Raw genomic sequence first — 55405 nt, 5'->3', positions numbered from 1 at the left:
GCCGCCAGACACCACGAATGCAGGGCGCCCATCGAATGCCCGACGAGCGTGACCGGCACACCTAAACCGTGCACCGCGTCGCCGAGGTCGGCCACGAAACGTTCGGTGCTGATCGGCTGGGGATCGTCGACGTCACGACCGCGGTGCCAGGGCGCATCGTAGGTGTAGACCGCGCCCAGCCGGGTGAGCCACGGCAACTGGCGGGACCAGGTGGTCCCGCGGCCCATCAGGCCGTGCACCAGGACCAGTGGCCTGCCCTGTCCGCCGCGGTGGGTCAACAGATCGGGGGCCATGCCGGGCACGGTAACCTAACGGAATGCCAGTGGTGAAGATCAACGCAATCGAGGTGCCTGCCGACGCTGGTCCGGAGCTGGAAAAGCGGTTTGCTCATCGCGCCCACGCGGTGGAGAACTCGCCGGGTTTCCTCGGCTTTCAGCTGCTGCGTCCGGTCAAGGGTGAAGACCGCTACTTCGTCGTGACGCACTGGGAATCCGATGAAGCGTTCCAGGCGTGGGCCAGTGGGCCGGCCATCCAGGCCCACGCCGGGATGAACAAGAACCCGGTGGCCACCGGCGCTTCGCTGCTGGAATTCGAGGTCGTGCTCGACGTTGCAGGCAACGCGCCCGCTGAGTAACCGGCGCCGCGTCGCGGCGCTGGCCGCGACCGCCGCGCTGGTGGTGACGCTGACCCCCGGGTGCGCGTCGTCCCCGACGCCCTCGGCGAACGCGGCGAACCCGGGGCGCCGGATCGAAACCACCACTCCCCCAGGTCTGCGGGCCCAGCAGACGCTGGACATGCTCAACTCCGACTGGCCGATCGGACCGGTGGGCGTCGGCACCCTGGCCACCCCGGACAAGGTCGACTCGGTGCAAGCCACCATGGAAAGCCTCTGGTGGGACCGGCCGTTCGACCTCAACAGCGTGGACATCGGCGCCAACGTGGCCACCCTGCACCTGATCTCGTCCTACGGTGCGCGACAGGACATCCGGATACACACCGACGACACCGGCCAGGTCGACCGGTTCGATCTCGACACCCAACCACCCCCGCCGATCACCGCGTGGCGTGATGTCGACGCTGTGCTGAGCAAGACCGGCGCCCGCTACTCCTACCAGGTGGCCAAGATCGACAACGGCCAATGTGCCCGGGTGGCCGGCGCCAACACCGAGACAGCGCTGCCGCTGGCGTCGATCTTCAAGCTGTACGTGCTGCATGCTCTCGCCACCGCGGTCACGCGCGGCACGGTGTCCTGGGAGGACCAGCTGACCGTGACCAGCAAGAGCAAAGCCGTCGGGTCCTCCGGGCTGGAACTGGCCCCCGGCGATCACGTTTCGGTGCGCACGGCGGCGGAGAAGATGATCGCCAACAGCGACAACATGGCGACCGATCTGCTGATCGACAGGTTGGGCACCCACGCTGTCGAGGAAGCCCTGGCCACCGCCGGCCACCACGATCCGGCCAGCATGACGCCCTTCCCCACCATGTACGAGCTGTTCTCGGTCGGCTGGGGACAGCCCGATCTGCGGGAGCAGTGGCAGCACGCCTCCCAGCAGGAGCGCGCCGCGCTGCTCGCGCAGGCGAATTCCACTGTCTATCAACCTGATCCGACTCGTGCGCACACTCCGGCCTCGGCGTTCGGCGCCGAATGGTACGGCACCGCTGAGGACATCTGCCGGGTGCATCTGGCGCTGCAGGCCGACGCGGTCGGTCCCGCCGCACCTGTGCGGAAGATCCTGTCCGCCGTTGCCGGCATCCAGCTGGACCGCAATGTGTGGCCGTACATCGGCGCGAAAGCCGGCGGCCTGCCCGGAGATCTGACGTTCAGCTGGTACGCCGTCGACAAGACCGGCCAACCCTGGGTGGTCAGCTTCCAGCTGAACTGGCCGCGCGATCACGGGCCGACGGTGACCAGCTGGATGCTCAAGGTCGCCAAGCAGGCCTTCGCGCTGATCGAACCGCGCTGACCCCGAGGACCTGGTCGCCGGCCGATAGTTTTACGAGCGGCGCCGGGCCAGCGGAGCAGCCGTCGTCAGACGACTCCTGCTACTGGGCCTCGTGCGCCCCGGCCTTGGCCAAGTCCGGCTCGGTCGGCTTACGCGCACCGGTGAAGGTGAACTTCGCTTCCTCGCCCGAGCCTTCGCCGTCCCAGTTCTCGACGTCGACGGTGACGACCTGCCCCGGACCGACCTCCTCGAACAGGATCTTCTCCGAGAGCTGGTCCTCGATCTCGCGCTGGATGGTGCGCCGCAGCGGACGGGCACCCAGCACCGGGTCGAAGCCGCGCTTGGCCAGCAGTGCCTTGGCCTTGTCGGTGAGCTCCATCGACATGTCCTTGGTCTTGAGCTGCTTGCCGACCCGCTCGATCATCAGGTCGACCATCTGGATGATCTCTTCGCGAGTCAACTGGTGGAAGACGATGATGTCGTCGATGCGGTTCAGGAACTCCGGGCGGAAGTGCTTCTTCAGCTCGTCGTTGACCTTCTGCTTCATCCGCTCGTAGTTGTTGTCCCCGCCACTCTGGCTGAACCCGAGGCCGACCGGCTTGGAGATGTCGGAGGTGCCCAGGTTCGACGTGAAGATCAGCACGGTGTTCTTGAAGTCCACCGTGCGGCCCTGACCGTCGGTGAGTCGTCCGTCTTCGAGGACCTGCAACAGGCTGTTGTAGATCTCCTGGTGCGCCTTCTCGATCTCGTCGAACAGCACCACCGAGAACGGCTTGCGCCGCACCTTCTCGGTGAGCTGGCCACCCTCTTCATAGCCGACGTAGCCCGGAGGGGCACCGAACAGCCGCGACGCGGTGAAGCGGTCGTGGAACTCGCCCATGTCGATCTGGATGAGCGCGTCGTCGTCGCCGAACAGGAAGTTGGCCAGCGCCTTAGACAGCTCGGTCTTCCCGACCCCGGACGGGCCGGCGAAGATGAACGAACCCGACGGGCGCTTGGGGTCTTTCAGCCCGGCGCGGGTACGGCGGATGGCCTTGGAGACGGCCTTGACGGCATCCACTTGGCCGATGATCCGCTTGTGGATCTCGTCCTCCATGCGCAGCAACCGGGTGGTCTCGGCCTCGGTGAGCTTGAACACCGGGATACCGGTCCAGTTGCCCAGCACCTCGGCGATCTCGTTGTCATCGACCTCGGCGACCACGTCCATGTCCCCGGAGCGCCACTGCTTTTCCCGCTCGGCGCGCTGGGCGACCAGTTGCTTCTCCCGGTCCCGCAGGCTGGCGGCCTTCTCGAAGTCCTGGGCGTCGATCGCCGACTCCTTCTCCCGGCGCGCGTCGGCGATCTTCTCGTCGAACTCGCGCAGGTCTGGCGGAGCGGTCATGCGCCGGATACGCATCCGGGCGCCGGCCTCGTCGATCAGGTCGATTGCCTTGTCCGGCAGGAACCGGTCGTTGATGTAGCGGTCGGCCAGGGTGGCCGCGGCCACGATCGCGGAGTCGCTGATGGAGACCCGGTGGTGGGCCTCGTACCGGTCCCGAAGCCCCTTGAGGATCTCGATGGTGTGGGCCACCGTCGGCTCACCCACCTGCACCGGCTGGAAGCGGCGCTCCAGGGCGGCGTCCTTCTCGATGTACTTGCGGTACTCGTCGAGCGTGGTGGCGCCGATGGTCTGCAGCTCACCGCGGGCCAGCTTCGGCTTCAGGATGCTGGCCGCGTCGATCGCACCCTCGGCAGCACCGGCACCCACCAGCGTGTGCAGCTCGTCGATGAACAGGATGATGTCACCGCGGGTGTTGATCTCCTTGAGCACCTTCTTCAGGCGTTCCTCGAAGTCACCGCGGTAGCGACTGCCGGCCACCAACGATCCCAGGTCCAGGGTGTAGAGCTGCTTGTCCTTCAGCGTCTCGGGAACCTCGCCGTGCACGATGGCCTGCGCCAGGCCCTCCACGACGGCGGTCTTGCCGACGCCGGGCTCGCCGATCAGCACCGGGTTGTTCTTGGTGCGGCGGCTCAGCACCTGCATGACCCGCTCGATTTCCTTTTCGCGGCCGATGACCGGGTCCAGCTTGCCTTCCATGGCGGCCGCGGTCAGGTTGCGACCGAACTGGTCGAGCACCAGCGACGTCGACGGGCTGCCGGATTCGCCGCCGCGACCACCGGTACCGGCCTCCGCGGCCTCTTTGCCCTGATAGCCGCTGAGCAGCTGAATGACCTGCTGACGCACCCGGGTCAGCTCGGCACCCAGCTTGACCAGGACCTGCGCCGCCACGCCCTCACCCTCGCGGATCAAGCCCAGCAGGATGTGCTCGGTGCCGATGTAGTTGTGGCCGAGCTGCAGGGCCTCCCGCAGGCTCAGCTCGAGGACCTTCTTGGCGCGCGGGGTGAACGGGATGTGCCCGGACGGTGCCTGCTGACCCTGTCCGATGATCTCCTCGACCTGGCTGCGGACACCCTCCAGGGAGATTCCCAGCGATTCCAGCGACTTGGCCGCGACGCCTTCGCCCTCGTGAATGAGACCCAGCAGGATGTGCTCGGTGCCGATGTAGTTGTGGTTGAGCATCCTGGCTTCTTCTTGAGCCAGAACGACCACCCTGCGGGCACGGTCGGTAAAACGTTCAAACATCGGTTATTACCTGCTCTCCCTCACCATCGGTAGCTCCGTCGTGCAAAGACATCTGCCGGCACAGGGGCCGACTACCGCGTACCTGCCATCCACTCTAATGCTCGGCCCGTCAGGGCACTAACCTCACGGTGCGCAGCGACGCCGGAGCACAAGAGAATAACGGGGAAAAGCGACAATGCGTTTCCCATCTCCGGCGGTGATCGCTACGCCACAAGCGAAATGCAAAAAACCGGCGCCCAGGTTTAATACCTGGACGCCGGATCGCGCGTACTAGCAGTGCCGATCGGTCGCGACTACGTGGCCGCGTGGAAGGCGTCGATGACGTCGGCCGGGATGCGCCCCCGGGTCGAGACGTTGTGACCATTGCGACGCGCCCATTCCCGGATCGCGGCGCTCTGTTCGCGGTCGATGGCGCCGCGACCGCGCCCGGAACCCGAACGCCCGCGCCGCCGGCCGCCGACCCGACGTCCGGCCGCGACCCAACCCTTCAGGTCGTTACGCAGTTTCGCCGCATTTTTACTGGAAAGGTCGATCTCATAGGTCACCCCGTCAAGCCCGAATTCGACGGTTTCGTCGGCGGCGCCGGCACCGTCGAAATCATCGACCAAGGTGACGGTCACTTTTTTCGCCATTGGCTTACCCTCATGTTCTTCCTGTGCAGTTAGAGATGCAGTTCGGATAGACTCCCCGGTTCTCTAATCTGCCATAGGAAGTGGAAATACTCAATCCGACACAAGAGCAGTTCAGTTGGAGTGCGGCCGAACAATCGGGAACAAAACAGTCTCCCTAATTGACAGACCGGTCAAACACATCAACAACCGATCGATACCCATTCCGGTACCAGTGCACGGCGGCATACCAAACTCCAGAGCGGCCAGGAAATCCTCATCGAGAACCATAGCCTCGTCGTCACCGGCGGCTGCCGCGCGTGCTTGATCGGCAAATCTCTCGCGTTGCACTACCGGGTCATTCAATTCCGAGTAGCCGGTTGCCAGCTCGACTCCGTGCAGGTAGAGGTCCCACTTCTCGGTGACTCCGGCAATACTGCGGTGCTGGCGCGTCAAAGGCGTGGTCTCCACCGGGAAATCCCGGACAAATGTGGGCGCGGTCAAGCTCTTGCCCACTGCGTGCTCCCAGAGTTCTTCGACGAGTTTGCCGTGACCAAAGCCACGATCGTCCGGAATCTCGACATCTAGTCGGGCCGCGATCGCACGTAAGGTCTGCACCGAAGTCTGCGGTGTGATCTCTTCACCGAGCGCATCGGACAACGATAAATACATCTCCAGAGTTGCCCATTCTCCGTCGATGTTGTACACACTGCCATCCGGCATCGGAAGTTCTCTGGTTCCGATCGCCTCGTCGGCAACCTCTTGAATAAGCTCTCTGGTGACCAGTGCCGAATCGTCATAGGTGCCGTAGGTCTGGTAGGTCTCCAGCATAGAGAATTCCGGGGAATGCGTGGAATCGGTTCCCTCGTTTCGGAACACTCGATTTAGTTCGAAGACCTTGTCGAAACCACCGACGATGCAGCGCTTGAGGAACAGTTCCGGCGCGATCCGCAGGTACAGGTCGATGTCGAGGGCATTGGAATGGGTGACAAACGGTCGCGCCGCCGCACCACCGGCCAGCGTCTGCAGGATGGGCGTTTCGACTTCGAGGAATCCGCGCCGGTCCAGCGCGTTGCGCAGCGCCCGGATGACGGCGATCCGCTGCCTGGCCACGCTGCGCGCCTGCGGGCGCACGATCAGGTCGACGTAGCGTTGCCGTACCCGCGCCTCCTCGCTCATCTCTTTATGTGCAACGGGCAGCGGCCGCAGCGACTTGGCGGCCATCTGCCAGGAATCGGCGAGAACGGACAATTCGCCGCGACGTGAACTGATCACGGTGCCGTGTACATACACGATGTCGCCGAGGTCGACGTCGGCCTTCCACGCGTCCAGGGACTCCCGGCCGACTTTGTCCAGGCTGATCATCGCCTGCAACTGCGCGCCGTCGCCGTCCTGCAAAGTCGCGAAACACAGCTTGCCGGTGTTGCGCGCGAAGACCACCCGGCCGGCGACGCCGACGACGTCCTCGGTGGCGGTATCGGTCGGCAGATCGGGGTAGGCGGCCCGGATTTCGGCCAGCGTGTGCGTGCGCTCGATGGCCACCGGGTAGGGATCGTGGCCTTCAGCCAACAGGCGAGCGCGCTTGTCCCGGCGAATCCGAAACTGTTCGGGAAGGTCCGCGGCGGATTCTCGATCGGGGGCACTCACGACGTGCCAGCTTAAATGAACCCGCGGCGTGCGCCCCAATTGCGACTGTCAGCGCGCGGTCTTGAGCCGGCCGCGCTGGGCGTCCTGATTGCGCTCGAAGACCATCCGCAGGCCATCCAGGGTCAGGTGTTTGTCGTAGTGCTCGACGGTGTGCAGTTCCGGCAACAGCAGGGGTGCGGTGTGTCCGGTGGCCACCACCGCGACGTCCTCACCGGCCGCGAAACCCTGCACATCGTCGCGGATGCGGCCGACCAGTCCGTCGACCAGGCCGGCGAAACCGAACACCGCGCCGGCCTGCATGCACTCGACGGTGTTCTTGCCCACCACGGACCGCGGCCGGGTCAGTTCGACCCGGCGCAGCGCCGCCGAGCGGGCCGCCGCGGCGTCCGAGGACACCTGCACGCCGGGCGCGATCGCGCCCCCGAGAAACTCCCCTTTGGCCGACACCACGTCCACGCAGATCGACGAGCCGAAGTCGACGACGATCGAGGCCTTGCCGAACTTGCTGAATGCCGCCAGGCAGTTGACGATCCGGTCGGCGCCGACCTCTTTGGGGTTGTCGACCAACAGCGGGATGCCGGTGCGGACGCCGGGCTCGATCAACACATGCGGCACCGACGGCCAGTACTGCTCGAGCATGATGCGCACCTCGTGCAGCACGGACGGAACGGTGGACAGCGCGGCGGCACCGGTCAGCCGCTCGGCATCCTCACCGATCAGGCCGTCGATGGTGAGCGCCAGCTCGTCGGCCGTGACCTCGGACTCGGTACGAATCCGCCACTGCTGCACCACTTTTGCGTGATCTTTGACCCCGGCCAGCAAGCCGACGACGGTGTGGGTGTTGCGGACGTCGATCGCCAGCAGCACGGTTATCGCACGCCGATCCGCGGATCGAGTAGCTCATCCACGCCGTCGGGCACGAAGGCCGGGTCGTGGCCCAGGTCGATCTGCTTGTTCGCCCCGTCGACGAATACGATCCGCGGCTGGTAGGCGCGCGCCTCGGCATCCTCCATGGCTCCGTAGGCGATCAGGATCACCAGATCGCCCGGGTGGACGAGATGTGCTGCGGCACCGTTGATTCCGATTATCCCACTACCGCGTTCACCGGTGATCGCGTAGGTCACCAGCCGGGCGCCGTTGTCGATGTCGACGATGGTGACCTGTTCACCTTCGAGCAGGTCGGCGGCATCCATCAGATCTGCGTCGATGGTCACCGATCCGACGTAGTGCAAGTCGGCCTGGGTAACGGTGGCGCGGTGGATCTTCGACTTCAGCATCGTCCGTAACATCAGTTCCTCCAATGTGATTCGTCCGACCCAGCGGTGTCGGCGACATTTCCGATTTGAATTGCAACGTTGTCCAGCAGGCGGGTGGCGCCCAGCCGCGCCGCGATCAGCAGCCGGCCGGATCCGCCGGTGGGTACCGGGCCCAGCTCGGTGTCGCGCAGTTGCAGGTAGTCGACCTGCAGGCCGGATGTCGCGTCGAGCACCGCCTGTGCCGCGTCCAGCGCGGCCTGCGCACCGAACGTCGCGGCGTGTGCCCCGGCCGTCAGGGCCGACGAAAGTGCCACCGCGAGTTCACGTTGCGCCGGGTCGAGGTAGCGGTTGCGCGACGACATCGCCAGCCCGTCGGATTCGCGCACCGTGGGCACTCCGACCACCCGCACATCCAGATTCAGGTCGGCGACCATCTGCCGGACCAGGACCAGCTGTTGATAGTCCTTCTCGCCGAAGAAAATCCGATCGGGACGCACGATCTGCAGCAGTTTCACCACGACGGTCAGCATCCCAGCGAAGTGCGTTGGGCGCGAGGCGCCCTCGAGCTCGGCGGCGAGCGGACCGGGCTGCACGGTGGTGCGCATGCCGTCGGGGTACATGGCCGCGGCGGTCGGTGCGAACACGATCTCGACGCCTTCCTCCCGCAACATCGCGATGTCCTGGTCGAGGGTGCGCGGGTAGGCGTCGAGGTCTTCGTTGGCACCGAACTGCAACGGGTTGACGAAAATCGACACCACCACCACCGAGCCCGGCACCCGCTTGGCGGCGCGTACCAGCGTCAGGTGGCCGTCATGCAGGGCTCCCATGGTGGGCACCAACATGACTCGACGGCCGGTATGCCGCAGCGCCCGGGTGACCTCAGAGACCTCGCGCGGGACGGCGTACACGTTCAGCCGGCCGCGGTCGAACGTCGGCGCCTTGCCGGCGGTCATCGCGCCAGCACCTCGACGACGTCGGTGGGGGCATGGGCACGCTGCGCGGTGCGCAGCGCATTCACCCGGTACGCCTGGGCGAGGTGCGGATCCGCGCCTTCCAGCGCGCGCAGATGCCCGGCGACGGCGGCGGCGTCCCCGCGGGCGACCGGCCCGGTGAGTGCGGCCTGTCCGCGTTGCAGGGTGTTTTCCAGGGCCGCGCGGGCCAACGGTCCGACGATGCGCTCGGCGATGCCACCCGGCTGGTTCTCCACGGGCTGCTGCCCCAGCAGTTCGCCGCCGCGGATCGCGGCCCGCAGCGCCTCCAGCGCGTCGGCCAGCACCGTGACCAGGTGGTTGGAGGCGTGGGCCAGCGCGGCGTGATAGAGAACACGGGCGTCCTCGCGCACACTGAACGGCTCGCCACCCATTTCCAGCACCAGCGACTGCCCGATGGCGTAGCCGACGTCGTCGGCCGCGGTGATGCCGAAGCAGGTGTCGGCCAACCGGGCGATGTCCTCATCGGCGCCGGTGAAGGTCATCGCCGGATGAATCGCCAGCGGAATGCAGCCCTGCTCGCTCAGCGGGGACAGGACCGCGACGCCGTTGGCGCCGGAGGTGTGCGCCACGATGGTCCCGGGCCGCACCGCCGAGGTGGCCGCCAGGCCGGACACCAGGCCGGGCAGTTCGCTGTCGGTGACCGCCAGCACCAGCAGCTCAGCGGCGGCTGCGACGTCGGGCGGCGGCAGGACCGGGGTGTCGGGCAGCCGACGCTGTGCCCGGAGCAACGATGCGCGGGAGATGGCGCTGCACGCGACCACGACGTGATCGGCGCGCTCCAGCGCGACTCCCAGTGCGGTGCCCACCCGGCCGGCGGAGATGATCCCCACCTTGAGCCTGGCCGGGCGCAAACCGTCGAACTGCACCATCGCAGACGACCTCACAGATGTCTTTGTTCGTTCCAGTCCCGCAATTCGGGTACCGGACGGTCACCAAGACTCTAGTCGATCCGCCGGACGCAGCACAGCGTGTCAGCCGTCACGCCGCCGCCGGCGCCCACCGCCCGGCTGGACCTGGAGCCGCGCCATCAGGTCTGCGACCGTCTGCCCACCCGCCGGCTCCTCCGGGACATCGGACGCGTCGGCGTCGGCGCTGCGATGCCTGGATGCCGGGGGGGCGGGCGCCAACCGCGGGGACGCAGGCTCGGCCGGCGCGACGGACTCGTCCGGTCCGGAATCCTCGGTCCGGGCGAAGCTGCCGACCCCGTGGTCCCGGTACTCCGCGGAGTGCCGCGACCGGGACCGACGACCGCCGTACTGGGACGGTGCCTCGCCGTGAGCGCCGGCGGGCTCGTCCTCGGCATCCCGGTAGCGCCTTCTGCGGCCCGATTGTCCGGGCGGGGCCGGGTCGGAGGGTGCCCACCGACTGCCGGGTGTCCCGGGTGGCAGCCACTGCCCTTCGGCGGCGACGGGCTGCCATTCGGCCGGACGCTCCGGCCGCGGCTCCGGCGACAAAGGTGCAGGTGGCGGCGTCTGCGGCTGCGGCCACGCCGCCGGCGGCTGCGGCCACGCCGGCTGTTGCGGAGCCTGTGGCGGCGGGCGGTGGCGTGGTTCGGCGGGCGTTTCCGGGGGTGCCGGGGCTGCGAACTGCGGCACCGGCGCGGGTTGCTCGCGCACCGGCGCGGGCGGGCGGGGCGGCAGCAGCGGTTCCTCCGGTACATCGATGATGGCGGTGTCGTCGCTGCGCACGATCCGGTCGTCCCGCCGCACCGCCGTCACCCGATCACTGGTCACCCAGTCCGCGGGGGGGATTTCGCCGTTCTGGGCGGGGGCCCGGTCCGTCAACGCACGGGTGCCGTCCCTGCCCAGGGTCTCCAGCGCCGGCCGCTGTTCGAGATCGGTGTCGAACAGAATCTCCAGGTTGGTGCGCAACGAAGCCAGTTCGGCCCGCAGCGCCGCAATCTCGTCGGCGGCCTGCGCATGTATCTCCGCGGCCAGCTCCCGGCGCAACTGGGATTCCACCGTCAGTTCGTACTCACGACGAGCGGAGATCTCGCGATCCAACTGCAGGTCGTAAACCAGCTTCATGTCGCGGGCGCGTGCCTGGTCGGCCTCGGCCTGCCGGCGATACAGCACCGACACGAACGCACCGGCGACGGCGGCCCACAGCGCCAGGATCACAGCGAGCTTGAGCAGTTCCACGCGATCGGTGAAAACCAGCGCGGAACTGGCCCCGATAGCCAGGACCAGCAACGCCGTCAAGAGCACCCAACCCGGCCTGCGGCCGCCGCGCCGGACTCGGGCGCCGCGGGACAGAACGGTCATGGCCAGAAACTGTACCCGGGCGAGGTCAGTCAGCGTGTCGTGCCGGTCCGGCGATTCTCCGGCCGAGCCGACTTTCGTCAGGTTTCGACGCCCTCGCCGTGCTCGGTCGGATCCGGCGGGGACTTGCAGCAATGCTGTAGCCAGAGCGCCGCGACGATCAGGGCCAACGCGCTCACGGCGGCTACCACCGCGCCGGAGGTGTCGGCTGCGGCTGCCCGCAGCCACGACCGCCGCGGCAGGAAGTACACCAGCACGCCCAACCACCACCCCAGCACCAGCGCGCCCATCCACGCTGAGGCCTTGGCCACCACCAGGCTGCGCGCCACCGCCAGCGGGTGCAGCCAGCCTGGCGCGTCGCCGATCTCCCCGTCGTCGATCTTGGTGCGCACGTAGCGCCCCCACCGCCACTCGGCGAACGCGACCACCAGCAGCGAGATCCCCGTCCAGATCGTGATCGGCGGAAACCACCGGTAGAGCACCGTGATCAGCAGGTAGCCGACCACCGCCGCCCCGATCACCACCACGGTGAGGTCGCGCTTGCGGGTCGGGCCCATCAACGCTCCAGCTTCAGCGACGTCGGCCGCACGCCGGCCCGGTCGGCGGGCCGTAGTGCGCCGATCAACTCCGCGACGGGGCGCGAACTCCCGTCGAGCCCCAACTCGGCGCCGGGATCGACCTCCAGCCACGGAACCAGGACGAAGGCCCGCAGGTGGGCCCGCGGATGGGGCAGCGTCAACTCGCTGCTGCGGCAGTCGACTTCGCCGCCGGCATCGTGACAGGCCACCAGGTCCACGTCGAGCGTTCGCGGACCCCACCGTTGTTCGCGGATACGCTGCGCCGCCTGCTCGAGTTCGTGGGCGCAGCTCAGCCAGTCGGTCGCGGTGCGGGCCGGATCGTCGGCGACCAGCACGGCGTTGAGGAACGGGTCCTGCGGCACACCACCCCACGGGTCGGTCTCGTAGACACCGGATACCGCGGTGACCGCGTCGCCGAGTCCGTCGACCACCGATTGCAACGCGGCCACCCGGTCACCGACGTTGGAGCCGATGGACAGCACGACGCGACTCATCGGCGCGTCATACCGCTCGGTCCGCCGGGATCACCGAACCCCGACCGCCGCGACGCGACCGTCGGGTCACCACCGCGACGTCGTCGAACTGCTGCGCAATGGGAGCCTGCGGTTTGTGCACCGTCACCTCGACGGCGTGCACCCGCTCGTCCTTGATGACGTCGTCGGCGATCTCGGCTCCGACCGTTTCGATCAGGTTCCGCGGCGTGCCCCCGATCACGTCGGCAGCCAACTGGGCCAGCACGCTGTAGTCGTAGGTGTCGGCCAGGTCGTCGCCAGCGGCGGCCTGCGCCAGGTCGATCCACACGGTGATGTCGACGACGAATTCCTGCCCATCGCGCCGCTCGTGTTCGAACACACCGTGCCGGCCGCGAATCCGCAAGCCGCGCAACTCGATTCGATCAGCCATCGGGCCCGGTCCCGTTCCCGCCCTGCCAGGCACGGACCACCCGCAGGGCGTCGACCGAGGCGCGCACATCGTGCACCCGAACACCCCACGCCCCGTGCAGGGCGGCCAGCGCCGAGATCACCGCGGTCGCCGTCTCACGCCCGTCCGGCGGCCGGGGCGTTCCGTCCGGCCCGGCCAGCAACGTCCCGAGAAAGCGCTTGCGCGAGGCGCCCACCAGCACCGGCAGCCCGGTGGCGACCAACTCGGACAAGCCGTGCAACAACGCCCAATTGTGTTGACCGGTCTTGGCGAATCCCAGACCGGGATCGATCACCAAATTGGCCGGATCGACGCCGGCGGCCACGGCGTCGTCGACACTGGCCAGTAGATCCGCGCGCACGTCGGCGACCACATCGGCGTAGTCGGGGACCCGGTGCGGGTGGTCCGCCGACACCGGCCGCCAGTGCATCAAGACCCACGGCACCTGCGCTTCGGCCAGCAGCGGGGCCATCGCCGGGTCGGCCCGCCCTCCCGATACGTCGTTGACGAGCTGTGCGCCGTTCTCCAGCGCGGCCCGCGCCACGCACGCGTGCATAGTGTCGATACTGACTGTAATACCTTGTGCAGCAAGCTTTTTGACTACTGGTACCACGCGATTCGACTCGACCTCAGGGTCCACCCGCGCCGCGCCGGGCCGGGTCGACTCGCCCCCGACGTCGACGATCTGCGCACCGTCGGCGGCCAGCGCCAGGCCATGCTCGACGGCACCACCGGCGTCCAGGTAACGCCCGCCGTCGGAGAACGAGTCGTCGGTGACGTTGAGCACTCCCATCACCTGCACGGGCGCCGGACTCACTTGCGCAGGATGAGATCGAGCGCTTCGGCCCGAGAAGCGGCGTCGGTCTTGAACTGACCCCGCACCGCCGACGTCGTGGTGGTCGATCCGGGCTTGCGCACCCCGCGCATTGCCATGCACAGATGCTCGGCCTCGATCACCACGATCACCCCGCGTGGATTCAGCTTGTGCACCAGCGCGTCGGCGATCTGACTGGTGAGCCGTTCCTGGACCTGCGGGCGCTTGGCGTAGAGGTCGACCAGGCGGGCGATCTTGGACAAGCCGGTGACTCTGCCGTCCACCCCGGGGATGTAGCCGACGTGGGCCACCCCGTGAAAGGACACCAGGTGGTGTTCGCAGGTGGAGTACATCGGGATCTCTTTAACGATGACCAGTTCGTCGTGGTCCTCGTCGAACATCGCGGTCAGCACCGAGGCCGGATCGGTGTAGAGGCCGGCGAATATCTCCCGATAGGCCCGGACAACGCGAGCAGGGGTGTCCCGCAAGCCATTTCGGTCTGGGTCCTCGCCGATCGCAACGAGCAGTTCGCGAACCGCGGCCTCGGCGCGGGCCTGGTCGAATTCCCGCACCCGGGTACTCCTGGAATCCAGCTGCGTCATTGAAGCCTCCGTTATTCAGCCGTGGGCCGGCGGGTTGGACCGAGTCACGTCCTTCTCGCGCTGGTCGGACTCGGCGGGGTCCGTCTCGGTATCCGGGCTGGGATAACTGGGAGCTGGTTGTGGACGATTGGACGACTTGGGCGGCCACCCGGGGGCGTGCCAGCCGGCGGGGGCGCCGTAGTCCGGCTGGGTGCTGCCGTGCGAACCGTTGGCACCCTGAGAACCGCTGTCGCCGTTGCCCTGCGTCTCGGATTGAGCTTGTTCGGCAGCCTTGCTGGCCCGTGCGATCGCGGCCTTGAACGCCGGCTCCGGCACCGGCTGGGGCCACGGCTCGCCGCGTTCGATCGCCAGTTCCCCCGGCGTCTTGATCGGCGGTTTGTCCGACGGGATCCGGCCCCCGAAGTCGTCGAACATGGTCAGTCGGGGCCGCTTCTCGACGTCGCCGAAGATCGCCTCCAATTCGGGGCGGTGCAGGGTCTCCTTTTCCAGCAACTCGCCGGCCAGCGTGTCCAACACATCGCGGTATTCGGTGAGGATCTCCCAGGCCTCGGTGTGCGCCGCCTCGATCAGCTTGCGCACCTCCTCGTCGATGGCGCCGGCAACCTCGTGGGAGTAGTCCGGCTGGTTGCCCATGGTGCGTCCCAGGAACGGGTCGCCGTGTTCGGTGCCGTATTTCACCGCTCCCAAGCGGGCACTCATGCCGTACTCGGTGACCATCGCGCGGGCCACCTTGGTCGCCTGCTCGATGTCGGACACCGCACCGGTGGTGGGCTCCCGGAACACCAGTTCCTCGGCCGCGCGACCACCCATCGCGAACACCAGCTGGGCGATCATCTCCGAGCGGGTGCGCAGACCCTTGTCTTCCTCGGGTACCGCGACCGCGTGCCCGCCGGTGCGCCCACGGGCCAGGATCGTCACCTTGTAGACCGGGTCGATGTCCGGCATCGCCCATGCGGCCAGCGTGTGCCCGCCCTCGTGGTAGGCGGTGATCTTCTTTTCGTGCTCGCTGATGATGCGGCCCTTGCGGCGCGGGCCGCCGATGACCCGGTCGACGGCCTCTTCCAGGGCCGGGCCGGTGATGACGGTGCCGTTCTCGCGGGCGGTCAACAGCGCCGCCTCGTTGACGACGTTGGCCAGGTCGGCGCCGGTCATCCCGACGGTCCGCTTGGCCAGCCCGTCCAGGTCGGCGTCGTCGGCGATGGGCTTGCCCTTGGAGTGCACCCGCAGCACCGCGCGGCGACCGGCCAAGTCCGGGTTGGACACCGGGATCTGCCGGTCGAAGCGACCGGGCCGCAGCAGCGCCGGGTCCAGGATGTCGGGACGGTTGGTGGCCGCGATGAGGATGACGCCGGCACGGTCACCGAAGCCATCCATCTCCACCAGCAACTGGTTGAGGGTCTGCTCGCGCTCGTCGTGCCCACCGCCGAGCCCTGCGCCGCGCTGGCGGCCCACCGCGTCGATCTCGTCGACGAAAATGATGCACGGGCTGTTCTGCTTGGCCTGCTCGAAGAGATCCCGCACCCGGGACGCACCGACGCCGACGAACATCTCGACGAAGTCCGAGCCGGAGATGGTGAAGAACGGCACACCGGCTTCGCCCGCCACGGCGCGGGCCAGCAGCGTCTTGCCGGTCCCCGGCGGGCCGTAGAGCAGCACGCCTTTGGGAATCTTGGCGCCCAGCGCCTGATACCGGGACGGGTTCTGCAGGAAGTCCTTGATCTCGTAGAGTTCCTCGACCGCTTCGTCGACACCGGCGACGTCGGCGAACGTGGTCTTGGGCATGTCCTTGGACAGTTGTTTGGCCCGTGACTTGCCGAAGCCGAAGCCCATCCGGGCACCGCCCTGCATGCGGGAGAACATCACGAACAGACCCACCAGCAGCAGCAGCGGTAGCACGTAGACCAGCAGCTCGCCGAGCAGACTGCCTTCGTTGACCACGGTGCTGACCTTGGCGTTCTTGGCGGTCAGCGCCTTGAGCAGCTCGACCCCGTACCCGGCCGGGAACTTGGTGATGACCTTGTCGGAGTTCTCGGTGTCGTTGTTGCTCTTCTTCAGGGTCAGTCGCAGCTGCTGCTCGCGATCGTCGATCTGCGCGCTCGCGACGTTGTCGCTGTTGATCTGTGCCATCGCCACCGAGGTGTCGACGGGTTTGTAGCCGCGGGTGTCGTCGCTGAAATAGAAGAACAACCAGCCGAACAGCACCAATACGGCGATCACCGTAATTGTGCGGATCACGTTTCTACGGTTCATCTATCATCGGCCGGCTCGGCCAGGTCCTTCCCGATACACGCAGCTGGAAATGTCCAGGTTACCGCCCCTGGCGACAGCAAGCTCCGGCAGAGCCGGGGCGCAGCATGAACAACGAGCGGAAGTTCCCGAAAAGCGCGCCCGGCTACCGGTAATAACGCGCTTCCACCACATTGCCGTCCGGATCGGGAAAGTAGTAACCCTGCGGCGCCCATCCCTGCGCGCCGAACGAATTGTCCAGCCGCGAGCTGGTGTCGATGCCTTCGTCGCGCAGTCGCCGATCCAGGGCGTCGTATTCGTCCTTCGACATCGCCAGGCACACGTGGTTGATCCGGTGGCCGGCGCTGCCTTCGACGTTGGTCATCGCCTCGGTGCCGGAGGCGCCCTCGGCCGGTATCAGGTCGAGGATCGAATCCGCGCAGACCCGCACACTCGGGAACGGCGCCCGGCCGGCATCGAACTCTTCGAACCGGACCGGTTCCAAACCCACCACCCGGGTATAGAAGTCCATTGCCGCCAGCGGGTCCTTCGTCCACAACACCACGTGGTCCAGCCGCATCGCGCCCACCTTCATGTCGTCGCCTCTGCGGTGTCCAAACTACCCGCGGGCCTTCTCAGCCCCGGGCTGCTGTGCTTTGGTGAGACGGTGGGCTCATCAACCGAACGGTTAGTCGACACCAACGGTGTGCAGCTGCGAGTGGTCGAGGCCGGGGAGCCCGGGGCGCCCGTGGTGCTGCTGTGTCACGGCTTTCCGGAACTGGCCTACTCGTGGCGACACCAGATTCAACCGCTGGCCGATGCCGGCTACCACGTGTTGGCGCCCGATCAGCGGGGTTACGGCGGGTCGTCGCGCCCGGCGCCGATCGAGGCCTACGACATCCACCAGTTGACCGCCGACCTGGCCGGGCTGCTCGACGATGTCGGCGCCGAGCAGGCCGTGTGGGTCGGCCACGACTGGGGTGCCGCCGTGGTGTGGAACGCACCGCTGTTGCATCCCGAACGTGTCGCGGCGGTTGCTGCCCTGAGTGTTCCCGTCACGCCGCGCCCCAAGGTCGCGCCCACCCAGGCCTGGCGGCGCATGTTCGGCGACCACTTCTTCTACATCCTCTATTTTCAGCAGCCCGGCGTCGCCGATGCGGAGTTCGACGCCGATCCGGCCCGCGCCGTCCGCCGGATGATGGGCGGCCTGCGGCTTTCTGACGACCACAGTGCGGGGCTGCGCATGGTGGCGCCCGGATCCGAAGGTTTCATCGACCGGCTGCCGGAGCCCGACGGGCTGCCCGACTGGATCAACCAGGCCGAACTGGACCACTACATCAGCGAATTCGCCCGTACCGGCTTCACCGGTGGCCTGAACTGGTACCGCAATTTCGACCGTAACTGGGAGACCACACCCGAACTCGCCGGTGCCACCATCTCGGTGCCGTGCCTGTTCATCGGGGGGACGGCCGATCCGGTCCTCAGCTTCACCCGCGCCGATCGAGCCGCAGAGGTGATCACCGGCCCCTACCGCGAGGTGATGCTCGAGGGAGCCGGGCACTGGATACAGCAGGAGCGACCCGAAGCGGTGAACGAGACCCTTCTCGACTTCCTCAAAGGAGTGCAATGGTGAGTGCGCCAATGCGATTCGGTGTTTTCATCACACCGTTTCATCCCACCGGTCAATCACCCACGGTGGCACTGGAATACGACATGGAGCGGGTCGTCGCGCTGGACCGCCTGGGCTTCGACGAGGCGTGGTTCGGCGAACACCATTCCGGCGGTTACGAATTGATCTCCTGCCCGGAGGTGTTCATTGCGGCCGCCGCAGAGCGGACCAAGCACATCCGGTTGGGTACCGGTGTGGTCTCACTGCCCTATCACCATCCGCTGATGGTGGCCGACCGCTGGGTGCTGTTGGATCACCTGACCCGTGGCCGGGTGATGTTCGGCACCGGTCCCGGCGCGCTGCCGTCGGATGCCTACATGATGGGAATCGATCCGGTCGACCAGCGGCGGATGATGCAGGAATCGCTGGAGGCGATCCTGGCCTTGTTCCGCGCCGCTCCCGACGAGCGCATCGACCGGCACACCGAGTGGTTCACCCTGCGCGACGCCCAATTGCACATCCGCCCGTATACCTGGCCATATCCGGAGATATCTACGGCCGCAATGATTTCGCCGTCGGGACCGAGGTTGGCCGGCGCACTGGGCACCTCGCTGCTGTCCCTGTCGATGTCGGTACCGGGCGGGTATGCAGCTTTGGAGACAACCTGGCAGGTGGTGGTCGACCAGGCCGCCAAAGCCGGCCGCGAAGCACCCCGGCGGCGCGACTGGCGGGTGTTGAGCATCATGCACATCGCCGACACCCGGGACCAGGCGATCGAGGACTGTACGTACGGGTTGCTGGATTTCGCCGAATATTTCGGCGCCGCCGGATTCGTCCCGCTGTCCAACTCGGTCGACGGCACCCAGTCACCCCGCGAGTACGTGGCAGACTATGCGGCGCAGGGAAATTGCTGCATCGGCACGCCGGACGACGCAATCGCGCACATCGAGGATCTGCTGGAACGCTCCGGCGGGTTCGGTACATTGCTGCTGCTCGGCCACGACTGGGCGTCGCCGGCGGCGACTTTCCATTCCTATGAACTGTTCGCGCGCAGAGTTATTCCGCATTTCAAGGGACAACTCGAAGCCCCGCGGGCTTCGCACGAATGGGCCAAGGACAAGCGCGAGGAGTTGATCGGACGCGCCGGTCAGGCCGTCGTGCAGGCCATCACTCAGCACGTCGCCGAACACGACGAGACGGGCAACTGATGCGGGCATCGGTGCTGCGCGACGGGCGCATGGTCTACCGCGACGACCTGCCCGAACCGACACCGGGGCCGGGACAGGTGCTGGTCGCGGTCCGTGCGTGCGGAATCTGCGGCTCTGACCTGCATTTCGCGACCCACGGCGGCAAGGTGCTGGAAATGAGCCGCCGGGTGGCCGGCAATACGGGTGGCATGGACGTCGACCTGAGCCGGGACATCTTCATGGGCCACGAGTTCAGCGCCGAGGTGCTCGAGGCCGGTCCCGACACCGACACCCATCCGCCGGGAACACTGGTCACCTCACTGCCGGTGTTGTTGTCCGACAAGGGCGTCGAGCCGATCGTGTACAGCAACAGCACGCTCGGTGGGTATGCCGAGCGGATGCTGCTGTCGGCGCCGCTGTTGGTGCCGATCCCCAACGGTCTGGACCTCAAGCACGCGGCCCTCACCGAGCCGATGGCGGTGGGGTTGCATGCGGTGAACAAGTCCGACATCAAGGTCGACGAAGCGGCCCTGGTGCTGGGCTGCGGGCCGATCGGCATCGCGATCATCGCCGCGCTGCGCGTCCGCGGCGTGCAAAGCATTGTGGCGGCTGACTTTTCGCCCAAACGTCGCGAGCTGGCGACCCTGATGGGAGCACATCGGACGGTGGATCCGGCACAGGGCTCGCCGTTCGACGTCACGAAGGCGGTGGTGGTGTTCGAGGCCGTCGGGAGACCCGGGGTCATCGACGACGTGCTGCTCCGAGCACGGCGCGGCACGCGCCTGGTGGTGGCCGGTGTCTGCATGGAACCCGACACCATCCACCCGTTCTTCGGCACCGCCAGCGAGATCAGCATCCAGTTCTCGTTGGCCTACGACTTCGAGGAGTTCAGCGAGTCGCTGCGAGCGATCGCCGAGGGTGACATCGACGTCAGCCCCCTGATCACCGGCGAAGTCGGACTGGACGACGTCGGGGCGGCGTTCGACGACCTGGCCGACCCGGAACGGCACTGCAAGATCCTGGTTACGCCCTAGCAACCACGACGTTCCCCGGGCCTGAATGCCAAGTTGACGGACGGTGCATCCTGTCGCACGCTTACTCGATGGCCGGGATCAACGAGGACGCGATGATCGCCCGTCTGGAGCGCCGACTGGCAACGCAATACCGCCATCTGCCGCCCGATCAGGTGGCCGGCGCCATCGAGAATGCACGCGCCAGCCTGGCCCACAGCCGGATCCGGGACTTCATCCCGTTGCTCGTCGAGCGGCGGGTCAACGCCGAATTGGCGGGGGCCAGGTAGGCGGCTGCTGCGCTAGCCGCCGGACGGCGGCTGCGCGATCACGGTGGGCTTGAAGCCGTAGCGGGGAGCGGCGAAGTTCGCCACACTGCGCCCGGTGCCGGCCCCGGGCGCCATCGGGAGCCCGCCGAACGCTGAGGTGGCGGGTTGGGCGGCGGCCGCACCTGCAGCGCCGTTGAGCGCCACGTTGATCGGCGTCGCCCCCGGCGTGGCCGTCCAACTGGCCGGGACCGAGACCGCCCCGACCTTGGCCGCGTTGCCGACTGCGCCGGTGATCCCGCCGAGAGCGTTGCCGAAACCGCTGCCGAAGGTCGGTGCAGCAGCCGCCGCAGCCCCCTCCGCCGCCTTTGCCGCGCCCTCTGCCGCTTTTGCGGCCGCGGGGAACGCGCTGTGGAACAGGCCGTCGATATCCTTCATCGCGGTGGTGCTCAGTCGGAATGGAGAGACCATTCTGATGTAGGTGTCGAACCCGGAACTGAAGTCCACCGTCTGGGAACCGGTCAGCCCTTCCACCACATCGCCCAGGATTCCGTTCAACACGATCCCGTCGCCGTTGGCATTCCAGGCCGCTCCGGTCAATCCGAGCGCTGCTTGCGGATTGGCCAGCCACGGTGGGACGTTCGTCAGGCCGCCCAGCTGGTTGAGCGCCCGCACCACATCGTGATAACCCGCCGATGCCAGGGCGGAGTTGACCGCGTTGATCTGCGCGTTGATTTGATTGCTGAGCCCGGCGATGCTGGTCGCGACGGACTGCGGTGTCAGAGTCGGCAGGTCCGCGGCCGCCGCGGAGGCACCCGAGTAGCCGTACATGGCGGCGGCGTCCTGCGCCCAGAACTCGAGATATTGCGCCTCGGTGGCGGCAATTGCCGCGGTGTTCTGGCCCAGAAAGTTCGTCGCGAGCAGACCGGCCAGCAGTGCCCGGTTGGCCTCGATCACCGGTGGCGGCACCGTCGCCAGAAATGCGGCCTCGTAGGCTGCCGCCGCGGCGACAGCCTGCGCGCCGGTCTGTGCGGCCTGTTCGGCCGTAGCGGTCAACCAGGCAATTTGCGGCGTGGCCGCGGCGGCCATGGCTGCGGCCGAGGGGCCGGCCCACGGCCCGTCGGTCAGGCCGGTGACGACCCCGCCGTAGGAGGCTGCAACGGATTGCAATTCGCCCGCCAAACCTTCCCAGGCAGCGGCTGCGGCCAGCATCGGCCCCGACCCCGCACCTGCATACATCAGCGCGGAGTTGACCTCCGGCGGAAGAGCTGCGAAATCCAACATTGACCTGTCGTCCTAACCGATCGTGGCAGCGTTGGCGGCTTCGGTGGTGCCGTAGGAACTACCGCTGAGACCCAGCGTGGTCGCCAACTGCTCCTGGACCGCCACGGCCTGCTCACTGATCGCCTGAAACAGCGTGGCGTGGTTGACGAAATGGTTGGCCATGATCAGCGACACCACGTCGGATGCGGCCGGAACGACCGCACTCGTCGGGCCCGCGGCGGCGGAATTGCCGGCACGGTGGGCCGAGAAAATTGACATGAGCTCCCCCGACGCACCGGTCAGAACTTCTGGCTCAGCAAAGACAGTCGACATTTGAGTCCTCCCTCAACGTTTACGTTGCACAACAGCAATCAGCGACCAATGACGTGGCACGTCACTCGTCGCTGAGCTGGTTCCTCGACCACGTTAAGTCCGACAAAGGGCGCAAACCAGGCCATCAGCGGCTTGTTCACTGGCGGGACAATAACTATTCATTTGCTGCATTGAATCCGCAGGTGGAGTGGAGACTAGGTATGAATCATATATGTTTCATATATGAAATGAGTTTTATATGAAGTTCTAAAAAGCACGTGCAATCGCAGCTACCCTGTGCGTCTGCGGCCCCGGCTATCCGCCGCGAACACCGCCACCAATCGGGGCACAAGCTGCCGCCTGATATCCCAGAGAACGCCGTTGACCTGCAGTTCCAGCCCGGACGCGACTGCCTGCGACTTCCCTGCGCACGCGAACAGACTGGACCGGACCGACGGCTCGTCGCCGCCGAGCGGCTGCTCACCGCCTCCGATGGCGGCGGAGTCCAGGCTCGGCGACGGTCCCGGCGTCGGACCCGCAGATTTGCGAACGACGCGAGATTCCCACCGGATCGCCGCTGCTTAAACGTGAAATCGTTGAACCGGACCTGCCCCCATAAGCGGCCAGCAGTCGACTTTCGAACCAGAACGGCGTTTGCTGGGTGTTATCCAGGTCACTCAATTAGGACGGTGTTCACCTCGGCGACAGCTGAACAGCAGGTGAACGGAAAGTAATCTACCAGCGGTTATTGATAAACGCGGGGGTCCAGAGTGCCGATATAGGACAGATCACGATAGCGCTCGTCGTAATCCAGGCCGTAGCCGACAACGAAGTCGTTGGGGATGTCGAAACCCACGTAGGTGATGTCGACGTTGGCCCCCACCGCATCGGGTTTCCGCAGCAGCGTGCACACCCGCAGCGAGCGCGGATGCCGGCTGCTGAGGTTCCGCAGCAACCACGACAGCGTCAGCCCCGAGTCGACCACGTCCTCCACGATCAACACGTCGCGGTCGTGGATGTCCCGGTCGAGATCTTTAAGGATGCGCACCACCCCCGACGACGATGTCGAGGACCCGTAAGAACTGACCGCCATGAACTCGAACTGGGTCGGCAGCGGAATGGCGCGGGCCAGGTCGGTGACAAACAGGACGGCACCCTTGAGCACGGTGATCAGCAGCAGATCCTGACCGGTGGTGGCCGCCGGGTCACGGTAGTCGTCACCGATCTGTTGCCCGAGCTCGGCGATGCGGGCCTGGATCTGCTCCCGGGTCAGCAACACCGACTTGATATCCCCCGGATACAGCTCCGCCGTCACGTCCACAGCGTGCCACGCCGACCGGTCAACAACCAACGCAACCGTCAAATCGTCTCGGGGCGCAACTCGAGTAGGCCGTCGCGCCGGCCCGCGACCAGCCGGCGACCGCGCAGCTGCGACCCAACCGCCACACCACCCTGGCCGCGCCAGCCCGTGACCAGTTTGTCGACCCCGCGAATCTGCTGGTCGGTAAGTCCGGTCGCACCGCCGGCCAGCAGCCAACGGCGAATCACCCGTCGACGCACCGGGTCGGGCAGCTCGCCGAGCGCCCGGGTATCCAGCCCCGTACCGGTCGTCGCCCCGCTCAGCGCCTCCGCGGCGAGCGCATCGATCAGCTCAGTGTCCTCGCGCAGGGCGGTCGCGGTGCGGGCCAGCGCCGCCGCGACCCCGCCGCCGAGCACGTCTTCCAACAGCGGCAGCACCTCGGTGCGCAGCCGCACCCGGGCGAAACGGCGGTCGCCGTTGTGCGGATCCTGCCAGGCGGTGACGCCCAGCTCGCGGCAGGCAGCGTGGGTGACCTCCCGCCGCAGCCCCAGCAACGGGCGGCACCACGGCGGATCAAACGGACGCATACCGGCGAGCGAGCGGGCTCCCGAGCCGCGGCCCAGGCCCAGCAGCACCGTCTCGGCCTGGTCGTCGAGCGTGTGCGCCAGCAACACCGGCCCGTCCCGATGGGCGGCCAGCGCGCCATAGCGGGCGGTCCGGGCCGCGGACTCCGGGCCGCCGTCGGTGCCGACCTGCACGCGCAATACCCGGGCATCCGCGCATCCCATCGAAAGAGCTTGTGCCCGTGCGGTTTCGGCCACCTCGGCCGAATCGGACTGCAACCCGTGATCCACGATCAGCGCGGTAGTGGGGCGCAACCGAGCTGCGACGGCGGTGAGCGCCAGCGAATCCGGGCCACCGGAGAGTCCGATGCACCACCGCTCGTCAGGACCCAGATAGGTCTGCGCGAAATCTGCTGCAGCCCTACGCAACTGGGCTAAAGCACCCGGTCGATCCATCGCTGTGGGTGCTCGATCTCGGCGGGTAGCGGCAGCGTCTCGGGTCCCGTCCAGATCGTATTGAAACGCTTCATCCCGACCCGCTCCACCACCGAGTCGACGAACACCTTGCCGCGGGTGTACTGGCTGAGCTTGGCATCGACACCGAGCAGCGCGCGCAGCAGCCGCTGCAGCGGCGGTTGTTTGCGGCGGCGGCGTTCGTCGAACCGTTGCCGGATGGTGGCGACCGACGGAACCACCATCGGCCCGACCGCGTCCATCACATGCTCGGCGTGCCCTTCCAGCAGGGTGCCGAGCACCAACAGCTGATCCAGCGCCTGGCGTTGCGGTTCGGACTGCACGGCGCGCATCAGGCCCAGGATCCCGGTGGCATTGGGATCGTCCGTCCCGGCACCGCGCGACCGGATGAATTCGGCGAGTCGGCCGGCCACCTCGCGGATATCGTCAGCGGGTTCCCGGGTCAGCAGACCCAGCGAACTCGACATGTAACCGGCGATCCACGGGTTGGCGGTGAACTGCACCCGGTGGGTGACCTCGTGCAGGCACACCCACAATCTGAAGTCCGACGGATCGACATTGAGCTGGCGCTCGATGGCGATGACGTTCGGATACACCAGCAGCAGCGTTCCGCCCTCGGACCCGAACGGGTCGTACTGACCGAGGATGCCCGACGACACGAACGCCAGCACCGCACCGGTCTGCGCGCCGGTGAGCCGGCCGGTGAGCCGGCCGCGGGGCTGGTCGCTGCCGTTGGTCATCGCCTTCATCGATTCGGTGGCAGCCCGGATCCACGCCGGCCGGTCCACCACCCGCGCCGGCGGCACCGCGCCGTCGGTGATCAGCCCGGTCACGTCGCGGACCGGCGGTTCGGCCTGCTCGGCGGACCGCAGCAGCTGATCCACGACCTGCCGTCGGGTGTAGTCAGAGGTGACCGGACCGCCACGGGTCAGCTTTTCCCCGACGGTGGCCGCGAAACGCCAGTCAACGGCGTTGCCCATCGTCAATTCCGCGCTGTCGGTCATACCGCACACCCGCAGAACCACAACCGGGTGGCGAGCGCGTCGATCGCGTTGCGACCGTTCGGGCCGGCGTCGTTGGAGATGAATGCGAACGTGAGCACCCGTCCGCTGGCGTCGGTGAGCACCCCCACCAGGGAGTTCACCGCGGTCAGCGAGCCGGTCTTGGCCCGCAGCCAACCGGCCGGGCCCTGGTCGGTGGACCGGTCCAGAAACCGCTCGCCCAGCGTGCCGCTGCCGCCGGCGATCGGCAGCAGATCCAGCAGTGCCCGCAGCGATGGTTGATCCGGACCTGCGGCGGCCTGCATCACGCCGTCCAGGGTGCGGGCCGTCAGACGGTTGTTCACCGACAGTCCGCTGGAGTCGGCCAGGGCGGCGCCGCCGGTGTCGACGTGCGCGGTGTTCAGCCGGCTGGTCACCGCGTCGACGGCCCCGGTGAAACTGCGCGGCCGGTTGATGGCCGTTGCCACTTCGCGGCCGATGCATTCGGCCATCACGTTGTCCGAGGCGTTCATCATCTGGGACAGCCGCTGCACCAGCGGCGCCGACTGCACCACCGCCAGCTGGCGCGCACCGGACGGCGCCGAAGCGATAGACACCGCCGCCGGATCCAGCCCCAGCGCGATGGCCAGCTCCCGGCCGGCATCCAGGGCCGGCGTCCGGCTGCGGCGGGAGTTGACGGTGGTGGGCTGGATCCGGCCGGCGTCGATCATCGCCGCCTCAATCGGGGCGACGTCACCGTTGTCGACGTCGGCGGAGTCCCAGCCCGGCGCCAGGGTGGGACCGCTGAACGCCGAGATGTCCACCTGCACCGAGGTGGGCGTCATACCGCTGCGGTGCACCTGCTCGACCAGGTCGTTGATCCGTGCCGCACCGCGATACCAGGTGTCCACGCCGGGCGGGGCCGCGGACAGGGTCGGGTCCCCGGCACCGACCAGCACAACGGGACCCTGCGCGCTATTCGGGGCGGCCACCACCCGGGTGCTGATCCGGGCTTGGCGGTCCAGCGTGAGCAGCGCCGCGGCGGCAGTCAGCACCTTGTTGGTGGACGCCGGCACCAGCGGTACGTCGTCGAGCTGTTGCCAGAGCTGCTTATTGCTCATGGCATCGGTGATCCGGCCGCCCAGTCTGCCCAGATTGGGATCCGCCACCACCGCCGCCAGCGCCGCGGCCACCCCCGTCGGGCTGGGTGCCTCTGCGTTGTCGGCCACCGCGCTCACGCCTGCCTTGACCGTCGGGGGTCGCGGCGGCGGCACCGTGGAACGCGCCCCGCCGCTGCCGTGCCCGCCGGTGGTGAACAGCACGGCCGCCGCCACCACCGCAGCCACGCACGCCAGCACCGCCAACCCGACGAACACCCGGGTGGTCTTGCGCCAGCGTCTGGGAGCCATAGATCGCGCGATCTCCTGTCTTGTCGTGTCCCATTCTGCCGAACCGCCCACACAGCAGTGCCGCCGCACCTGCTCGACTACTGTGTAGCCGTGCAATTCGACGTGACCATCGAAATCCCCAAGGGCCAGCGCAACAAATACGAAGTCGACCACGAGACCGGTCGCGTGCGCCTGGACCGCTACCTCTACACCCCGATGGGCTACCCGGCCGACTACGGCTTCATCGAGGACACCCTGGGTGAAGACGGTGACCCGCTCGACGCCATGGTGTTGCTGCCGCAACCACTGTTTCCCGGGGTGCTGGTGGAGGCGCGGCCGGTGGGCATGTTCCAGATGGTCGACGAAGCCGGTGGCGACGACAAGGTGCTCTGCGTGCCGGCCGGCGACAAGCGCTGGGACCACATCCAGGACATCGGCGACGTTCCGGAGTGGGAACTCGAGTCCATCAAGCACTTCTTCGTGCACTACAAGGACCTGGAGCCCGGCAAGTTCGTCAAGGCCGCGGACTGGGTCGGCCGCGCCGAGGCCGAGGCCGAGGTGCAGCGTTCGGTGGAGCGGTTCAAGACCAGCGGGCACTGACCGACATCCTCGACCGCTAGTGTCGCGACGGTGACGGACGGCGCGGGTACCCCCGCAGTGTCGGCGGGACCGGTCACCCGCGGCAGCGTCGCCCGGGTCGGCACGGCCACCGCGGTCACCGCGTGCTGCGGCTACGCGGTGGTCTACCTGGCCGCACGCCATCTTGCGCCCAGCGGCTTCTCCGTCTTCGCCGTCTTCTGGGGAGCGTTCGGCCTGGTCACCGGCGCCGCCTCCGGCCTGCTGCAGGAAACGACGCGCGAGGTGCGCGCAATGCAGTACCTCGACGTGCTGCCCGAGCGGCCCCGCACCCGCCCGTTGCAGGTGGCCGGCCTGGTCGGGCTGGTCTCGGCCGTCCTGATCGCCGGCAGCTCACCGTTGTGGAGCGGGCGGGTGTTCGTCGCGGACCGCTGGTTGTCGGTGGCGCTGCTCAGCGTCGGGCTGACCGGATTCTGCCTGCACTCGGCCCTGCAGGGCATGCTGGCCGGCACCAACCGATGGGGGCACTACGGGGCGCTGATGGTGACCGACGCCGTCATCCGGGTGGCGGTCGCCGCGGCCACCTTCGTGATCGGCTGGGGCCTGGCCGGGTTCCTGTGGGCGACCGTCGCGGGTTCGGTGGCGTGGTTGATCATCCTGGCCGCCTCGCCCGCGGCACGCAGCACGGCACGGCTGCTGACCCCGGGCAGCCCCGCCGCCTTCCTGCGCGGCGCCGCACACTCGATCACCGCCGCCGGAGCCAGCGCGATCCTGGTGATGGGCTTCCCGGTGCTGTTGAAAGTGACCTCCGCCGAACTGGGCACCGAAGGCGGTGTGGTGATCCTGGCGGTCACGTTGACCCGGGCGCCGTTGCTGGTGCCGCTGATGGCCATGCAAGGCAACCTGATCGCACACTTCGTCGACGAGCGCGGCCACCGACTGCGGGCGCTGGTATCCCCGGCGCTGCTGGTCGCCGGGATCGGCGGGATCGGGGTGCTGCTCGCCGCCGTGGTGGGCCCGTGGCTGCTGCGTTTCGCGTTCGGGTCGCAATACGCAACCAGCAGTGCACTGCTGGCCTGGCTGACCGCCGCCGCCGTCGCGATCGGGTTGTTGACGCTCACCGGATCCGCCACCGTCGCGGCCGCCCTGCATCGGGCGTATTCGCTCGGGTGGGTCGGCGCGACGGTGACCTCGGGGCTGTTGCTGCTGCTGCCGACCGCATTGCAGACCCGCACCGTGGTCGCGCTGCTGTGTGGACCCCTGGTGGGGATCGCCGTCCACCTGCTTGCGCTCGGGCGCGGCGCACGCGTCGGCACCTGATCGCGGCCTGCCCGGCGTGTACTTTGTGGCTTGACATGGGTTCTGAAACGCATGACGTGTGGATCGTCGTCCCCAACTTCAACGAAGGCGCTGTCATCGGTGCGGTGATCAGCGAACTGCGATCGGTTTTCGACAACGTCGTCTGCGTGGACGACGGCAGCTCCGACGGCAGCGGTGAAATCGCCCGGCGGGCCGGCGCTCACCTGGTGCGTCATCCGATCAACCTGGGTCAGGGCGCGGCCATCCAGACCGGCATCGAGTACGCCCGCGCGCAGCCCGGCGCCGCGGTGTTCGCGACATTCGACGCCGACGGTCAGCACCGCGTCAAAGACGTGGCCACGATGGTCGCGCGGATCAAGCGGGGCGACGTCGACGTCGTGATCGGGACCCGTTTCGGCCAGGCGGTGGCCACCCGCCCGCCGTTGCTGAAGCGGATCGTGTTGCAGACCGCGGCCCGGCTGAGCCGGCGCGGCCGCCGGCTCGGGCTCACCGACACCAATAACGGCCTGCGGGTCTTCAACAAGACCGTCGCCGACGGGATGAACATCACCATGAGCGGCATGAGCCACGCCACCGAGATCGTCATGCTGATCGCCGAAAACCGCTGGCGCGTGGCCGAAGAACCGGTCGAGGTGCTCTACACCGACTACTCCAAGTCGAAGGGGCAGCCGCTGCTCAACGGCGTGAACATCATTTTCGACGGGTTCCTGCGCGGGAGGATACGACGGTGAACTGGATTCAGCCGCTGCTGATCGGCGCCATCATCGCGCTTTTAATGTTCCTGCTGCGGTCGCGGCGCAGCGCCCGGGCGCGCGCGTGGGTGAAGGTGGGCTACGTCCTGTTCGTGCTGCTCGGTGTCTACGCGGTGCTCCGTCCGGACGATACGACGGTGGTCGCGCACTGGTTCGGGGTGAACCGCGGCACCGACCTGATGCTCTACGCGCTGATCATGGCGTTCAGTTTCACCACGCTGAGCACCTACATGCGGTTCAAGGATCTGGAACTGCGCTACGCGCGCCTGGCGCGGGCGATCGCGCTGGAAGGCGCGCAACCGCCCGATGCCAGCGTGGGTTCGTCGCCGCGAGAGTGAATTCAGCCGCCCGCCCCGGCGGGCTCAACTCCCGTGCTTGTGCCGGAAATATTCCACCGTGCGCCGCACCCCGTCGGCTAACCCGACCTGCGGTCGCCAACCCAAAATCTCTGCCGCCAAACCGATGTCGAGGCAGGAGCGCTTCAGGTCACCTAGCCGCGGCGGATGGAACTCCGGGTCGTCGGGCCCGCCCACGGCGGCGGCGACCGCGGTGTGCAGTTGGCGATCGGAGGTTTCGACTCCGGTGCCCACGTTGAACCGCTGCCCGCCGCCCTGCTCGCCGGACGCCTTGACGAAGGCGTCGACGACGTCATCGACGAAGACGTAGTCGCGGGTGTTGGAGCCGTCACCGAACACCTTGGTGCTGCTGCCCTCGAGCAACGCCTGGGCGAAGATCGCGACCACGCCGGCCTCGCCGTGCGGGTCCTGGCGCGGACCGTACACGTTGGCCGGCGCGATGTGCGAACAGTCCAGGTCGTACAGGTGCCGGAAGGTGTTCAGGTAGATCTCCCCGGCCACCTTGCCCGCGGCATAGGGCGAAAAAGGATCGGTCGGCACCGTCTCGGGCGTCGGGTACTGCGGCGGGATGCCGTAAATCGACCCCCCCGAGGAGGTGTGCACGACCTTGCGTACCTGTGCGCGACGCGCCGCCTCGGCCAGCCGGATGGTGCCGATCACGTTGACCGAGGCGTCGAACTGCGGGTTGGCCACCGAGTGCCGCACGTCGATCTGGGCCGCCAGGTGGAACACCACCTCGGGGCGGTGTTCGTCGAAGATGGGCTGCAGGTCCGAGGTCACGATGTCGGCCTCGACGAACGTGTGCGCCGGCTCGTCGAGGAGATGCTCGAGGTTGGTCGCCCGGCCGGTCGCGAAGTTGTCCAGGCCCACCACCGTGTGACCGTCGGCCAGGAGACGGTCGACTAGCGTCGAGCCGATGAAACCGGCAGCCCCGGTGACCAGTGCGCGCACCGGCCCACCATACCGAGTGGCGCGGGCGGTCATCGTCGCCGCAGGTGTGCTGATCGCGGTGCAGCTGGCAATCCGCGCGGCGCTGGCGTTCAGCGGCTATTTCTACTGGGACGATCTGATTCTGATCGGCCGCGCGGGCAGCCACAGTCTGGTGTCCCCGTCGTATCTGTTCGACGACCACGACGGGCACGTGATGCCCGGTGCGTTTCTGCTGGCCGGTGCGATCATCCGGCTGGCACCGCTGGAGTGGGCCGGGGCGGCGGTCAGTCTGGTGGTGCTGCAACTGCTGGCGTCGCTGGCGTTGCTGCGGGCGCTGCGGGTGATTCTGGGCTGGCGGCCGGTGTTGTTGCTCCCGTTGACCTTCGCGCTGTTCACCCCGCTGGGAGTGCCGGGGTTCGCGTGGTGGGCGGCGGCGCTGAACTCGCTGCCGATGCTGGCGGCGCTGGCGTGGGTGTGCGGTGACGCGGTGTTGCTGGTTCGCACCGGCAGGCAGCGTTACGCGCTGACGGGTGTGTCGGTGTATCTCGGTGGCCTGCTGTTCTTCGAGAAGGCCGCGGTGATCCCGTTCGTCGCCTTCGCGGTCGTGGCCCTCGCCGGTCATGTGCGCGCAGATGCGTCGCCGCTGCGGGCCGCCTGGCGGGCCGGCATCCGGCTGTGGGTGCCGTCGCTGGCGGTGACCGCCGGCTGGGTGGTGCTGTATCTGGTCGTGGTGAATCAGCGGCGATGGAGTTCGGACGTCGCGATGACCTGGGCCCTGCTGCGCCGGTCCGTCACGCACGGCATCGTGCCCGGTCTGGCCGGCGGCCCCTGGCACTGGGCGCGTTGGGCGCCGGCCTCCCCGTGGGCCACCCCGGGGACCGTGGTGATGGCGCTCGGATGGCTCAGTGTTGCTGCGGCGCTGGCGGTTTCGCTGATCCGCAAGCAGCGGATCGGACCGGTGTGGCTGATCGCCGCCGGTTACGCCGTGGCCTGCCAGGTTCCGATCTACCTGATGCGGTCGTCGCGTTTCACCGCCCTCGAACTGGCGCAGACCTTGCGGTATTTCCCCGACCTGGTGGTGGTGCTGGCGCTACTGGCCGCGATCGCGTTCGCCGCCCCCAACCGGCCGTCGGCGGCGTGGCTGGACACCTCGCGGCTCCGGACCGCTGCGACAACCGTTGTGGCGCTGCTCTTCTTGGCCAGCAGCCTGTACTCGACGTCGACGTTCGCGCAGGTATGGCGCGACAATCCGGCCGAGCCCTATCTGAAGAACGCCCGGGCCGGCCTGGCAATGGCGGACCCGACGGTGCCGTTGCTGGACCAGGAGGTGGACCCGATGGTCTTGCAGCGGGTGGCATGGCCGCAGAACCTGGCCAGCCAGCTGTTCGCTTTGCTTCGCGATCGACCTGAATTCAGTTCCGCCACAACACAATTGCGGATGTTCAACAGCAAGGGGCAACTGGTCAACGCCCGGGTGACCTGGGTGCGGACCATCAGGCCGGGGCCGGTCGCGCAGTGCGGCTACTTCGCCCAGCCGGACCGCCCGACGCGCCTGATCCTGGACGGTCCGCTGCTGCCGGCCGACTGGACTGTCGAGTTGCACTACCTGGCCAATACCGACGGCTCGATGATGCTGGCCCTGTCCGACGGGCCAGAGGTGAAGGTCCCGGTGCATCCCGGACTCAACCGCGTCTATGCCCGGTTGCCGGGTGCCGGCGATGCGATCACGGTGCGGGCCAACACCGCTGCACTCGCGCTGTGTCTGGCCTCCGGGCCGGTGGGGTTTCTGGCGCCGCTGTGAGCGCCCAGCCCGGAAACTTCGCGGCGCGTCGCCGATCCGGTGAAGTGTGGAGCCGCCTAGGAGAATCGAACTCCTGACCTATTCACATATTGACGTAGAACGATAGCGTTCAAGAGAGTCCGCTAAGATATTGCAGCGCAACGTGATACACGATTCATCGTCCGCTAGCGTGCCCACGGATCCGGGGTGATTTAGGGGCGTTTGTATCAGGAAAGTGGAGACCCGTCTATTTTGTCGGTGCCTTTCATTACAGTCACCCACATGAGCACCGACATCAGCGTCCAGACCACCACATTCGGCGGTTCCGGCCAGCCGTCGCACTACCTCCCTGGCCCCAGACCAGAGAAACTGCCGATTTCGGCGAAGGTCTGGGACGTCGCCAAGGACTACGGCAAGGAGTCGGAGGCGGTCGTGGTGGCCTTGTACGAGGCCGTCATGCGACTGGAGTCGGCGTTGACAGCAGACTAGGACGGCCCTACCCCCCAGGTGGCACCGCGCGCAAACATCTCGCGATTGCGCTTATCCAGCTTCTCCCACCGCTTCTCGTCGCGAGGCTCCGCTCCCTGCTGGAACGCCAACTTCAGTACATCCTCGATCATGACCCGGCCGGTCGGTATGTGCCCCTTGCCGAGTGCCGAGCAGTGAAGATGTGGACGCACTTCATGCGACGACGAAATCGGGTGCCAGTGATATTCGTATTGGGGGGTGCCATCGATCAGCAGGTCGTACATGTAGCCCGTCGTGGTGACCTTCCACGGACCCCGGTCACGATCGTCGGAGGCGACGATTTTGTATCGCATACTCACACTCAGGCCCAGCTTGCCGGCGGCGCGGAGTCCGACGACCTCGCCGTTGTTGAGGGTGAGAACACCCTCTTCGCCTGCCCTGTAGTTGTCGGCGGTGACCTTGCCGTCGAGGAACATACCGAGGGCGGCCTGGATCGGCGCGACAAACGCCTTAACTGCTTCGGCCTGAGTCCTACCGGCCACTCGGACGAAGCATGGCGACCTTCATCACGTCAGTGTCGGAGTCATCCGCATAGGAGCCGTTGTCCCAACGCCGCGCGAACGTCGCGCCATCAATGCCGAGCAGACGGTGAGCAGCTTGATCGAAGATCTTCCACGATCCGTCTGCGCTGATCTTCTGAAACTTGACTGCCATACTCACACCCCCTCTGTTCGTAACGATAGCTTTGTTTCTCGTAGCGTCGCATGTACCTCTGACAACTATATCTCTCCCGGCTATTTCGACCTGCCGGTTCGTGTCAAAACGCGCAGGTGGGCGGGCCGGGGGGCGGCTCGGCGAACCGGGCTTGCGTCGCGTCTGCGCCTTCTATTCCGTGATACCGCTGTGGATTATCCGCGCCCGCCTGGCTAGGTCCTCGCGCGCTTTCCTGCCCTGCTTCTTCGGTAGGTCGTTGTCGACGACTAGGGAATGGGCGACGTCGCGAGGGTGTGACTGTTCGGTGTCAGGGTATGGGTCGAACGCCACGCCGAGGCAGACCTCCCGGACATCCTTCACCAGCATCGAGAAAACTCCATTCTTGGGTTCCCGCTTGACATCCGCCCAACTGAGTCCGTGTTCGGCGAGAATTCGGTCTCGATAGCAAGAGATGCCGTCGTCATCAAAGCGCACTGCAGCCACGGTGATCGACACCTTCTTCGTTCCCTGGTCGGTCACTGTCCAGTGTTCGTGAGGGATGCTTGGCGAATATCGGTACAGCACTTCCTCTGGGCCGATCTGAGGATCGTCAGCCTTCACCGCGGAATCAGTTGATGTTGAACTCCTGCACTGATCTTCTCGAGGAAGATGCGCGAATCATCGAGTGCGACTCCTAGCAGTCGAGGCCCGTCAGTCTGGCCTTTGCTGACTGCGAGTTCATGATCAAACGCTTCACGACCATCGGCCCAGTAGCCACGAAACGCCAGTTCACCATCCTCAAATGCGATTGTGAGTTGGTCACCATCAACGAGCCAGACGACATGCAGTCCGCCGTCGGGGAGCGGCGAGAACTGCGGCGTTGCAAGCCCATCAGCGTGTGTGAGTGCCTTGATCAAGGAGACCGCAAGGTTCGCGACTGCGGTGTGCACCGCGCGGCCGCTGGCGCCGTCCCAACCTCGGGGCAGCCGCGTTAGCTTGGCCAGCTCGCTCTGTGCGTACACGATGACTTCTGACCGCGTCGGGTGGGAGACTTGCGGTTGTCCGGGCTGGGCGGCCCACCATCGAATATGCGCATCTTGAATAAACGTCGGCACAGTTCTGGGCGACGAAGTGATTGGCGATTGTTCAATTACTGGCATCGGTCTTTCCCCATTCGATGTGCATGCCCTCCGTTGTGACGTGGTCAAACATCATTACGCCTTCCCTATGTGCAACATCAAGGGCGGCGAAGACGTCCACTGAAGAAAGTTCGGCGTCTATCGCAACTATCGAGTTGATCTCAAGTTGCAGCTCATTCTCGTCAGCAGGGTAACCGAGCGATATTGTCTGCCGCCCAAACGGTTGGCCGTCCGTCTCGCTGAGTTGGCGCTCCATCTGGACCCTGGTTGCGACATGACCGTCGAGAGTGAAGGTGGTCGAGAGCGCATCAATCACCCGCGGTACATCAGATGCGCCGGCTACCGCGATTCGGTTGAAGAAGGTCACCTCTGCGGCACTTGGCCGGAGAACGCCAAATCCCGCACCTTCTATGTAACGCTCGAAGTCGCTCCAGATAGACGACAACTCAGCACGTAACACGTCATAGCGCGGATACGGGTTATCACCCTGTTGCTTACGCCAATTGATCAGTAGGCGGTCGTGTTGCACCTGAATGAGTAGTGATTCGTCCTCGGTCAAAACCCACAACCGAATCGGTGCGACCGAGTTGCCGAATTGGAACATGAAGTTGGCCGGCCCCAGTGGTGGCAGAGCTACCTGTTCCTGAACTTTCGGGAAACGCTCTCGCCATCTGTCGACCAGGCGCACCAACGCGACCGTGTCAAGACCAGGCAACTGCAGAAAGTGAATGCCCGCGGCCACCTCGATCACCGGCGGCAGTTTGAACGAGGGGAGAGCTTGTGCAATGGCCACGCCCCCCATTGTGCAATGTTAAGGCAGCGGTGGGACGGTTGTGACCAGCGACACTGGCGTCATCGCCGGCAGCAGCGTGATCGCTAATGCCGACCAGTGAGGACCGAATCGAGTCCCGTGGCATCAGATTGTGTATCCGGGTATGCCTCTGACGGATTGGCGTTGGCGTGGGAGTTGGGCGGTCATGGCGGTGTCGATCATGTCTTTGGACGTGGCTGTCGCCGAGGATGAAGACTTGGACGAGCCGGAGCGCAGCAGAGCCCGAAAAGTGCTTGACGGCCTGCTGTCAGGAGGCTCAAAAATCGCAATCACAGCCCTCGGTGGCGCCGGCGGCCACATTCTGCACAGCTGAGCGGCCACTGACTCCGAGGTAACAATCTCCCGAGTTATCACCGGAGTCTTAGACCGATGTGTCCGGCCCTGGAGCGAGACTGACCGCATGGCAATCAAGGTGCAACTGATAACAGGCGAACCGCCCCTGAGCTTCGACACCGGGACAGGTTGGAGGTAGTCGCCGGCGGCGTCCTGAAAATTAGCAAGGCAGACCGCGAGACCCTCTACATCAGTCCCGCGCAGTGGGTGACCGTCGAGGAGACTCGGGGGCCAGTCGCAATGCCAGTGGTTGGTCACGCAGATCCGGGTCCGGAAGATTCCGCGTTCTAGTGTCGGCCGAGCCCGCTTCCGACAAGCGCCTTGAATTGGCCTATGCCGTAGCGCAGGAACGGCTGAAGCTGCAGGACGCCACGCTAGCGAACACGCGAACCAGGGCGAGCAATCTGCTCGCCACTACCGCGCTGTTTATCTCCTTTTCAGCCGGGGTCGGCTTGATCCAGAGCGATCCGGACTCAGAGTCCGCGCTTTGTTCCGGCATAGCCCTGATCCTCTTGCTGGTCGTGGTCGCTCTAGGTATCAGCGTGCTGGTGGTCGTGTGGCCGGCCAAGATGTGGTGCTACACCCCGTCAGCTTCGAAGATCATGGCCAGGATTGCGGCGGGAGATGACGAAGCAGCTATCCGCCGGTACGTCATCGATGCAATGATCACCGGAGCCGAGGCTAACCACGACATGCTCGAACTGAGACAGAATGCGTTCCGTTGCGCGGTCGTGCTGCTCGTAGTCGAAGTCGTACTGCTCCTTTGCGCTATCGCCCTCCACTGAAGGACCGCACGTGACTGACCATTGGGACAACAAGAGCAAGCGCGAAGAGATCGAACGAAGGAAGGCAGAGGCCGCCGAGCGTAAGAAGGCCGAGCTCGCGCAGGAACGAGATCGCCGTGAGCGTGAAATCGAGGAACGCCGAAGTCGGCGCGATGGGGACAAATAACGCGCGTTGTCTTGCCCGACGCTGGATTATCTTTGGAGGGAGCCCGCATGCAGTTCGACGAGTTACGCACACTCATCACCGCATCCAGAAACTCTGACTGGCATCGAATCCGTTCGGGCCCAACGTATCGTGACAGCTTCGCGACTTGGAGCAGCCCCGCCGACGGATCGGCCGGTTGCGAGGTTCACGGTCACACGTACGTTGCGGTCTACAAGCCGGACATCGACATCACCATCGCATTCGGGCGAGAATCCGGTTTGATGTCGCGCGATCTGAAATTCGGGTGGGCGGAGTTTCCAGATCCCAAGGTGTCCATGCACGATGCCGACGTGTTCTGGCGGGGGTCGCTCGTTGATCGAGTCAACTTCGTATACGTTGACGGCGGACGCTGCGCCCTACCGCTCGGACTCGGACACCAGGGCCTCGAGATCACCCGACATGAGTTCGCGGTGGCCCGCCTGATCGATGCGTTGGAGAGCGGCGATCGCTTTGACACGTACGCGTCGGGTGTGCCCTACGAGTTCGTCGACTGATCAAGTCCCCCGAGCCCGCATGACCGAACCACCGACCCCCTCACCGGTTCCCGACGAGCACCTAGAGGAATGGAAATCATCGGCGCTATTGGCCCGGTCATGCCGACTCGTGATGCAGAGAACCGTCGACCCGGTACCAGGCAGCGCACTCGCTACCGCAGATCTTCATTACCCGCATGAGAAAGTCTCGGCGTGGACGCGCGAGTACTTGTTGGCTGCGGGTGACTCTCTCGGTTTCTGGGCCGATCACTTCTCTCCGTACGAGTTCGCCCCGGATGCGGCGCACGAGGTGCCGTACCGGTCGTATCTGCTGCTGGGACGTGCTGGTCTGGAAGCCGCCGCCCATGCGCTTTGGCCGCTCAGCTCGCCTATCTCCGAGGACTGCGCCAGTCGCCATGTCCGCTTGCTGCACCGCGACTTTCGTTACCATCGCCAGGCTCTCCGGGCAGGTGTGCGCGACGAGTCCTATATCCAGTCGCGGATCAACAACCTTGAACGGCGTGCTCGCGACTCGCCGCTGCCGCTGCGGCCGGCGGATAATCCGCCCGGGTACGAAGGGCTCATACGTCATGCGGCGCAGCATGTTCAGCGCGATCCCGACGAGTGGGCCTACATATGGAATGCCGCTAGCGGCGCGGCGCATGGACAGAATTGGTTTGGCATTGAGGGGTACGAGCTGCACAGCCGAGATGAGTACGAGCCTGGGTACTTCCGGATTCAGCGTCTCCCCGATCCCGAGTTCATTACAGCGACAATGGACGCGGCGTCGCTCTGTGTCCTGGCCGGGACGCACAGGTGGCTGTCCCTCGGTGGTCACCCTGATGAGCTGTACAGGCAAGCACTGCAAGGCATTTCGGACCGGATGCCGAAGGGCCGCTAATGTCCATGTCCATCGGAAGAAATCCCGCCATAGTCCCGTGCAATTGCACGGATGTGCTTGCCCGTCCAGATCTTGGACCACAGTTTGCGTCCGATCTCAGTCTTGGTGAAAACCCCCAGATCGCGTCCCCTGCAGCGATAACACCGGCCGCAAGCAGGTGTGTTCCCAAGCCACACGTATCCAATGTGACGCGCTCCCCGGTGCGCAGTCCGCCGACTCGCCGCTCGGCGGCGTGAAGACTACGGAACGCGTCGTGAAACTCTTCAGTGACGTTAAGCGGACCGACCGTAGTCCGGCCCGGTTTTCTGAGGGTGACTTCGAGTTCCTTGACCGTGTTGCTGGTGCGCATTGGGATCGCGTGCGGGTGTTGCTCGAGCGGTGGTTCGCCGAGCATCCGAGCGACGCCAAGCGTGACCTCTACAGCAGGTTCACCGATCACGACAGCGGTCAGCACCTGGGGGCTTGGTGGGAGCTGTATATCGCTAGCTTGTTCCGGCACTTGCGGTATGACGTTGTCGCACACCCCATTATCGAAGGATCTAAGGGCAAGCCCGACTTCCTTATGACGAAGCCAGGAGCTTCTTTCTACATCGAATGCGTGGTCGCCGGCACCGGGGGGACACGCGGCAACGTTGAATGGATCTACGACTGCATAAGCGATGTTGAGACTCGCGACTTTCTCGTCGGTGTCGAGCGCGTCGAAACCGGTACCAAGAAACCGAAACGGAGAGATGTCACCCGACCTATCGCGCAGTGGCTCGCGTCGCTTGACCCTGACGATATTCTCTCGAAACCGGGAGAAGAACTGCCTCGCAGGACGATTCCGATACGCGACTGGTCACTGGAGCTGGTTGCCTACCCGACTAGGCCTGATGCAAGACATAAGGGCGGCCGGATAATCGGCACACTGCCCGCAGTCTTCGGCTTCCCTGCCAACACAATTGATCGCATCCAGGAGAAGATCACTAAGAAAGGGCGGCGTTACGGTAATAGCCCGCTGCCGCTGCCGCTGATCGTAGCCGTGTTGGAGGGAACCGGATGGGTGGATGAGGATGAGTTCGGCGACGCATTGTTTGGCCGCAGGGAATTTCAATGGAATGAGGGCGACGCCGCGTCGATACGTCAAGTGCGACGACGCGATGGCTACTTCCGTGGTGATTGGAAAGACGATGACGACCAGCGTGGAATTCGCGTATCGGCTGTGCTGATCGGATCCAACCTTCGGTATTGGAGAATCGCAACAGATTTACCCCGCTTATGGCTGAATCCATGGGCCGCAACCCCAATCAACAACCGCGACGGCTTCGCTACCACCACAGCACTTGAGAGCGGGCAGTTCGTAGAAAGCGCGGCAACGCTCGATGCGTCGTCAGTATTCGATCTCGAACCCGACTGGCCATCTTTCCCTACGAAGCGCTTCGATGATGAATAAGCCGAGTGCCATGGCGGGCGCACCCAACCTGCCGTCATGAGCGCCGTACACACTGGGCGACGCCGAAAAATCTCGAATGGTCGAAGGGGCAGTGACCGTTGTTCTCGTACGGCGCCAACCTCGCGCCCTCATGTTCTTGAGCCCAGGCGTCACGGGCCGCCAGGAACCTCGCGAACGCCGCCCTCCACGTCCGCTCAGTCCGATACCGAACACCCTGAAAGGGTCTGCTGCACCGTCAGGTGACAGTTTTGACCTGACCCACCTGTTGGGTTCCATTTTCGGTGACTAACTGACGGCGGTGAGGGTGTTGTTGGTGAAGGATAGTTCGTATTCGACCGGGGTGCGGTAGCCGAGCGCGGAGTGGCGGCGTCGGCGGTTATGGAAGATTTCGAGGTAGTCGAAGATCGCGTTGGCCAGCTCGACGCGGGTCTTCCATTTCTGGCGGTCGAGCAGCTCGATTTGCATCGAAGACCAGAAGCTCTCCATCATGGCATTGTCCAGCCCGTCGCCGATCGTCCCAAAGGACGGCAAAAGCCCCGCGGCGCGGATCTTCTCGCCGAAAACCCAAGAGGTGAACTGGGTTCCGTGATCAGCGTGAACGATGCCACCGGGTGATGGGCGGCGGTTGCGGATGGCCATGTCCAACGCATTGACCACCAAAGTCGCATCGGCCTTCGAGTCCATCGACCAGCCCACGATGCGGCGGCTGAACGCATCCAGGACAGCACAGCAGTACAGCCATCCTTCCCGGGTCCTGTGTTGGGTGATGTCGGTGACCCACAACTCATTTGGCGCCAGCCGGTGGAACTTGCGGTTCACCAGATCATCGGCGGTCACTACGCCGCGCAACCGTTTGACCCGGATCGGACCGGGCAGGCCGTAGATGCCGGCGAGCGTCATCAGGACCGAAACCGTGCGTTGACCGCGCTCATCGAAAATCCCCGGCTGTGCTCGCCGAAATTCCTCACCTGTGAGCAGCGGTCAGTGTAGTTGTTGGCGGGTGCCGGTGGTTGTTCGGCGCAGGGTTTCCGCGGCGGCGTGGTGATCGCGTAGCCGGTAGGACTCACCGTCGAGGTTGATGACTACGGAGCGGTGCAGCAGGCGGTCGAGCATGGCGGCGGCCACGGTGGTCAGGATACGGGCGCGGCATGACGGTCAGCCTTTCGTACAGGCCGCCAGTTAGTCACCGAATCTGGAACCCAGACGGTGGGTCAGGTCAAGATGTCACCCATCCGTGCAGCAGACCCAAGTATGGCGCCGGCCAGCTAGGCGCGCTGCGGGTGACTGAGCTTCCGACGTCGCGGGCCAACGCGCACATTCAGGGCGTGGCGGCAACGACAACGTCTCAGGCCGGCTATCTGCGGATAATTCTGCGCGGGATGTTCTCGTTGGCCGTGCGCTTTGACGTCCTGGCGGTGAATCCGATCGTGGAGACCAAGACCGCGAAGCTGCACAGGAAGCCAGCCCGCGCGATGACACCCGCCGAGTTCGAGCGAGTGCGGGCCGCGGTCGACGCGTACGCAAGCCGCGAGGGGCATGGCGGCCCGAAGCCCGGCCGACTGCTGCCGGCGTTCATCGAAGTGCTGGCCGCGACCGGCGCACACCCGAGTCAGGTGCTGGCATTGCGGTGGTCAGATGTCGATCTGCTCGCGGACCCCCCGACTGTGACAATCTCGGGCACCCTGGTCGACCACCAACGGATCCCAGGCAAGGGGCTGCACCGCCAGGAAGCCCGCAAGGGCGACGCTCCGGAGCATACCGTGGTGCTGCCCCAGTTCGGCGTGGAGGCCTTCACGGTACTCCTGGGCGAGACGGCCCGTCCGGGCCGGTGTTCGCCAACAGGGAGGGCGGCTGGATGTCGCTTTGCAATCTGCGGCGGGCGCTACGGACCGCGCTGCCCGCAGATCTTCGGTGGGTCACACCGCACTCGTTTCGCCGCACGGTGGCCACCGTGGTCCGCGACGACCTGGGCCGGCGTTAGCGCAGCAGCAACTGAGCCACTCGAAGCTGGCCACCACCGAAGCGCATTACCTGCAGCGTCACATTCGCGGCCCGGATGTGCGGAACACGCTGGACAGATTCGCGTCGGGGAAAGTGGCGGCTGAAAGTATCAGGAAAGTATCAGGTGGACCGGGTTCTCATGGGTCCAGCGGTTCTGTGTAGCTGCATTTCCGCTGGTAGATGGAGCCGCCTAGGAGAATCGAACTCCTGACCTATTCATTACGAGTGAATCGCTCTACCGACTGAGCTAAGGCGGCGGTGCCCTGTCGCGGGCGGGACGAGTCTACGTGGCTACCGTAGCTCCTGCCCAATCGTGGCCACCATGGCGTCGACGGCGAACTTGGGCTTGACGTTGATCGCCAGCGCCTCGCGGCATTCCAGCACGGCCTCCGCACAGCGCAGCAACCGCTCGGGGCTGGCGTGCGCGGCCAGCGAACCCACTCGCTCAGCCATGTCGGGATGGTTGGGCCGCACCGACCCGGCGCCGGCCGAGACCAGCACCGCATCCCGGAAATACGAGGCCAGGTCCATCAAGGCCCGGTCCAGAGCATCGCGTGAGGCGCGGGTGTGCCGAGACTTCTGCCGTCGCTCCAGGTCCTTGATCGCCCCGGCGGAGCCACGGATCGCGCCGGCGGCGCCTTTGCCGGTCCCGCCCGCCCCCAGCGCCGTACGCAGTTCCTCGGTCTCGGCTTCGGCGCGCTCGGCGGTCAGGGCGACGGCTTCTGCTTCGGCGGCGGCCACCAACTCCTCGGCGGCGGCGTAGGCCCCCGACCGTCGGGCGGCGTCGCGGACCAACTCCAGCGCCTGCTGTCGCCGCGTGCGGGCGTCGGGGTCGGTGGCGAGCCGCCGTGCCCGCCCCACGTGGCCGCCGCTGACCGACGCCGCCCAGTTCGCGGTCGCGGCATCGAGGCCGTCGCCTCCGATCAGCACCTGGGCGATGGCCTCGGTCGACGGGGTCACCAGCGCGACGTGCCGGCACCGGGAGCGCAGCGTGATCGCGATGTCCTCCGGATCCACCGAGGGGGCGCACAGCAGGAATACCGTGGACGGGGGCGGCTCTTCGACGACCTTGAGCAGCGCGTTGGCGGCACCCTCGGTCAATCGGTCGGCATCTTCGATCACCACGATCTGGTGGTGCCCGGTCGTCGGTCGCCGCGACGCGATCTGCACGATCGCGCGCATCTCGTCCACACCGATCGACAGGCCTTCCGGAATCACCCGCCGCACGTCGGCGTGGGTGCCCGCCATCGTCGTCGTACAGGCTCGGCAGTCGCCGCACCCCGGATCTGCCGAGGAGGTGCACTGCAGCGCCGCCGCGAAGCACAAGGCGGCCACTGAACGGCCGGAACCCGGCGGACCGGTGATCAGCCAGGCATGTGTCATAGTCCCGGCTCGCTGGCCTGCGTGACCCTGATCACCCTGGACAGTACGTCGGGCAGCCCGGGCAGCAGCCAGCAGCTCGTCCTCCACTACTTGCTGGCCTACCAGCCGCGTAAACACGCCCGTCATGATCGGCAACAGTAGTGAGCACCCCCGACAGATACCGATCAGCATCCGTTTCGCGACAGTTTCGTGACCTTCGGCCATCATCTGCCCACGTCGGACGACTTGCCGAAGCAATTTTTGGTTACCGGCCTGTCCCCGCTGACCGATACGGTAGTTGCGTGACCACGGCCGCAAGCTTCCCCAGGCGAATCAGCGCATTCGCCCGCTGGGTGATACGTACGCCGTGGCCGGTGTTCTCGCTGAGCATGCTGCAGGCCGACATCATCGGCGGCCTGTTCGTGCTCGGCTTCCTGCGCTACGGCCTGCCGCCCCGCGACCGCATCCAGCTGCAGGACCTGCCGCCGACGAACGTCACGATCTTCATCTGCTCGGTGGTGTTCCTGTTCCTCGCGGGATTCGCCTGGAACCTCAAGTTGCTGGTGCCGGTCTTCCGTTGGCAGCGCCGCGACAACCTGCTCGTCGAAGCCGACCCGTCCACTTCCGAATTGGCCCGCACCCGCGCCCTGCGGATGCCGTTCTACCGCACCCTGATCAGCGCGGGATCCTGGGCCGTCGGCAGCGTGGTGTTCGTCATCGCGAGCTGGTCGGTGGCCCGCCACGCCGCGCCGGTGGTGATGGTCGCCAACGCCCTGGGCGCCACCGCCACCGGAATCATCGGCTACCTGCAGTCCGAGCGGGTGTTGCGGCCGGTGGCGGTCGCCGCGCTGCGCAGCGGCGTGCCGGAGAACGTCCGGGCCCCCGGCGTCATCCTGCGCCTGATGCTCACCTGGGTGCTCTCCACCGCGGTGCCGCTGCTGGCGATCATCCTGGCCGTGGTGTCGGACAAGATATCGCTGCTGCACGCGTCGGCGGAGAGCCTGTTCAATCCGATCCTGCTGCTGGCGCTGGCGGCGCTGGCCATCGGGGCCGCCAGCACGCTGCTGGTCTCGATGTCGATCGCCGACCCGTTGCGCCAGCTGCGCTGGGCCCTGTCGGAGGTGCAGCGCGGCAACTACAACGCGCACATGCAGATCTACGATGCCAGCGAACTGGGGCTGCTGCAGGCCGGGTTCAACGACATGGTCCGCGACCTATCCGAGCGGCAGCGGCTGCGCGACCTGTTCGGTCGCTACGTGGGTGAGGACGTGGCACGCCGGGCACTCGAGCGCGGCACCGAGCTGGGCGGCCAGGAACGCGACGTCGCGGTCCTGTTCGTGGATCTGGTCGGCTCCACCCAGCTGGCCGCGACGCGACCGCCGGCCGAGGTGGTGCACCTGCTCAACGAGTTCTTCCGGGTTGTGGTCGAGACCGTCGGGCGGTACGGCGGATTCGTCAACAAGTTCCAGGGCGACGCCGCGCTGGCGATCTTCGGTGCGCCGATCGAACACCCCGACGGCGCCGGCGCAGCGCTGGCCGCGGCGCGCGCGCTGCACGACGAGCTCATCCCGGTGCTGGGATCTGCCGAATTCGGCATCGGGGTGTCCGCCGGCCGGGCCATCGCCGGCCACATCGGCGCCCAGGCCCGCTTCGAGTACACCGTCATCGGCGACCCGGTCAACGAGGCCGCCCGTCTTACCGAACTGGCCAAGCTGGAAGAAGGCCACGTGCTGGCGTCGGCGATCGCGGTAAGCGGCGCCCTGGATGCCGAGGCACTGTGCTGGGACGTGGGCGAGGTGGTCGAACTGCGCGGCCGCATCGCCCCCACGCAGTTGGCGCGTCCACTGAATCTGGCCGGGCTGGATCAGGTTTCGCCGCAAACCGAGCAGGTCGCCACGCAGGCGACCCCGTAACGGCCGGCGACTAAGTGCGCTTGGCGGCGCGCTTGGCCGGTGCCTTCTTGGCGGCCGACGTCGCCTTGCGTGCCGTCTTCTTCGCGGTCCGCTTCACCGGACCGCGGGCCCGCCGGTCGGCCAGCAATTCAGCGGCGCGCTCGTCGGTGATGGACATGACGTCGTCACCCTTGCGCAGGCTGGCGTTGGTCTCCCCGTCGGTGACGTAGGGGCCGAATCGGCCGTCCTTGATCACCATCGGCTTGCCCGACGCCGGGTCGGCGCCCAGCTCGCGCAGCGGCGGGGCCGAAGCAGCTTGGCGCCCGGACCGTTTCGGCTCGGAGTAGATCTTCAGCGCCTCGTCGAGGGTGATGGTGAACATCTGGTCCTCGGTGGTCAGCGATCGAGAGTCGGTGCCGCGCTTGAGGTATGGGCCGTACCGCCCGTTCTGCGCGGTGATCTCCTCGCCGGACGCCGGGTCCACCCCGACCACCCGCGGCAGCGACAGCAACTTCAGCGCGTCCTCGAGCGTCACCGTCTGCAGGTCCATGCTGCGCAGCAGCGAACCCGTCCGCGGCTTGGGACCCGTCGGCTTCTTGCCCTTCTTGGCCGGCGCGGCGTCGCCGTCGTCGTCCGGCGACTTCGGCAGGATCTCGGTCACGTAAGGCCCGTAGCGGCCGTCCTTGGCCACGATCTCGTGTCCCGTCTGCGGGTCCACGCCCAGCACCCGCCCCTCCTGCGGAGTGGCGAAAAGTTCTTCTGCCACATCCAGAGTCAGCTCGTCGGGAGTCAGCGAGTCGTTCAAGTTGGCCCGTTGCGGCGTCGGTTCGCCGTCGTCACCGGTCACCGTGCGTTCCAGGTACGGACCGTTCTTGCCGACCCGGACATACACCGGACGCCCCTGCGCGTCGTCGAACACCTTGATGGAGTTGACTTCTCGGGCGTCGATGCCTTCCAGGTTGACACCGACCAGTTTCTTCAGGCCGCCGGCGCGGGCCACCGAGTCGGGCACGCCGTGTTCGCCGCCGAAGTAGAAGTTGTTGAGCCAGTTGGTGCGTCGCTCGCTGCCCGAGGCGATGGCGTCGAGTTCGTCCTCCATCGCCGCGGTGAAGTCATAGTCCACCAGACGACCGAAATGTTGTTCCAACAGCCCGATTACGGCGAACGCCACCCAGGACGGCACCAGGGCGCTGCCCTTCTTGTACACGTAACCGCGGTCCTGGATGGTCTTGATGATCGAGGAGTACGTGGACGGACGGCCGATGCCCAGCTCCTCCAGCGCCTTGACCAGCGAGGCCTCGGTGTAGCGCGCGGGCGGGTTGGTGGAGTGCCCGTCCGGGGTCAGCTCGACGGCGTCCAACCGCTGGCCCGGGGTGAGTTGCGGCAGCCGACGTTCGGCATCGTCGGCCTCGCCGCCGGCCAATTCGTCGACGGTCTCCACGTATGCCTTGAGGAAGCCCGGGAACGTCAGGGTGCGCCCGGAGGCCGAGAAGATCACGTCCCGTTCTCCGGACCGGCCCTCGATGCGCAGGCTCAGCGTGGTGCCGCGCGCGTCGGCCATCTGCGATGCCACCGTGCGCTGCCAGATCAGCTCGTACAGCCGGAATTCGTCGCCGTCGAGTTCGCGGCGCACCGCATCGGGTGTGGCGAATGTCTCACCGGCCGGCCGGATCGCCTCGTGTGCCTCCTGGGCGTTCTTCACCTTGCGGGTGTACTGGCGCGGCGACGGCGACACGTATTCCTCGCCGTAGAGCTGGCGTGCCTGGTTGCGCGCGGCGCCGATAGCCGACTCCGACAGCGTCGTGGAGTCGGTCCGCATATAAGTGATGTAGCCGTTCTCGTAGAGCCGCTGCGCAATGCTCATGGTGCGCTCCGAGGAGAACCGCAATTTGCGGCCCGCCTCCTGCTGCAGCGTCGAGGTCATGAACGGGGGATACGGCCGCCGGGTGTAGGGCTTTTCCTCCACCGACGCCACGGCCAGCTGGGCGCCCTGCAGTCCGGTGGCGATCGCGGTGGCGCCCGCTTCGTCCAGGACGGTGACCTCGTCGGCCTTGCGGAGTTGGCCCAGCGAGTCGAAGTCGCGACCGGTAGCCACGCGCAGACCGTCGACGCTGGTCAGACGCGCCGCGAAGGTCGGCGGCTGCGCCTTGGGGTCCGACACGCTGGCGTCCAGCTTGGCCAGGATGTCCCAGTAGGAAGCGCTGCGGAACGCCATCCGGTCGCGTTCGCGCTGGACGATGATGCGGGTGGCCACCGATTGCACGCGGCCGGCGGAGAGTTTGGGCGCCACTTTCTTCCACAACACCGGGCTGACCTCGTAGCCGTACAGCCGGTCCAGGATGCGGCGGGTCTCCTGAGCGTCGACCAGGTCGATGTCCAGGTCGCGCGGGTTCGCAGCGGCCTCGAGAATGGCCGGCTCGGTGATCTCGTGGAAAACCATCCGTTTGACCGGGACGCGCGGCTTCAGGGTCTCCATCAGATGCCAGGCGATGGCCTCGCCCTCGCGGTCGCCATCCGTGGCCAGGTAGAGCTCATCGACGTCTTTGAGCAGGCCCTTCAGCTCGGTGACGGTGCTCTTCTTCTCCGGACTGATGATGTACAGCGGCTCGAAGTCGGCATCGACGTTGACCCCGAGACGGGCCCACGGCTCGGACTTGAACTTCGCCGGCACGTCAGCGGCGGCGCGCGGCAGGTCGCGGATATGCCCCCGCGAGGATTCGACGATGTAGTTGGATCCCAGGTAACCGGCGAGTTTGCGCGCTTTGGTGGGCGACTCGACGATCACCAATCGCCGGGTGCTCCCGTTCCTGCCGCTGCTAGCCCTCCGGTCAGCCACCTGCGCCTACGCTCCATCTCCTGTGTCGGTTCCCTGGCGGAACCGCCTTCGCGGGGAAGAATGACAGGTCGGCGCCCTGAAATTCCCGATAATCCGGTCCGTTGAGGCTCGCCGCCGTCCGTTCGCCCCCGCGGGCAACTGCCAATTTCGCACCAATAGGCGCGCCCGCGCAAACCGACCGGCTCTCCGCCGTGCCCCGGCAACCCGTCAAACGCGCGGCCACTGGCCGGCCGCCTCGGGGTCGTCAGGAGCTTCTCCGACGTTCTCTACCAGGCGCGATAGCCTGCGACGGCCACTGATCCGAAGCGCCGGGCGGGCTCCCCGGGTGCCGATCAGGGTTGGTGCGATCCCGACCCGCATCAGCGCCGACGCCAGCGGCGAATGTGTGTCCGGCGCGTGCGGATCCAGCCCGAGCAGGTAACGGTCGGCATCCGGTGCGCCGGCCGCCAGGATCCACGCCCGCAACTCCCGCGGGCCGGGCACCCAGCGCGGTGGCACGGTCTTGACCGCGCCGCGCGTCCACTCGGTGGCGATACTGCACAGCCGGGCATCCACCGCCGTCCGGACCAGCGGGTGGTTTTCGTCGGTCCGGGTGATCTCGGGGACCAACCCGGCCTCGGTGATCATGTCCGCCAGGGCGGCGGCCCGCCACGACTGCTCGACCACCACTGACAACCTGGCACCCGTGCCGACCATGACGATCTGACCGGGGGCAGCCAGCAGCCCGCACAAATCTTCGACCGCGGGCGGCACCGATTCCGCGGCGAAGAAGGAAAGCTGGCTCACGCCACAGACAGTAGGCCAGCCGGGGAGTCGGCGGCGGCTCCGCGCGCGGCGCGGCGGCACCGTGCTACGACGGCGGGGGGACGTGGGACGCAAGGCCCCGATGAAACGAAAACCCCCCGGCGGTTTCCGCGAGTGCGGGGCTGCGCCGGGGGGCTACGTCAGAATCTGCTCGGATTAAACGGAGCGGACTCCGGTGGCCTGGGGGCCCTTAGGGCTATGGCCGATCTCAAATTCGACCTTCTGGTTCTCTTCGAGGGTGCGGAAGCCCGTCCCCTGGATTTCCGTGTAGTGGACAAAGACGTCAGCGGATCCATCTTCGGGGGCGATGAAGCCGAACCCCTTCTCCGCGTTGAACCACTTCACAGTTCCCTGTGGCATTTCTCGATATTTCCTTCTCTTCTGGGTGCAGGGCACCGCTGTTCGGGTGCCCCGGGCCCGCTGCGACCGCCATACCTTCTCGGAGTCGCCGGAATTTCACCCGACAGATAACCTCGCAGGAACCGCGACCGCAACGTCGATCCTGCGAAAGTTTTACACGAACACAGAAGCTGCGACCGCACCCAGTCAACCACGTTCGTCGCGTCGGCGACAGCCTGAAGTCAGCGCAGGTCGCCCAATTTACGTCTGCGTCACCCGCGGACCCCGGGAGCGCACCACTACGACCCAGAAAGGCACGCGATGGCGAGCTTCGGCAGCGAACTGCTTGCCGCCGCCCTCGCCGGCACCGCAGCCGGCGAACATCCGCTGCGTCACGTCGCCGAATTGCCACCGCGACCGGGGCGTCCCGGGGCCTGGCCGCACTGGGCGCCGCCCGACGTGGTGCGTGCATTCACCGACCGCGGCATCCGCGCACCCTGGTCACATCAGGTGCAGGCCGCCGAACTGGCCCACGAGGGTCGTCACGTGGTGGTGAGCACTGGTACCGCGTCGGGCAAGTCGCTGGCCTACCAGCTGCCGGTGCTCAGCGCGCTGGCAACCGACCCCCGCGCGCGGGTGCTGTACCTGTCGCCGACCAAGGCGCTGGGTCATGACCAGTTGCGGGTAGCGCACGCCCTGACGGCAGCCGTGCCCGCTCTGGCCGATGTCGCACCCACCGCCTACGACGGCGACACCGCCGCCGAAGTGCGCCGCTTCGCCCGGGAGCGCTCGCGGTGGCTGTTCTCCAATCCCGACATGATCCACCTGTCGATCCTGCGCAACCACCCCCGGTGGGCGGTGCTGCTGCGCGGTCTGCGCTTCCTGATCGTCGACGAATGCCACTACTACCGCGGTGTTTTCGGCTCGAATGTGGCGATGGTGCTGCGCCGGTTGCTCCGCCTCTGCGCGCGCTATTCGTCGTATCCGACCGTGATCTTCGCCAGTGCGACCACCGACTCTCCCGGCACGACGGCCACCGAACTGATCGGTCAGCACGTCGTCGAAGTGCTCGACGACGGATCACCCCAGGGCGGCCGCACGGTGGCGTTGTGGGAGCCGGCGTTGCGCACCGACCTGCTCGGCGAGCACGGCGCCCCGGTGCGCGGGTCGGCGGGCGCCGAGGCGGCGCGGGTGATGGGCGACCTGATCGTGGAGGGAGCGCAGACGCTGACTTTCGTGCGTTCCCGCCGGGGTGCCGAGCTGACGGCGTTGGGAGCCCGGGCCCGGTTGGAAGAGGTCGCCCCGGAGCTGTCGTCGCTGGTGGCGTCCTACCGCGCCGGGTATCTGGCCGAGGACCGCAGCGCGCTGGAACAGGCCCTGGCCGACGGTCGACTGCGGGGACTGGCCACCACCAACGCACTCGAACTCGGTGTCGACATCGCCGGTCTGGACGCGGTGGTGCTGGCCGGGTTCCCGGGCACCGTCGCGTCGTTCTGGCAGCAGGCCGGCCGGTCGGGACGGCGCGGTCAGGGCGCACTGGTGGTGCTGGTGGCCCGCGACGATCCGCTGGACACCTACCTCGTCCACCATCCGGCCGCGCTGCTGGGCAAGCCCGTCGAACGGGTCGTGATCGACCCCACCAATCCCTACATTCTGGGTCCTCAACTACTCTGTGCTGCAACGGAACTGCCACTCGAAGAAGCCGAGGTCCGGTCGATGGACGCGGTGCGGGTGGCCGACGGACTGGTCGACGACGGACTGCTGAAACGCCGGGGCGGCAGGTACTTTCCCGCACCGGGCGTCGAACCCCATGGGGCCGTGGACATCCGCGGTTCCATCGGCGGCCAGATCGTGATCGTCGAAGCCGACACCGGACGTCTGCTGGGCAGCACCGGCGTGGGACAGGCGCCGGCCTCGATCCATCCCGGAGCGGTCTACCTGCATCAGGGTGAGAGCTACGTCGTCGACTCGCTGGACCTCGAGGACGGCATCGCGTTGGTGCATGCAGAGGACCCCGGCTATGCGACGTTCGCCCGGGAGATCACCGATATCGCGGTCACCGGATACGGCGAGCGGTCCGCGTTCGGTGCGGTCACCCTCGGTCTGGTGCCGGTGACGGTGACCCACCAGGTGGTCGGATACCTACGTCGACGGATCGACGGCGAAGTGATCGACTTCGTCGAACTCAGCATGCCGCAGAGTTCGTTGCCGACGGTCTCGGTGATGTACACCGTCGAGCCGGAAGCGTTGGAGGCGAACGGGATTGACCTCAGCAGGACACCCGGTGCGCTGCACGCCGCCGAGCACGCCGCGATCGGCCTGCTGCCCCTGGTAGCCAGTTGCGACCGCGGTGACATCGGCGGGCTGTCCACCGCGGTCGGTCCCGACGGGCTGCCGACGGTGTTCGTTTACGACGGCCATCCGGGCGGGGCGGGCTTCGCCGAACGCGGCTTTCACCGGGCGGCCACCTGGCTGGGTGCCACCGCCGCGGCCATCGAAGCCTGCGAATGCCCCAGCGGATGTCCGTCGTGTGTGCAGTCGCCCAAATGCGGCAACGGCAACGACCCGTTGGACAAGGCCGGCGCCGTGCTGGTGCTGCAAATGGTGCTGGCGGCGTTGGACGGTGGGGCCGCCCGGGCGGTGGGGTGAATCGGCCGCTGGGCCGCTTTGCGACACAGCCGGAAAGAATTGCTTTTCGATTCGGCGAAATGACCTTACAGTGCATTTATCCATTGCACGGTGATGGCGATCAGACACTGGCCGAGTCTGTCGACAATCGAGTCGGAGGTGTCGCATGTCTCATGTCAACGCGGCGCCCGGCACCATAGGCAGCACGGCCACCAACCTGGCCGGCATCGGTGCCACGATCAGCAGGGCCAACGCCGTGGCGGCGGCCCCGACGACGGGTCTGGTGGCCTCGGCCCGGGATCAGGTATCGGCCGCGGTTGCCGCGTTCTTCAACGGGCACGCGCAGGGATACCAGACGCTCGGCGCTCAGGCGGAGGCGTTCCACCAGGACTTTGTGCAGTTGCTCCGATCCGGTGCGGGCGCGTATGCGGCCGCGGAGTCCGACAACGTCGCCGCCACCGGCAGCACCGTTGCCGAGCCTGCCGTCACCACGAAACGCGAATCCGTCGGCCGCTCCGACAACCACGCCGCCGGCCACCGTCCGGAGGTCGCCGGCAGCACGATGGAGGGCAACCGCGGATCGGGCGCGCCCCCCGGCGGTGAGTCGAGAAGTGCGGCGACCGGTCTGATCGGTGTCGGCGCAGCGGGCCGAGTCGGGGTTCCGACCGGCGAGTCGGGCGGTCGTGCCACCCGGTGGCTGTCCGGTGCCGAGGCGGGCCGCCCCAGGATCGCCGGCCCCGCGCTCAGCGCCCGAAAGTCCGACAGCTCTCCGCTGTCGTCACCCAGCGGGTTGTCCGCACGACAACTCGCCGGACCGGTCGCCGACAGACCCCGTGGCGGCGCCACCGTGGTGATCCTCAACTCCCGCGGCGGCGGCAGCGGCGGCATGGCCCATGGTTGCCGGACGAGCATGGCCAGTCGCGGTTCCGGTGGAGCCGGAGGGGTCTATTGCCCGCCTGTTCCGACACCGCAATCGAGGGCAACCAATCGGCCCTAGGCCGAGGATCATCAAAAGGATTGCTGTGCAATCCCGGTGACTAATCCGTTGGACGGGCGACCGACCCCTCGACGGTCGACCTCCACGGATCCACTATTCGACGGTCTGCCAACACAAATCCGTCCACTCTGCTGAAACTCCAGCGCAGCAGAAACCTACCTGGCGTGAAGCCTCAATTGCAACACGACAAGCACCCATTTTACGAAGTCTATTCAGACAAACCCGTCAGACGGTATGACAAACAAGTTGGCAATAAACCGAGATATGTTGCAGGGGCGTGAAATACCTACCCGCGCACTCAACTGACCGCCGGTCATAGAACGACCGTTGCGTGACGACCGGGATGCGCCGGGGCTGCGGGACAACGGTTTTGACGTCGTCGTCAGCATGACGGGCGCCGCGCGGTACGGGTAGACCCACGCCCCGCGGGCGCACACTGTATCCGCTTTTGCTGCAACACTATTACGCAGCAAACGCAACGATGGCTCCCGGCCGGCGCCACCCCCCGGCGGTGTCCGTGGCCGATCACCGGATCAGTAAACTGCGCCTATGGGCCACGACTGGTTGCTCGTGGAGACGCTGGGAGACGAGCCCGCCGTCGTAGCGCAGGGGCGTCAACTCAAGAACCTCGTCCCGATCACCTCGTTCCTGCGGCGCAGCCCGTATCTCGCGTCGATCAAGACGGCGATCGCCGAGTCGGTGCAGACCGGCCAGGCCCTCAGCAGCATCACCCCCAAGAGTGACCGCGTCATCCGCACCGAACCGGTGGTGATGTCGGACGGCCGAATTCACGGGGTGCACGTGTGGAGCGGCCCGATCGACGAGGAACCGCCCGAGCGACCAATGCCGGGGCCGCTGAAATGGGACCTCACCCGCGGCGTGGCTACCGACACTCCCGAATCACTGGCCAACAGCGGCAAGAACCCCGAGGCCGAGGTCACCTACGGCAGGGCATTCGCCGAGGATCTGCCGTCTCGCGAGCTCAACCCCAACGAAACCAAGGTCCTGGCCATGGCGATCCGGGCTGAGCCGGGTCAAACGCTGTGCAGCACTTGGGATCTCACCGATTGGCAGGGCAATCCGATCAGGATCGGGTTCACCGCGCGCAGTGCGATCGAACCCGGACCTGACGGCCGTGATCATCTGGTGGCGCGGGCGATGAACTGGCGGGCAGAGCGCAAAGGTCCAGCGGTGGCCACCGACGACCTGGCGCAGCGGATCCTCAAGGGCCTCGCGCAGGCCGGTGTCCATCGCGCCCTCGTCGACCTCAAGACCTGGACCCTGCTCAAATGGCTGGACGACCCCGCTCCGTTCTACGACTGGCGCGGCAACGAGGACGACCGGCAACGCGTCCATCCGGACGACGAGGGTCTGGTGGCCGCCATGACAACGGAATTCGCCGAGGGTGCGACCAGTCGGGTGCTGCGACTGCCCGGCACCGACACCGACTGGGTGCCGGTGCATGTCACCGTCAACCGGGTCGAGATCGAGCCGGACACCTTCGCCGGGCTCCTCTCGCTGCGGTTGCCGACCGACGGCGAGATCGCCGACGCAGACTTTCCGCCGGCGTAGCCGCCGGAGCGGCAGCAAGGTATCCGAGCCGCTCGGCTCAACCGACCGGCCCGGCCCGCGCCGAGGCCCGTGCGGTGCCGGCGTGCGCGACCGGCACCTGGACCTCGACGATCACGTCAAGACCGTCCACCCGGCATCCGGCGGTGGCAACGCCCATCGCCCGGGCCACCGCCGCGGCCCGGGCACAGGCCGCGGATGCGCCCTGCGGCACCTGTGCAGCCCCCGCCAGGGCGGCCAGGTCGGCGCCGGCCTGGGCGCGATGCCGGGCCACCACGACACAGCCCAGCCAGGCACCCGCCGCAGTCACGCAGAGCAGCGCCGCGATGATTGCAACCGCAAGCACCGTGGCGGCGCCGTCCTCACCCCGGTTCAGTCGCCGACACCGCCCGGGCCGCAATATCAAGGTGCGGCAACAGCTTTGAATGCGCGACCACGGTGGCAACCAGCAGATCGCCATCCCGGCGCACCGCGACCCGAGCCCCCGGCGGCGCGATGCTTCGGGCCACCTCGACAGCGCCCGGGTCGCCGCGCGCCGCCAGCCGGGCAGCCTCGCGGGCCGCATCGACGCAGCGCACCTGCATCGACACCGCGGTGATCGCGGCCAGGCACAACACCAGGACCACCACCAGGGCCGCGATCGCCAACGCGGCCTCGACGGTGCTCGAACCGGCACTGGCGACTAGACGTTGGTGCTCAGCGCGCGACCGATGATGTGGTTCAGCGCCGACACGACCGAGTCGCCGGTGACGACGGTGTAGAGGATGGCGCCGAACGCCGCCGCCGCGATGGTGCCGATCGCATACTCGACGGTGGACATGCCGGACTCGTCCACAACCAACAGCGTCATGCGCGCCCTGAACAGACGAAATATATTGAACATCAACCATTTCCCTTCTCACAACAGACCTGATTGCAGAACACCGCCGGCCAACCCGGCCACCACCGGGATGATGCCCAGGCACACGAAGGCCGGCAGAAAACACAGGCCCAGCGGACCGGCGATCAGTACCCCGGCCCGCTCGGCGGCCGCGCCGGCCGCATGCGCGGCATCGTGGCGGGTCTGGGCAGCCAGTTCGGCCAGACCGTCGGCAAGCGCTGCACCTGATGCCGCCGATCGCCGCGCCAACCGCAGCAGGCCATCCACCTGCGTATCCGGTGCCCGGCCAGCCGGAGCCG

58 protein-coding genes, 1 tRNA gene and 3 pseudogenes (2 of these 62 cut by a window edge) are annotated in these 55405 nt (G+C 66.7%); 23 read left to right on the top strand and 39 right to left on the bottom strand.

The features are described from left to right. Window positions 1-293 carry the 5' portion of an alpha/beta fold hydrolase gene (locus tag AC5Y3Z_RS19710; protein ID WP_473139852.1) on the bottom strand. 469 nt of this gene lie to the left of the window's left edge, so the window shows 293 of its 762 coding nt (coding positions 1-293); the start codon lies at window positions 291-293; its stop codon lies beyond the left edge, outside the window. Window positions 294-316: 23 nt separating this feature from the next. Here AC5Y3Z_RS19710 and mhuD point away from each other — a divergent pair, with 23 nt between their 5' ends. After that, window positions 317-634 (top strand): mycobilin-forming heme oxygenase MhuD, encoded by a 318-nt coding sequence (gene mhuD, locus AC5Y3Z_RS19705; RefSeq protein ID WP_463828557.1) that lies wholly within the window; start codon window positions 317-319, stop codon window positions 632-634. Beyond that, the gene (locus AC5Y3Z_RS19700) at window positions 609-1964 is read left to right on the top strand and encodes a serine hydrolase (RefSeq protein WP_473139853.1); all 1356 of its coding nucleotides are present in this window, start codon (window positions 609-611) and stop codon (window positions 1962-1964) included. The genes mhuD and AC5Y3Z_RS19700 overlap by 26 nt, the downstream gene beginning before the upstream one ends. Window positions 1965-2043: 79 nt before the next feature. Here AC5Y3Z_RS19700 and clpC1 read toward each other — a convergent pair whose 3' ends face one another. From clpC1 to AC5Y3Z_RS19625, 15 genes are all read right to left on the bottom strand, one after another. Then, window positions 2044-4566 carry an ATP-dependent protease ATP-binding subunit ClpC gene (gene clpC1 / locus AC5Y3Z_RS19695; protein WP_463828555.1) on the bottom strand — a complete coding sequence of 841 codons (2523 nt, stop codon included), beginning with the start codon at window positions 4564-4566 and terminating at the stop codon, window positions 2044-2046. 293 nt (window positions 4567-4859) lie between these two features. Continuing rightward, window positions 4860-5198 (bottom strand): histone-like nucleoid-structuring protein Lsr2, encoded by a 339-nt coding sequence (gene lsr2 / locus AC5Y3Z_RS19690; RefSeq protein ID WP_236978550.1) that lies wholly within the window; start codon window positions 5196-5198, stop codon window positions 4860-4862. Between the two features lie 111 nt (window positions 5199-5309). After that, window positions 5310-6821 carry a lysine--tRNA ligase gene (lysS, locus tag AC5Y3Z_RS19685; protein ID WP_473139854.1) on the bottom strand — a complete coding sequence of 504 codons (1512 nt, stop codon included), beginning with the start codon at window positions 6819-6821 and terminating at the stop codon, window positions 5310-5312. Window positions 6822-6869: 48 nt separating this feature from the next. Continuing rightward, window positions 6870-7688 carry a type III pantothenate kinase gene (locus tag AC5Y3Z_RS19680; protein WP_463828553.1) on the bottom strand — a complete coding sequence of 273 codons (819 nt, stop codon included), beginning with the start codon at window positions 7686-7688 and terminating at the stop codon, window positions 6870-6872. Between the two features lie 2 nt (window positions 7689-7690). Beyond that, the gene (gene panD, locus AC5Y3Z_RS19675) at window positions 7691-8110 is read right to left on the bottom strand and encodes an aspartate 1-decarboxylase (protein ID WP_473139855.1); all 420 of its coding nucleotides are present in this window, start codon (window positions 8108-8110) and stop codon (window positions 7691-7693) included. Further along, entirely contained in the window at window positions 8110-9030 is a 921-nt protein-coding gene (gene panC / locus AC5Y3Z_RS19670) for a pantoate--beta-alanine ligase (RefSeq protein ID WP_463828551.1), read from the bottom strand. Before panC ends, panD begins: the two co-directional genes overlap by 1 nt. Next, window positions 9027-9938 (bottom strand): Rossmann-like and DUF2520 domain-containing protein, encoded by a 912-nt coding sequence (locus AC5Y3Z_RS19665; RefSeq protein ID WP_473139856.1) that lies wholly within the window; start codon window positions 9936-9938, stop codon window positions 9027-9029. The genes panC and AC5Y3Z_RS19665 overlap by 4 nt, the downstream gene beginning before the upstream one ends. Before the next feature lie 102 nt (window positions 9939-10040). Beyond that, entirely contained in the window at window positions 10041-11333 is a 1293-nt protein-coding gene (locus tag AC5Y3Z_RS19660) for a DUF6779 domain-containing protein (protein WP_473139857.1), read from the bottom strand. Window positions 11334-11410: 77 nt separating this feature from the next. Continuing rightward, window positions 11411-11887: a DUF3180 domain-containing protein gene (locus tag AC5Y3Z_RS19655; protein ID WP_463828548.1), complete on the bottom strand. Its 477-nt coding sequence runs from the start codon at window positions 11885-11887 to the stop codon at window positions 11411-11413. Further along, window positions 11887-12402 carry a 2-amino-4-hydroxy-6-hydroxymethyldihydropteridine diphosphokinase gene (folK, locus tag AC5Y3Z_RS19650; RefSeq protein WP_473139858.1) on the bottom strand — a complete coding sequence of 172 codons (516 nt, stop codon included), beginning with the start codon at window positions 12400-12402 and terminating at the stop codon, window positions 11887-11889. The genes AC5Y3Z_RS19655 and folK overlap by 1 nt, the downstream gene beginning before the upstream one ends. A 7-nt stretch (window positions 12403-12409) precedes the next feature. Further along, entirely contained in the window at window positions 12410-12811 is a 402-nt protein-coding gene (folB, locus tag AC5Y3Z_RS19645) for a dihydroneopterin aldolase (protein WP_473139859.1), read from the bottom strand. Beyond that, window positions 12804-13646, bottom strand: a complete 843-nt coding sequence (gene folP, locus AC5Y3Z_RS19640) for a dihydropteroate synthase (RefSeq protein ID WP_463828545.1) — start codon at window positions 13644-13646, stop codon at window positions 12804-12806. Before folP ends, folB begins: the two co-directional genes overlap by 8 nt. Beyond that, entirely contained in the window at window positions 13643-14245 is a 603-nt protein-coding gene (folE, locus tag AC5Y3Z_RS19635; protein ID WP_463828544.1) for a GTP cyclohydrolase I FolE, read from the bottom strand. Before folE ends, folP begins: the two co-directional genes overlap by 4 nt. Window positions 14246-14260: 15 nt before the next feature. Continuing rightward, window positions 14261-16495: an ATP-dependent zinc metalloprotease FtsH gene (ftsH, locus tag AC5Y3Z_RS19630; protein WP_473139860.1), complete on the bottom strand. Its 2235-nt coding sequence runs from the start codon at window positions 16493-16495 to the stop codon at window positions 14261-14263. A gap of 142 nt (window positions 16496-16637) precedes the next feature. After that, window positions 16638-17051, bottom strand: a complete 414-nt coding sequence (locus tag AC5Y3Z_RS19625; RefSeq protein ID WP_473139915.1) for a VOC family protein — start codon at window positions 17049-17051, stop codon at window positions 16638-16640. An 87-nt stretch (window positions 17052-17138) separates the two neighbouring features. On the opposite strand from AC5Y3Z_RS19625, the gene AC5Y3Z_RS19620 reads away from it, so the two are divergent. The 4 genes from AC5Y3Z_RS19620 to AC5Y3Z_RS19605 all read left to right on the top strand — a co-directional run bounded on the left by AC5Y3Z_RS19620 (window position 17139) and on the right by AC5Y3Z_RS19605 (window position 20567). Next, window positions 17139-18104, top strand: a complete 966-nt coding sequence (locus AC5Y3Z_RS19620; RefSeq protein WP_473139861.1) for an alpha/beta fold hydrolase — start codon at window positions 17139-17141, stop codon at window positions 18102-18104. Continuing rightward, window positions 18101-19288: an LLM class flavin-dependent oxidoreductase gene (locus AC5Y3Z_RS19615; protein ID WP_473139862.1), complete on the top strand. Its 1188-nt coding sequence runs from the start codon at window positions 18101-18103 to the stop codon at window positions 19286-19288. The genes AC5Y3Z_RS19620 and AC5Y3Z_RS19615 overlap by 4 nt, the downstream gene beginning before the upstream one ends. Further along, window positions 19288-20301, top strand: a complete 1014-nt coding sequence (locus AC5Y3Z_RS19610) for a zinc-binding dehydrogenase (RefSeq protein ID WP_463828540.1) — start codon at window positions 19288-19290, stop codon at window positions 20299-20301. The genes AC5Y3Z_RS19615 and AC5Y3Z_RS19610 overlap by 1 nt, the downstream gene beginning before the upstream one ends. 68 nt (window positions 20302-20369) lie before the next feature. After that, window positions 20370-20567, top strand: coding sequence for a three-helix bundle dimerization domain-containing protein (locus AC5Y3Z_RS19605; RefSeq protein WP_463828539.1), 198 nt, complete (start codon window positions 20370-20372; stop codon window positions 20565-20567). Window positions 20568-20579: 12 nt separating this feature from the next. Here AC5Y3Z_RS19605 and AC5Y3Z_RS19600 read toward each other — a convergent pair whose 3' ends face one another. From AC5Y3Z_RS19600 to dacB, 6 genes are all read right to left on the bottom strand, one after another. Then, window positions 20580-21827: a PPE family protein gene (locus tag AC5Y3Z_RS19600; protein WP_463828538.1), complete on the bottom strand. Its 1248-nt coding sequence runs from the start codon at window positions 21825-21827 to the stop codon at window positions 20580-20582. 12 nt (window positions 21828-21839) lie between these two features. Next, a complete protein-coding gene (locus AC5Y3Z_RS19595) occupies window positions 21840-22139 on the bottom strand; it encodes a PE family protein (RefSeq protein ID WP_463828537.1) in 300 nt (99 codons plus the stop codon). A 724-nt stretch (window positions 22140-22863) separates the two neighbouring features. Next, window positions 22864-23481 (bottom strand): hypoxanthine phosphoribosyltransferase, encoded by a 618-nt coding sequence (gene hpt, locus AC5Y3Z_RS19590; protein WP_473139863.1) that lies wholly within the window; start codon window positions 23479-23481, stop codon window positions 22864-22866. Continuing rightward, a complete protein-coding gene (gene tilS / locus AC5Y3Z_RS19585) occupies window positions 23478-24437 on the bottom strand; it encodes a tRNA lysidine(34) synthetase TilS (RefSeq protein ID WP_473139864.1) in 960 nt (319 codons plus the stop codon). Before tilS ends, hpt begins: the two co-directional genes overlap by 4 nt. After that, the gene (locus AC5Y3Z_RS19580) at window positions 24416-25459 is read right to left on the bottom strand and encodes a zinc-dependent metalloprotease (RefSeq protein ID WP_463828534.1); all 1044 of its coding nucleotides are present in this window, start codon (window positions 25457-25459) and stop codon (window positions 24416-24418) included. The genes tilS and AC5Y3Z_RS19580 overlap by 22 nt, the downstream gene beginning before the upstream one ends. After that, window positions 25456-26844, bottom strand: a complete 1389-nt coding sequence (dacB, locus tag AC5Y3Z_RS19575; protein WP_473139865.1) for a D-alanyl-D-alanine carboxypeptidase/D-alanyl-D-alanine endopeptidase — start codon at window positions 26842-26844, stop codon at window positions 25456-25458. Before dacB ends, AC5Y3Z_RS19580 begins: the two co-directional genes overlap by 4 nt. A 90-nt stretch (window positions 26845-26934) precedes the next feature. Between dacB and AC5Y3Z_RS19570 the strand changes: the two genes are divergently transcribed. The 4 genes from AC5Y3Z_RS19570 to AC5Y3Z_RS19555 are packed head-to-tail and all read left to right on the top strand — an operon-like array spanning window position 26935 to window position 29809. Then, window positions 26935-27423: an inorganic diphosphatase gene (locus AC5Y3Z_RS19570; protein ID WP_473139866.1), complete on the top strand. Its 489-nt coding sequence runs from the start codon at window positions 26935-26937 to the stop codon at window positions 27421-27423. Between the two features lie 30 nt (window positions 27424-27453). Next, on the top strand, window positions 27454-28719 hold the full coding sequence (locus AC5Y3Z_RS19565; protein ID WP_473139867.1) for a hypothetical protein: 1266 nt from the start codon (window positions 27454-27456) through the stop codon (window positions 28717-28719). 35 nt (window positions 28720-28754) lie between these two features. Beyond that, on the top strand, window positions 28755-29450 hold the full coding sequence (ppgS, locus tag AC5Y3Z_RS19560; RefSeq protein ID WP_463828530.1) for a polyprenyl-phospho-N-acetylgalactosaminyl synthase PpgS: 696 nt from the start codon (window positions 28755-28757) through the stop codon (window positions 29448-29450). Continuing rightward, window positions 29447-29809 (top strand): DUF2304 domain-containing protein, encoded by a 363-nt coding sequence (locus tag AC5Y3Z_RS19555; RefSeq protein ID WP_473139868.1) that lies wholly within the window; start codon window positions 29447-29449, stop codon window positions 29807-29809. Before ppgS ends, AC5Y3Z_RS19555 begins: the two co-directional genes overlap by 4 nt. A gap of 24 nt (window positions 29810-29833) precedes the next feature. Here the strand turns inward: AC5Y3Z_RS19555 and AC5Y3Z_RS19550 are convergent, their stop codons facing one another. Beyond that, complete coding sequence (locus tag AC5Y3Z_RS19550) at window positions 29834-30778, bottom strand: NAD-dependent epimerase/dehydratase family protein (protein ID WP_463828528.1); 945 nt, start codon at window positions 30776-30778, stop codon at window positions 29834-29836. Between AC5Y3Z_RS19550 and AC5Y3Z_RS19545 the strand changes: the two genes are divergently transcribed. Next, the gene (locus AC5Y3Z_RS19545; RefSeq protein WP_473139869.1) at window positions 30744-32558 is read left to right on the top strand and encodes a hypothetical protein; all 1815 of its coding nucleotides are present in this window, start codon (window positions 30744-30746) and stop codon (window positions 32556-32558) included. The two genes, AC5Y3Z_RS19550 and AC5Y3Z_RS19545, sit on opposite strands and share 35 nt — an antisense overlap. Before the next feature lie 261 nt (window positions 32559-32819). Further along, a complete protein-coding gene (locus AC5Y3Z_RS19540) occupies window positions 32820-33026 on the top strand; it encodes a hypothetical protein (RefSeq protein ID WP_473139870.1) in 207 nt (68 codons plus the stop codon). Here AC5Y3Z_RS19540 and AC5Y3Z_RS19535 read toward each other — a convergent pair. The 5 genes from AC5Y3Z_RS19535 to AC5Y3Z_RS19515 all read right to left on the bottom strand — a co-directional run bounded on the left by AC5Y3Z_RS19535 (window position 33023) and on the right by AC5Y3Z_RS19515 (window position 35630). Beyond that, window positions 33023-33547 carry a hypothetical protein gene (locus AC5Y3Z_RS19535; RefSeq protein WP_473139871.1) on the bottom strand — a complete coding sequence of 175 codons (525 nt, stop codon included), beginning with the start codon at window positions 33545-33547 and terminating at the stop codon, window positions 33023-33025. The genes AC5Y3Z_RS19540 and AC5Y3Z_RS19535 overlap by 4 nt on opposite strands. After that, window positions 33537-33719, bottom strand: a complete 183-nt coding sequence (locus AC5Y3Z_RS19530) for a hypothetical protein (RefSeq protein ID WP_473139872.1) — start codon at window positions 33717-33719, stop codon at window positions 33537-33539. Before AC5Y3Z_RS19530 ends, AC5Y3Z_RS19535 begins: the two co-directional genes overlap by 11 nt. Window positions 33720-33890: 171 nt before the next feature. Then, window positions 33891-34319 (bottom strand): hypothetical protein, encoded by a 429-nt coding sequence (locus AC5Y3Z_RS19525; RefSeq protein ID WP_473139873.1) that lies wholly within the window; start codon window positions 34317-34319, stop codon window positions 33891-33893. Continuing rightward, window positions 34316-34858, bottom strand: coding sequence for a hypothetical protein (locus AC5Y3Z_RS19520; RefSeq protein WP_473139874.1), 543 nt, complete (start codon window positions 34856-34858; stop codon window positions 34316-34318). The genes AC5Y3Z_RS19525 and AC5Y3Z_RS19520 overlap by 4 nt, the downstream gene beginning before the upstream one ends. Next, window positions 34845-35630: a TIGR04255 family protein gene (locus AC5Y3Z_RS19515; RefSeq protein WP_473139875.1), complete on the bottom strand. Its 786-nt coding sequence runs from the start codon at window positions 35628-35630 to the stop codon at window positions 34845-34847. The genes AC5Y3Z_RS19520 and AC5Y3Z_RS19515 overlap by 14 nt, the downstream gene beginning before the upstream one ends. 184 nt (window positions 35631-35814) lie before the next feature. Between AC5Y3Z_RS19515 and AC5Y3Z_RS19510 the strand changes: the two genes are divergently transcribed. The 6 genes from AC5Y3Z_RS19510 to AC5Y3Z_RS19485 all read left to right on the top strand — a co-directional run bounded on the left by AC5Y3Z_RS19510 (window position 35815) and on the right by AC5Y3Z_RS19485 (window position 39798). Beyond that, a complete protein-coding gene (locus AC5Y3Z_RS19510) occupies window positions 35815-35982 on the top strand; it encodes a hypothetical protein (protein ID WP_473139876.1) in 168 nt (55 codons plus the stop codon). A 310-nt stretch (window positions 35983-36292) separates the two neighbouring features. Beyond that, entirely contained in the window at window positions 36293-36787 is a 495-nt protein-coding gene (locus tag AC5Y3Z_RS19505) for a hypothetical protein (protein WP_473139877.1), read from the top strand. Between the two features lie 10 nt (window positions 36788-36797). Beyond that, a complete protein-coding gene (locus tag AC5Y3Z_RS19500; RefSeq protein ID WP_473139878.1) occupies window positions 36798-36953 on the top strand; it encodes a hypothetical protein in 156 nt (51 codons plus the stop codon). A gap of 260 nt (window positions 36954-37213) precedes the next feature. Beyond that, the gene (locus AC5Y3Z_RS19495; RefSeq protein WP_499918763.1) at window positions 37214-37486 is read left to right on the top strand and encodes a hypothetical protein; all 273 of its coding nucleotides are present in this window, start codon (window positions 37214-37216) and stop codon (window positions 37484-37486) included. 19 nt (window positions 37487-37505) lie between these two features. Beyond that, window positions 37506-38366 (top strand): hypothetical protein, encoded by an 861-nt coding sequence (locus tag AC5Y3Z_RS19490; protein WP_473139880.1) that lies wholly within the window; start codon window positions 37506-37508, stop codon window positions 38364-38366. Window positions 38367-38619: 253 nt separating this feature from the next. Beyond that, window positions 38620-39798 carry a hypothetical protein gene (locus tag AC5Y3Z_RS19485; RefSeq protein ID WP_473139881.1) on the top strand — a complete coding sequence of 393 codons (1179 nt, stop codon included), beginning with the start codon at window positions 38620-38622 and terminating at the stop codon, window positions 39796-39798. Between the two features lie 285 nt (window positions 39799-40083). Here AC5Y3Z_RS19485 and AC5Y3Z_RS19480 read toward each other — a convergent pair. Both AC5Y3Z_RS19480 and AC5Y3Z_RS19475 read right to left on the bottom strand, forming a co-directional pair. Beyond that, window positions 40084-40716: pseudogene (locus AC5Y3Z_RS19480) on the bottom strand (IS3 family transposase); the annotation flags it as partial. 63 nt (window positions 40717-40779) lie between these two features. Next, window positions 40780-40929: pseudogene (locus AC5Y3Z_RS19475) on the bottom strand (ATP-binding protein); the annotation flags it as partial. Between the two features lie 119 nt (window positions 40930-41048). Between AC5Y3Z_RS19475 and AC5Y3Z_RS19470 the strand changes: the two are divergent. Further along, window positions 41049-41961, top strand: a pseudogene (locus AC5Y3Z_RS19470) (tyrosine-type recombinase/integrase); the annotation flags it as partial. A gap of 19 nt (window positions 41962-41980) precedes the next feature. Here the strand turns inward: AC5Y3Z_RS19470 and AC5Y3Z_RS19465 are convergent. Then, window positions 41981-42056 (bottom strand) — tRNA-Thr (locus AC5Y3Z_RS19465). A 34-nt stretch (window positions 42057-42090) separates the two neighbouring features. Then, the gene (locus AC5Y3Z_RS19460; protein ID WP_473139882.1) at window positions 42091-43308 is read right to left on the bottom strand and encodes a DNA polymerase III subunit delta'; all 1218 of its coding nucleotides are present in this window, start codon (window positions 43306-43308) and stop codon (window positions 42091-42093) included. 110 nt (window positions 43309-43418) lie between these two features. On the opposite strand from AC5Y3Z_RS19460, the gene AC5Y3Z_RS19455 reads away from it, so the two are divergent. After that, complete coding sequence (locus AC5Y3Z_RS19455) at window positions 43419-45074, top strand: adenylate/guanylate cyclase domain-containing protein (RefSeq protein ID WP_473139916.1); 1656 nt, start codon at window positions 43419-43421, stop codon at window positions 45072-45074. Window positions 45075-45084: 10 nt separating this feature from the next. On the opposite strand, the gene topA is transcribed toward AC5Y3Z_RS19455, so the two are convergent. The 3 genes from topA to cspA all read right to left on the bottom strand — a co-directional run bounded on the left by topA (window position 45085) and on the right by cspA (window position 49053). Further along, window positions 45085-47889, bottom strand: a complete 2805-nt coding sequence (gene topA, locus AC5Y3Z_RS19450; protein ID WP_463828525.1) for a type I DNA topoisomerase — start codon at window positions 47887-47889, stop codon at window positions 45085-45087. 207 nt (window positions 47890-48096) lie between these two features. Next, a complete protein-coding gene (locus AC5Y3Z_RS19445) occupies window positions 48097-48675 on the bottom strand; it encodes a hypothetical protein (protein WP_473139883.1) in 579 nt (192 codons plus the stop codon). A gap of 174 nt (window positions 48676-48849) precedes the next feature. Beyond that, complete coding sequence (gene cspA, locus AC5Y3Z_RS19440) at window positions 48850-49053, bottom strand: cold shock protein CspA (RefSeq protein WP_036363014.1); 204 nt, start codon at window positions 49051-49053, stop codon at window positions 48850-48852. Between the two features lie 300 nt (window positions 49054-49353). Here cspA and AC5Y3Z_RS19435 point away from each other — a divergent pair, with 300 nt between their 5' ends. The 3 genes from AC5Y3Z_RS19435 (at window position 49354) to AC5Y3Z_RS19425 (ending at window position 54229) form a co-directional block, all read left to right on the top strand. Continuing rightward, window positions 49354-51681, top strand: coding sequence for a DEAD/DEAH box helicase (locus AC5Y3Z_RS19435; RefSeq protein ID WP_473139884.1), 2328 nt, complete (start codon window positions 49354-49356; stop codon window positions 51679-51681). Window positions 51682-51826: 145 nt separating this feature from the next. Then, on the top strand, window positions 51827-52657 hold the full coding sequence (locus AC5Y3Z_RS19430; RefSeq protein WP_473139885.1) for a PE family protein: 831 nt from the start codon (window positions 51827-51829) through the stop codon (window positions 52655-52657). A 549-nt stretch (window positions 52658-53206) separates the two neighbouring features. After that, window positions 53207-54229, top strand: a complete 1023-nt coding sequence (locus AC5Y3Z_RS19425; protein WP_473139886.1) for a PAS domain-containing protein — start codon at window positions 53207-53209, stop codon at window positions 54227-54229. Between the two features lie 37 nt (window positions 54230-54266). Here the strand turns inward: AC5Y3Z_RS19425 and AC5Y3Z_RS19420 are convergent, their stop codons facing one another. The 4 genes in view from AC5Y3Z_RS19420 to AC5Y3Z_RS19405 are tightly spaced (at most 35 nt apart) and all read right to left on the bottom strand, a layout consistent with a single transcriptional unit that may run on beyond the window. Further along, a complete protein-coding gene (locus tag AC5Y3Z_RS19420) occupies window positions 54267-54572 on the bottom strand; it encodes an Rv3654c family TadE-like protein (RefSeq protein ID WP_463828520.1) in 306 nt (101 codons plus the stop codon). 16 nt (window positions 54573-54588) lie between these two features. Then, on the bottom strand, window positions 54589-54873 hold the full coding sequence (locus AC5Y3Z_RS19415; RefSeq protein ID WP_463828519.1) for a TadE family type IV pilus minor pilin: 285 nt from the start codon (window positions 54871-54873) through the stop codon (window positions 54589-54591). Between the two features lie 35 nt (window positions 54874-54908). Continuing rightward, complete coding sequence (locus tag AC5Y3Z_RS19410) at window positions 54909-55109, bottom strand: DUF4244 domain-containing protein (protein ID WP_463828518.1); 201 nt, start codon at window positions 55107-55109, stop codon at window positions 54909-54911. Between the two features lie 15 nt (window positions 55110-55124). Continuing rightward, window positions 55125-55405 carry the end of a type II secretion system F family protein gene (locus tag AC5Y3Z_RS19405; protein WP_473139887.1) on the bottom strand. It continues 301 nt past the right edge of the window, so only the last 281 of its 582 coding nucleotides appear in the window; the start codon falls outside the window, past its right edge; its stop codon occupies window positions 55125-55127.

This window comes from Mycobacterium sp. NGS61, assembly GCF_059812325.1.
The sequence above is the reverse complement of the archived record's forward strand: the minus strand, read 5'-3'. Positions and strand labels throughout refer to the sequence as shown.

Excerpts from the sequence above, each read along its gene's own strand:
- panD (WP_473139855.1), bottom strand. The coding sequence starts at position 8,110 with ATGTTACGGACGATGCTGAAGTCGAAGATCCACCGCGCCACCGTTACC.
- panC (WP_463828551.1), bottom strand. The coding sequence starts at position 9,030 with ATGACCGCCGGCAAGGCGCCGACGTTCGACCGCGGCCGGCTGAACGTG.
- AC5Y3Z_RS19460 (WP_473139882.1), bottom strand. The coding sequence starts at position 43,308 with ATGACGGGCGTGTTTACGCGGCTGGTAGGCCAGCAAGTAGTGGAGGAC.
- dacB (WP_473139865.1), bottom strand. The coding sequence starts at position 26,844 with ATGGCTCCCAGACGCTGGCGCAAGACCACCCGGGTGTTCGTCGGGTTG.
- AC5Y3Z_RS19605 (WP_463828539.1), top strand. The coding sequence starts at position 20,370 with ATGGCCGGGATCAACGAGGACGCGATGATCGCCCGTCTGGAGCGCCGA.
- AC5Y3Z_RS19490 (WP_473139880.1), top strand. The coding sequence starts at position 37,506 with ATGACCGAACCACCGACCCCCTCACCGGTTCCCGACGAGCACCTAGAG.
- AC5Y3Z_RS19520 (WP_473139874.1), bottom strand. The coding sequence starts at position 34,858 with ATGCCAGTAATTGAACAATCGCCAATCACTTCGTCGCCCAGAACTGTG.
- AC5Y3Z_RS19660 (WP_473139857.1), bottom strand. The coding sequence starts at position 11,333 with ATGACCGTTCTGTCCCGCGGCGCCCGAGTCCGGCGCGGCGGCCGCAGG.
- folK (WP_473139858.1), bottom strand. The coding sequence starts at position 12,402 with ATGAGTCGCGTCGTGCTGTCCATCGGCTCCAACGTCGGTGACCGGGTG.
- AC5Y3Z_RS19530 (WP_473139872.1), bottom strand. The coding sequence starts at position 33,719 with ATGGCAGTCAAGTTTCAGAAGATCAGCGCAGACGGATCGTGGAAGATC.
- AC5Y3Z_RS19510 (WP_473139876.1), top strand. The coding sequence starts at position 35,815 with ATGGCGGTGTCGATCATGTCTTTGGACGTGGCTGTCGCCGAGGATGAA.
- tilS (WP_473139864.1), bottom strand. The coding sequence starts at position 24,437 with ATGGATCGACCGGGTGCTTTAGCCCAGTTGCGTAGGGCTGCAGCAGAT.
- lsr2 (WP_236978550.1), bottom strand. The coding sequence starts at position 5,198 with ATGGCGAAAAAAGTGACCGTCACCTTGGTCGATGATTTCGACGGTGCC.
- ppgS (WP_463828530.1), top strand. The coding sequence starts at position 28,755 with ATGGGTTCTGAAACGCATGACGTGTGGATCGTCGTCCCCAACTTCAAC.
- AC5Y3Z_RS19425 (WP_473139886.1), top strand. The coding sequence starts at position 53,207 with ATGGGCCACGACTGGTTGCTCGTGGAGACGCTGGGAGACGAGCCCGCC.
- AC5Y3Z_RS19610 (WP_463828540.1), top strand. The coding sequence starts at position 19,288 with ATGCGGGCATCGGTGCTGCGCGACGGGCGCATGGTCTACCGCGACGAC.
- AC5Y3Z_RS19665 (WP_473139856.1), bottom strand. The coding sequence starts at position 9,938 with ATGGTGCAGTTCGACGGTTTGCGCCCGGCCAGGCTCAAGGTGGGGATC.
- AC5Y3Z_RS19655 (WP_463828548.1), bottom strand. The coding sequence starts at position 11,887 with ATGGGCCCGACCCGCAAGCGCGACCTCACCGTGGTGGTGATCGGGGCG.
- AC5Y3Z_RS19435 (WP_473139884.1), top strand. The coding sequence starts at position 49,354 with ATGGCGAGCTTCGGCAGCGAACTGCTTGCCGCCGCCCTCGCCGGCACC.
- AC5Y3Z_RS19600 (WP_463828538.1), bottom strand. The coding sequence starts at position 21,827 with ATGTTGGATTTCGCAGCTCTTCCGCCGGAGGTCAACTCCGCGCTGATG.
- clpC1 (WP_463828555.1), bottom strand. The coding sequence starts at position 4,566 with ATGTTTGAACGTTTTACCGACCGTGCCCGCAGGGTGGTCGTTCTGGCT.
- AC5Y3Z_RS19495 (WP_499918763.1), top strand. The coding sequence starts at position 37,214 with ATGTCGCGCGATCTGAAATTCGGGTGGGCGGAGTTTCCAGATCCCAAG.
- AC5Y3Z_RS19410 (WP_463828518.1), bottom strand. The coding sequence starts at position 55,109 with ATGTTCAATATATTTCGTCTGTTCAGGGCGCGCATGACGCTGTTGGTT.
- folB (WP_473139859.1), bottom strand. The coding sequence starts at position 12,811 with ATGGCTGATCGAATCGAGTTGCGCGGCTTGCGGATTCGCGGCCGGCAC.
- AC5Y3Z_RS19580 (WP_463828534.1), bottom strand. The coding sequence starts at position 25,459 with ATGACCGACAGCGCGGAATTGACGATGGGCAACGCCGTTGACTGGCGT.
- AC5Y3Z_RS19540 (WP_473139870.1), top strand. The coding sequence starts at position 32,820 with ATGAGCACCGACATCAGCGTCCAGACCACCACATTCGGCGGTTCCGGC.
- AC5Y3Z_RS19595 (WP_463828537.1), bottom strand. The coding sequence starts at position 22,139 with ATGTCGACTGTCTTTGCTGAGCCAGAAGTTCTGACCGGTGCGTCGGGG.
- folE (WP_463828544.1), bottom strand. The coding sequence starts at position 14,245 with ATGACGCAGCTGGATTCCAGGAGTACCCGGGTGCGGGAATTCGACCAG.
- AC5Y3Z_RS19545 (WP_473139869.1), top strand. The coding sequence starts at position 30,744 with ATGAAACCGGCAGCCCCGGTGACCAGTGCGCGCACCGGCCCACCATAC.
- AC5Y3Z_RS19430 (WP_473139885.1), top strand. The coding sequence starts at position 51,827 with ATGTCTCATGTCAACGCGGCGCCCGGCACCATAGGCAGCACGGCCACC.
- cspA (WP_036363014.1), bottom strand. The coding sequence starts at position 49,053 with ATGCCACAGGGAACTGTGAAGTGGTTCAACGCGGAGAAGGGGTTCGGC.
- ftsH (WP_473139860.1), bottom strand. The coding sequence starts at position 16,495 with ATGAACCGTAGAAACGTGATCCGCACAATTACGGTGATCGCCGTATTG.
- AC5Y3Z_RS19625 (WP_473139915.1), bottom strand. The coding sequence starts at position 17,051 with ATGCGGCTGGACCACGTGGTGTTGTGGACGAAGGACCCGCTGGCGGCA.
- mhuD (WP_463828557.1), top strand. The coding sequence starts at position 317 with ATGCCAGTGGTGAAGATCAACGCAATCGAGGTGCCTGCCGACGCTGGT.